This is a genomic window from uncultured Brachyspira sp. (genome assembly GCF_944390845.1).
Classification (GTDB): domain Bacteria; phylum Spirochaetota; class Brachyspiria; order Brachyspirales; family Brachyspiraceae; genus Brachyspira; species Brachyspira pulli.
Genome location: NZ_CALXRM010000007.1, coordinates 1 through 57,671, shown reverse-complemented (window position 1 = coordinate 57,671; position 57,671 = coordinate 1). Strand labels below are relative to the sequence as shown.

Below are 57,671 nucleotides of genomic sequence, written 5' to 3'. Positions count from 1 at the left end.
TATTTTTATAACAGTATTTATATTTGTTTTTATACTTTATAAAGGAAGAAATGCTTTAAGTTTAGATTTTTTATTGGGTAAGCCCGAAGGCATTATACTTGGAAAGGAAGGCGGAATATTTCCTGCAATAGTTGGAAGTTTATACACATCTATAATATCAGCTGTTATATCATCTTTGTTTGGAATATCAGCGGGAATCTATTTAGTATTTTATAATAAAAATAAATATATTAATTCTTGTTTTGATATAGTTTTTCAATGTATAGCAGGAATACCTTCTGTAGTGTTGGGATTATTTGGATATGCTATGCTTGTATTATATTTAGGACTTGGAAAATCAATATTATCAATGGCAATAACTCAGTCTATTATGATTCTTCCTTTTATATCAATAAGAATAAAGAAGGTATTAAAAGAATTGAATACAGATATTATAAATAGTTCTTATGCTTTGGGTATAAGCAAATCATATACAATAATTCATATAGTATTAAAAGAAATAGGAATAAAGGCTTTATCTATAGTGATGCTAGCTGGTGCTTTAGCTATAGGGGCTGCTGCTCCTTTGATGTTTACTGGTGCTGTCATAAATGCTCCTCTTACTACATCAATATTTAAACCTTCTATGGTTCTTCCTTATCATTTATATATACTTCTTACTCAGGGTATATCTGAGGCAAATGCTTATGCTACCGCTTTTGTACTTCTTTCTATAGTTTTAATATTAAACTTTTTTGCGGTATTTTTGAGATTTTTAAAAATTAGTAAATCGGGTATAAAACATGAATAATTCTATTTTACAATTAAAAGATGTATCAGTATATTATGGCAGTAAAAAAATACTTGATAATATAAATATAGACTTTGAAAAAAATAAAATAACTTCCATAATAGGGCCAAGCGGCTGCGGCAAAAGTACATTATTAAAAACTATAAATAAAATAATACTTGAAGAAAATGATGCCATTGTAAATGGAGATATTTATTTCAATGATATAAATACTAATAATATTCCAATAGAAACATTGAGAAAAAATATAGGAATAGTATTTCAAACTCCAACTCCTTTTCCGATGACAATTTATAAAAATATAAGTTATGCTTTAAAATATTATGGATTCAATAAAAAACAAATAGAAGAAAGAGTAAAAGATATACTAAAACTTACAAGTCTTTATGATGAAGTAAAAGATAAATTAAATACTTCAGCTTTGAAATTAAGCGGCGGACAAAAACAAAGACTTTGTATTGCAAGAAGTTTAAGCGTGGAACCTGATATACTTCTTCTTGATGAGCCTTGTTCTTCTTTAGATATTGTCAATTCAAATAAGATAGAAGATACATTATTGAGTTTAAAAGAAAAATATACAATTATAATAGTAACTCATAATATAGCACAGGCAAAAAGAATATCGGATAATGCGATATTTATGTATGACGGTAAAATTTTATCAAGCGGTAAGATCAATGAAATTTTTAATAATAATGAAAACCCAATAATAAAAAATTATATAAAACTTATGGATAGTTAAAATAAGTAATTGTTTAAAGAAGAATATTTAAAAGAGATTAAATTAAAAAGAGAATATTATAATAATATGCTTGATGATGAAAATTAAAAAACTTGATAAATATATTCTGTATTATATAATTGTAATTAAAATTATTGGAAATATTATGTCAGAAAATATTCGCTGGAAACAGAGATTTAACAATTTTGAAAAAGCTTTTAATTTATTAAAAAGTGTATTTGAAGAAAAGGATATAAACGAATTATCATTACTAGAGCAGGAAGGTGTTGTTCAAAGATTTGAATATACTTATGAATTAGCTTGGAAAACTTTGAAAGATTATTTAGAATATAATGGAAGTTTAAACAATATAGATATATCCCCAAGAAATATTTTTAAAGAAGCATATTCAGCAAAGATTATCAAAAGTCAAGATGATTTTATTGATATGATGCTTAGCCGTAATTTACTTTCACATACTTATGATTTTATTAAATTTAAAGAAATTATTAATAAGATAAAAAATAATTATTTGAAAATACTTAATGAATTATATAGTTTCTTTTTGGAAAAAATAAATGATTAAAGGATAAATATTGATGCTTGATGAAAAGATAAAAGAAGGTATAAAAAATATATGCAGTTCTTATGATAATATAGAACATGTTATACTGTTTGGTTCTAGGGCAATGGATAAAGAAAAATATAATTCGGATATAGATTTGGCTGTAATAGGAAAGTTTGATTTACTATTTTGCGAAAGATTAAAAGAAGAATTATCAGAGCTTCCTACTCTTTTAAAATTCGATGTTATTTCTTATAATGATATAGAAAATCAAGAATTAATAAATGATATAAAAAATCATGGAAAAATTATTTATAAAAAATAGTATTAATTATATTTGATGAATAATGTATCATTATAGCAGGAAAATATTTACTCATTAATATATTCCATAATCAAGTTTTTTTATATATACTAAGAATTTTTAAGTTTGTCATTTTTTATTCAACTTTTTCCCGCCGCACACGCTCTGCGGACTTCGTCAAAGTTGCTGCCGCAAGCACGCTTCGCGAAAGTGCAAGGTATAAAATTAGTACTAAATCATACTGGAATCGTATTACATGTAAGATAGTAAGATAATTTATTAAATTAAAGCCCAAATATAGCCTTTCGCGAAGCGTATCCGAGCCTGTCGAGGATATAGCTTCTTTGTGGCAATACCATACCTAAAGGTACTCCTTTCAGTCGCAGTACTTCCTTCGGTCGCAAAAGAAGTGGGGTATTGCACGCTGTGTACTTCGTAAGGGCAAAGCCCCAGATATAAAAACAAAAATATAAATTTATTTTGACAAATATAGCTGTTTAGGTGTATATTAAAAGTATTAATTATATTTTTCAAGAAGCTCAACTATATCCTTATAATCTTCTGATTTTGCTAAATCAAGTGCAGTCCTGCCATATTCATCAGTTATTGAAGTATCAGCATTATTTTCTAAAAGTACTTTTGCAGCTTCAAATTGATTAAAACTTGCTGCATACATTAAAGCAGTCATTCCATAATCAGTGGTATAATTAATATCAGCACCATTTTCTAATAACATATTTATTATATTAGTATTCCCTCTATAAGCAGCATTCATTAAAGGAGTAGGCGATATATCAATATGTTCATTTTCTATTTCGCATACTGTATTGGCATCGGCACCTTTCTCAAGTAAAAATTTTACCATCTCTTCATTATTATAAGTTGAGGCATAAACTAAAGCATTAATGTCGTCATCATCTTTAGCTTCAATATCAGCACCTTTTTCAATTAAAAGTTCTGTTATAGCAATATTATGAAGGCTAGCCATAAGAGGAGTAAAGCCTGTAAGTTCTGCAGGTAAATTGACATCTGCTCCTAAATCTATAAGTTTACGAACAAGTTCTTCATCATACATAGCTTCTGTTAATGGAGTAGAATATCCTAAAGTTAAATTAACATCTGCATTATTTTCTAATAAATAATTTATGATATTAGTTTGTTTATATTTTATAGCTTGTATTAAAGGTGTTGACTTAGAATATTCATCTATCTCTAAATTATAATTAACATCTAAACTTTTTGATTCAATTAATTTTTTGATTGTTTGAAAATCTCCTGATTCTATAAAAGATATAATTTCTTTATCTGTGTATGAATAATATGTTGTTTCTTCTGTTTGATTTGTATTTATTGATGAATTATTTTCTTTATTATTATCTGTACTGTCATCTAAATTTATAGTTACTTTATCTGCATTATTATTTAGTTCTTTATTATTGTTAGTATCGTTATTATTATCGTTAGAGCAAGAAAATATTATGGTGGATAGAAAAAGAATTAACAAATATTTCATAAACAATATATCCTATAGTCAAGTTTTTATTATTATATTATGAAAATTATTTTTTTCAAGTTTTTATATTAAAGCCCTGTAGGGTATGGCTTTTGTTCAAATTCGATCATAAAAATTTATTTTAAAACCCGCCCTTTATCTTTATTATTTTATACTGGAATATCAAACTTTATTTGTTTTTAAGTTTAAAACAGAAATTAAAGCACCCGCCCAAGTGATTATTAGATTTTTTGCTTATTCAACGCACGGTTAATACATTTTATAATATTGTATAATTTGAATTTCAAATAAATCTATATTTTTAGACTCATTTACCGTGCGGTTATGGGGCTATAAGTTTAAATAACACTTTGGGTGGGCAGCTAAAATAACTGTTAAGATTTTAAAGAAAATAATACAAAAGTGACAGAAGATGTAAAAAGGATAGAGGGCGGGATTTAAATTTGTAATTATTGCATTATACTGTTTTTATAGTAAAATACTTTTCATTGTTAAGGATTATTAATGATGAAAAAAACAACTAAAACAAATAAAGATAGTATGAAAGATAATAACAACTTTGACGAGTGTTTTAAAGAAAGTATAAAAGATAATGTAATATTCTTTCCTATAAGACACCATTCTCCAGCATGCTCATACCATTTAAAAAATATTTTTGAGAGCTTCAAACCAGATGCAGTGCTTATAGAAGGACCAAACGACTGTAATGATTTGATGAAGTATATGATTGAAGAAGATACCAAAGCCCCATTTTGTATTTATTCAAGTTATATAGATGAAGATGATGAAAGATACAGATGTTATTATCCTTTTTTGGATTATTCTCCGGAATTTACAGCTATAAAGGAAGCATTAAAAAATAATATTCATTGCAGCTTTATAGATATGAATTATGCTTCTATGATAGAAAATGGGGCAGAGAATTCTACAGGAAATGATATAGAGAAATCGGATCCTGAAAAAGAAAATAATAATGAAGAAGAAAATTCAGAAGAAACAAAAAATGATAATGCAGATAAAAAAAGAAAATTAGTATCAGTTTATGATAATGATGATAATAGATTTAATGTCAATGCCTATACAATAGAACTTACAAGAAAAGCGGGACTTAGAACATTTGCTGAGCTTTGGGAGAGAGATTTCGAGATAAACGGAATACTTAAAGAAAGCAAGGAGTTTATAAGAAGTGTTTATGCTTTGGGCTATTATATGCGTTTGATAGAAGATGAAGACTTTGAAACTAGAAACAGAGAATATGTAATGGCTTTAAATGTTAAAAAGGCATTAGAAGAATATAAAAGAGTTTTAGTAGTTACTGGAAGTTTTCACACAAAAGGTATAATAGATAAATTAAAAGAAGATGAAAAAGACAGTAAGAAATTAGATAAAGAATATAAAAAATTAAAAAAGTATATAGTATCAAATTCATCAAATTATTTAATACCATATTCGTTCAGAGATGCTGATGCTAGGAGAGGTTATAGAGCTGGGATCGAATTTCCTGCTTTTTATGATTCGGTTTATAAAGAACTTGAAAAATGTGAAAAAGATAAGAAGAATGATTTACATGATACTTTTTTGAAAGTTGTAATGTCATTTATAATAAAGGCATCTAATATAGACAGAGTTAATCATAATGTAACTATACCAGACTGTATAAATGCTTATTATATGGCTGTTAATCTTGCAAAGTTAAGAGGTAAGGAATCGGCAGGAGTATATGAACTTATAGATGCCACTAAAAGTGCTTTTGTAAAAGGGGCAATATCTTTAGAAAATACAAGCAATCTTGATTTGATGCTTAAACTTCTTTCAGGAATGGAGAATGGACAGGTATCTTCAAAAAGTATAGTTCCTCCGGTTGTAATAGATTTTAGAAATAAATGCAAAGAGTTTAAAATAAAAATAGATAAAACAGAAGAAATAGAATCAACTCTTGATATTGTAAAGGATAAGAATCATTTTGAAAAAAGTAAATTCTTCCATAAAATGAAATTTTTAGATGTCGGCTTTTGTTCATTAGTTAGAGGGCCGGACTATGTAAATAAAGTTAATAAAAATTTAGCAAGAGAAATTTGGAAATATGAATATAAAACTTTAGTAGAAGCATCATTGATAGATAAATCAGTTTACGGTGTTACTATAGAAGAATTGGCATCAAATTTAATAGTTGAAAAACTTAATAATAATATAAATGCTATGGAAGTTTCAAAACTTTTAGTAGAAGCTAATGTTATGGGGCTTTATGGATTTTTTATTGATAATTACAGAAAAATAGAAGCTGTAATATTAAATGATAATAATTTTGTCAATCTTTGCGTATGCTTAAATAATTTATCTTATTTGGCTAATATGGAAACTATCAATGATAATTTTTCAAAGGATAGAGAGTCATTATTTGATAATTATGATATTATGCAGGTGATAGAATCTATAGCTAAACAAGTATTTGTACTTGCTGTTGTTAATATGGAATCTATGAAAAATTTAGATGAAGAAGAAGCTTTAAAACATTCTAAATATATGAAAAATTTATATTCATTTAGTTTAGAAAATCCTGATTGGTGTGATATAGATATATTCAATGATAAGATAGATTTAATGCTTGATAATACTTTTGGAAGCAGTCATATATATGCAGTTTGTCTTGCTATAAAATACAAGTCTGGAAGATTAACAGCAGATGAGTTTTCTAATATAGTAGCATCTTTCTTGGAGTCATCGGATAGTGAAGTTGTAGCTTATTTCTTGAATGGAATACTTCTTGTGGCAAGGGATATTTTATTTATTAATGAGAGTATTATAAATAGTATAGACAGCACTATAAAAAGATTAGATGAAGATAAATTTTTGGAGGTGCTTCCTAATTTTAGATATGCATTTACAAATTTAAGTCCTACAGAAACGGAGCGTTTATCAGGTATTGTGGCGAATATATATGGTACAAGTAAAGAAAAAATATTGAAGGAAGTTGATGCTTCTATTGAAGAAGTGCAAATGGCTATTAGTATAGATAATAAGGTTTTCGATTTAATAAAAGAGACTTTATAGTGTATATATAATTATGAAGAAAATATATAAAAATGAACAAGGCTATAAATATATTCGTATGAAATGTATGATAATCAATATATAGTATGCTTGTTTTTTTAAATTTATTCTAAAATTCTTATTTGTAGTATTGTAAATATTTTTTACAATTATATAATAAATATATTGTTAAAATAATATAAAAATAATCGGGAACTATTTAAATATTTATTCGTCTAATATATAAAGTTTTATATATGTAAACTTTACATAATATAACTTGATATTTTTTACTCTAAGTTTATAATATAAAAATTTATATAATTATGAAGATGAAAAGATAATATAAACTTATGCAGGGAGCGGATAGTGAAGATTTATGCTACTTTAATTTTAAGTTTTATATTGAGTTTAGCCTTATATTCTCAAGATACAAATTTAGCAGAAACAATGCAGGAAGAAGCAACAGTAACTAATAATAAAATTGCTATAACATTAGAAGATGCTTTAACTATGGCCTTTGATAATGATAAAACTTTAAAACAGGCAGAGTATGATGTAAGAATAGCACAAGTTCAGAAAGATGCTTCATTTTCAGATTTATTTATGCCGTCTTTAAGTGTAAGCGGCGGATTAAATTTAGCTGAGTCTAAAGAAATTACATATAATAATGCAGCTACAGGGATTAAAACAAGTCCGGATACTTGGTCAGCAAGTGCTACATTATCAAAAACACTTTTTACAGGTTTTAGAAACTGGAATACTGATAAAGCAAGGGCAGTTAATTTGCAAATGCAAAAAGATATATACTATGATAAAAAGAAAGATGTTGATCTTAATACAAAATTGAATTTTTATAATACATTTGTAGCACAAGAGAATTACAGAGTATATTTACAGCAGCAGCTTAATTACAGCAATAGAATGAGAGAATCATATATAAAGTATAGAAATGGTCAGGTTTCAGAATATGAATATTTGAATGCCAAAGTACAATATGAAACTACAAAACCTCAGGTTGTAACTTTAAGCAACCAATATCAAAGTTTGAAATTATCATTTATAAGACAGATCGGACTTACGAATGTTGCTGATGAGGTTGATTTGGTAGGAAGCATATTAGATGCTACAAATATAACATTACCAGATATGCCTTATGATGATTTGCTTACTATTATAATGAATAATAATATAGAATTAAAAAGTATGAGCAGTAATTTAGAGATGTTGGAATATAATAGAAAGGTAGCAAGAAGTTATTTATGGCCTACATTATCAGCTAGTGCGAATGTAGGAGTTACTACAGTTGATAAGATTAAGATGCAAAATAATACATTCTCTAAAAACAGATCAGGAGAATTTAACTGGGGAGTAGGTGTTTCTTTGAATTATGCTCTTGATTCTTTGCTTCCATTCTCATCTACAGCTAAAGGGGCTGAAGAAATTGAGTTAAGTATAAGGCAGATGGAAGTAAGTTATGAAGAATTGAGAGATACTATAGAAGTAAACAGCAGAGATTTAATATCTACAGCTAAATCACAGGCACTTAATTTACAGTCACAAGCAGAAAATGCTAGGACAGCTGCCTATGCCTTACAAATGGCTCAAAGACAATACAGAGGCGGTACAATATCTACATTAGAAGTTAGTGATGCTGAAGTAACTTATTTGAATGCTCAGCTTGCATATTTACAGGCTATATATGAATATTTTTCAAGCACATTACAAGTATTAAAACTTTTAGGTGCATAAGGAGATTATGATGATAAAAAAGAGAGAAATTAAACTATTAATAATAATTTTATGTTTTTCTATTATTGCTATTTCTTGTAAAAAACAGCAGGTAGATTTGAAAAAGAAAGAAAATCCTATAAGTGTATTGGTTGCAGCTCCTATAAGACAATCATTAGATGAATATTTAGAGCTTTCAGCTGAAATAAAAGCAATAAAAGAAGTAGAAATATCTTCTGATGTTCCTGGAAAAATAGCCAGCATATTAAAATATGAAGGAAGCTTTGTTAATAAAGGAGATACAATAGCATTGATAGACAGATTCGTTATAGGTGCTAATTATGCTTATGCTCCTGCAAGAACTCCTATTGCCGGATATGTTACAACTACATATATGGCAGTTGGGGCATCAATAGCAGCTTCTACTCCTATAGCAAATGTTGCTGATATAAGCCAATTAGAAGTAGAAATACAAGTTCCAGAGCGTTCTATTGCTGGTATAGAATTAGGTCAAAAGGTTTTAATAAGAATTCCTTCAGCACCTAATAAAGAAATAGAAGCTACTATCACTAAAAGAGATTATGCAGTTAATCCATCTACACGTACATTGATGGTTAAGGCTTTAATAGATAATAAAGACAGACTTTTACTTCCTGGTATGTTCTCAGATGTATCAATACTTTTGAACTCTGCTGATAATGTATTTGTTATACCTAACAGTTCAATATTTTCCGATGATTTAGGTAAAAGCTATATTTATGTAGTAAAAGAGGATAATTCAGATAATCCTCCAGCAGAAGTGGCAGCAGGTACAAGTAATAATACTAAATACAGAGCATATACTAGAGAAGTTAATATATTATTCACTTCAAAAGACAAAGTAGCTTTAAGCGGCGGTCTTGAAGATGGTGAAGAAGTTGTAATGTTTGGTAGAGAGTTTTTGAAAAATGGTTCATTGGTTAATAGAATAGAAAATGATCCTACTATTTTGGAATATATTACTCCTCCTGCTACAGCAGTTGCTTCAGCACAAACTAATGCACAAAATAGTGATACAGTAAAAGCAAATAATACTGCAAAACCTTCTACTACAGCTAAACAAACTACTACTGTGAAGAATAATACAGCAACAGCTAAACAGCCAGCTGCTGCTGTAAAAAATAATAGTGCAACAGCTTCTAAGCCGGCAGCTACTGCTAAGCCAAATACAACAGCTCAGCAGACAAAAAAGCCGGAAGCTGAAAAACCAAATACTACAACAGATAATGCTGCTAAAACAACAGAAGATAGCGGTATTTATTCAATTGGAGGATAATTTATAAAAAGGAGCGATTATGAGAAGTTTTATTGAGTTAATAGTAAAAAGACCCGTATCCGTTTTTATGGGTGTAGTTGCCGTAGTTATTCTCGGTGTTGTAAGTTTGTCAAGGCTTCCTGTCGATTTCTTACCCGACATGGAATTGCCTTTTATTAGTATTAGGACTACTTATGATAATGCCGGTCCAGAGGAAGTAGAAAAATCTGTTTCCAGAATTATTGAGGGTGCGGTTTCTTCTGTAAATAACATTAAAGAGGTAAGCTCATCTTCTGAAGAAGAAGATTCAAGAGTTTTTATAGAATTTAACTGGGGAAGTGATTTAGCATCTGCTACTGCTGATATAAGAGAGGCAATAGACAGAATAAGAAAGTCTTTGCCAGATGATGCTGAAAGCCCTGCAGTTTATAAATTTTCTACTGATAATATTCCAGTTATGGAAATATCTTTCTATGGTACAGAAAACTTATCTGCATTATATAATTTAGTTGATAATCAAATATTAACAAGTATAGAGCAGGTAGGCGGTGTTGCTATGGCCGAAATAAGAGGAGGTCTTAAAACTCAAATTAAAGTTGATGTTGATATGAACAGACTTCAGGCTTACGGACTTGATATTAACACTATTGTAAATACATTAGCCTTAGAAAATCAAAATATTTCAGGCGGTGAAACTTATGAAGGTGTTTATAAATATACTTTAAGAACTACAGGCGAATTCAAAACAGTAGGTGATATAGGTAATGTTGTTGTGGCATTAAAAGATAATAATACTCCTATAAGACTTAGAGAATTAGCTACTATATATGAAGGCTATGATGAAGACGGAGATGTTATTAAAGTTAATGGTACTCCTGCAGTTACAATTTCAATAAACAAAGAATCTGGTGCTAATACAGTAGCAGTTTCTGATGCAATAAAGAAAAGACTTGATACTCTTAATTTACCAGAAGGTATAAAATATGAAGTATTATTCAACAGTGCTGATAATGTTAATAATGCTATAAAAGGTGTACTTGATACTGCTTGGCAGGGCGGTTTATTCGCTGTTATCATTCTTATGATATATTTATGGAATGTAAGAACTGTATCAATAATAGCAATATCAATACCTATGTCAATAATAGTAACATTTACTTTGATGTATTTCTTCGGTACTACATTAAATATTATTTCACTTTCAGGACTTGTACTTGGTATTGGTATGATGGTTGATAACTCCATTGTAGTACTTGAAAATATATTCTTCTATAGGAATAATGGATATGGTAAATATTCTTCTGCTATAGATGGTACTTCTACTGTAGCACTTGCTATTTCTGCTTCTACTCTTACAACAATAGCAGTATTCTTGCCTTTCTTATTTGTTGAAGGACAAACTGGTCAGATGTTCAGAGACTTATGTATTACAGTTACAGTTTCTATGATAGCTTCTTTGGCTGTTGCTTTAACTATTGTTCCTATGCTTGGGGCAAGACTTGTAACTACTAAGAAATCCAAATTCTTATCTAAGTTTGAGAATTTCTTTGATAAATATTTCCACTCAAAAGTAAATTTTGTATATGAAAAAGTATTAACTTATTCAGTTCATCATAAAAATAGAGTATTAATACCTGTTATTATAATAGTATTTACAGTAATAGGTGTAGGTGTAGCACTTATAGGTAAAGAAGGTTTTCCTAAATCAGATGAAGGCCAGTTAATGGCAAGCATTACTATGCCTATAGGTACAAGAAAAGAACAAACTGGTGCTTTTATTGACAGAATGACTAAAGATATAGTAGAATTAGTTGGAGATGATTTAAGCAGAGTACAGTCAAGATCAAGATCTGGTTCTGATGCCAACAAAGGTCAAATAAGAGTTAAATTAAGAGATAAAACAGATGGAAGAACTAGAGAAACTGAAGAATATGTAGAAATGGTTAGAAAGAAATTAGCTAGTTATCCTGCTACTATTAACGTTGACTCTGTAAGCAGTATGAAAGGTGGTGGCGGAGGAGATTCCAGCGGTATAGATATAGATATAGTTGGAGAGGATTTAGTTAGAGCTAGAGAATTGGCTAATAATATAATAGCTGCTTTACAAGATGTTCCAGGTCTTCGTGACGTAAGGCTTAAAAAAAGTGATGCTAGTCCTGAACTTAATGTTACTATTAACAGAGATTTAGCTTCAAAAATGGGACTTAATATTAATACTGTAGCAAACTCTATTAAAACAAGTTTCGGCGGTACTACAGCTACAAGAATGACTCCGGAAAATTCTGAAGTTACAGATATTGATGTTATAGTACAGTTAAATGAAAGAGATAGAATCAATATAGATGATGTTAAGAGAATGCTTATTCCTACAACATCAGGAATGGTTCCAGTATCAGCTATTGCAAATGTTGATAAGAATTTTGCTCCTACAGAAATAGAAAGAAAAAATGACAGCAGAATAACTTCAATAACTGCAGCTGGTTACGGCAGACCTATGAACCAAATAATGAATGATGTACAGAAAGCTATCAATGAAAAAGTATTTATGCCTTCTGGTTTCAGTGTTATTTATTCTGGTGATTATGAGGACATGCAAGAGGCATTCGGTCAGCTTTTACAGGCATTGTTCTTAGCTTTGGTATTGGTATATGCTATTATGGCAAGTCAGTTTGAATCATACATAGCACCTTTCGTTATTGCTCTTGCTATACCATTTGGTTTTGCCGGATCACTTACTTTATTATTGATTACAGGACAGACTTTGAGTGTATACAGCGGTATAGGAGTTATAGTACTTATTGGTATTGTAGTAAATAATGGTATTGTACTGATAGACTATATGAATCAGCTTATGCATGAGAAGAAAATCAATGGTGATAAAGCAGCATTGCTTGCAGGCCCTAGACGTTTAAGACCAGTACTCATGACTTCGCTTACTACAATATTAGGTCTTCTTCCTATGGCATTATCAAGCGGAGAAGGTAATGAGATGTATCAGCCTTTATCATTGGCATTACTTGGAGGATTAACAGTTTCTACTATGTTTACACTTGTTATAGTACCTACTGTTTATGCTGCTATTAGAAACAGAATACCTCTTAAAGACTATGATGCTAAAGACTTGGCTAGTGTTGAAACAGGCATTAATGATGCTTTAAGTACTCCAGGAAAATAAGTAACAAATAAATAGAAAATAATTAAGAGATAAAAATACATAATAAAAGGCTTGAGTTTTACAACTTAAGCCTTTTTTATTATAAAATTATATGATGTAAAAATTGAAAGTTGTTTTAGAGTTTGTCAACTGATGTACTTTATATAAATGTTATCAACTTTTTTGCCGCACAAAAAAGTTGCAAAAAACGCAACTGCTAGAACTTTATATAAAAAACATTCCTATTAAATTATAGGATATACCCTAAAAATGCAGTCTTTTTGGTTCTTTGGGTCACCAAAAGAACTGGGGTGCGGGGCAAAGCCCTGCAGATATTTAAATTTAAAAAATTATTTTTGACAAAGTATAGTTGTTTAGGTATATGCTGATTAATTGATTTTTATAAATCATCAAATTGAAATACCAAAAAATTTTATTAAATAAGTATTTATAAATAAAAGGCCTAAGTTTTCAACTTAAGCCTTTTGGTTATTAATGTATTAATTTAATAATTTCTTATAATCAAACGTTTATAAGTTTTATTCCATAATTTTTTGATAATTCTTCATATTTGGCATCACATATTTTATTGTCGCCTATAGCACTGCTGCAATTCATCATTATATTTATAGTTTCTGTTACTTTTCTGTCGTTATCATAAATTTCACAGAATTGTTTTACACTTTCATAAACACAATAATCTTTTGCCTCTCCGCATATATATATTTTATCAGCATTAGTTATATCAGAAGTCCAAGAAATATCATATTTTTGAGTGTATTCTGTAGGAACTTCAGGTCTTATAACTCCATACATTTCACTAAAAGAATCCTGTCCTTTTAATATTTTATTTATATGCAGATTCCTTGCTGCTTCAAAAAATAATAACATATTAGCAAGCTGTTTATCTATAAGCCAGCCGTCAGTGCCGTATATACAGTGATAAGGCCATATCATTAAATTAGCTGAACCTCTTTCCTTCAATGCCTGAACATAGTTAATTTGTATTTCATCATCATAAGTAGGTACTACTTCATCATTTTCTATTTTTTCTAATGTTATTTCTGTGAATGGAGCTACTGGTTTTCCATTATAATCTTCCCACATAATAGGGTGGAATATAGAATCGTATCTATGTGTGTCTAATGTTACATAAATACTTGATAGTTTTTCCATATTATCATATATAAATCTTATTATTTTTTTGATGTCTTCTGCAGCATTTTTTACAGGCAAGGCACCTTTTTCCATATCTATAAAATCCCTTTGAGGGTCTACTATGAGCAGATTAATACTTTCATCATGCAATTCTTTTATAACATCTTTTCTGTATTTGTCTGCTAGCTTATAGATATCCTGCTGATTTATTGGGTTTGTTTCTTTACCAACATAATCTTCATTTACTATTTGTTCATAAGGTATTTGTACTGACATAATTAAATCCCCTTATTATTTAATTTGTTATTGATAGTATAATTAAATGATTTTATTTTGTCAATTTATTACTTTCTTATGTTTTAATTTTTTGATTTAATATGTATTGTTTGTAAAATATTGCAAAATAAAAAGGGCTCTAATAATATATTAAAGCCCCTTTGTATTTACTTATAAATTATAATTAATATTGAAATTGCTGATTTAATAATTGTCCGTTTCTGTCTATATAAAGTTTCATCATATTGTTTAATTTTACTTCATATATTCCTATATTTTCCATTTCTATATCTATTATTTTTGCATCCGGATATAGTTGATTTGCTGTATTAAAAACTGCTTTAGGAACTTTGAAAGGAGTATAAAAATCATAATTTTGATTATTATTATAGCTTTGATTAGTTTGAGTATTATAATTATTGTAATTATTATCTGTAGTATCAGCTTTTTGGCTTAATTCTTCAGCTGCTTTAATTAAAGCTTCAGCTGCGGCCTGATAAGGATTTTCTGATGCATTTGTTTGAGCATAATCATTATTATTTTGATACTCTTGATAATAGCTGTCTTGATATGCGTTATTATTATCATATCCTTGATAGTAGCTGTTATCTTGGTATGTATTATTATCATATCCTTGATAATAGTTATTATCTTGGTATGTATTATTATTATCATATCCTTGATAGTAGCTGTTATCTTGGTATGCATTATTATTTTCGTATCCCTGATAATAGTCATTTTGATATGAATTGTTATTTTGGTAATTAGGGCTATAGTAAGGACTATTTGGGTTTTTAGATTCTATTTCTAGCATTTTCATCAATTCTTCATAAGGGTTTGATGTACCATAATAATTTTTTGATGCATTATTATAAGTTTCTGAAGCAGTATTCATAGCATTCATAGTTTGCTGATATGGATTATAATAATTCATTTGATTATAATTATTATATTGTTTAGAGAATACTGGGCTGTAATATATGCTGTTTGGATTACTAGCTTCCCTTGCAAGAACTTTCATAAACTCATCATAATAATTATAATAAGTGCCGTAACTATTTTCTGAGGCATAATTATTTTGAGTATTATAACTATTTTGATCATAATACTGTGCAAATAACATAGTGCCGGATATAGCTAAAATAGGTATTGCTTTTAAAATTGATTTTTTCATAAACATATCCTTTTAGTGTAAATATAGTGTAAATTAATTAATAATTATATTTACATTATAGTATATTTATTTCTCAAAGTCAATTTTTTTTACATAAATTTTTAAATAAATTTACATTTTATTTTTATTACAATACTATTCTTTTATAAAAGTTCCTTCTGTAGTGCTTCCTTCATTTATATCTTCTATATTTACAGACATATTGTTTCCATCGAATGTGAAAATATAATTAATTATATAACAGCCAAGATTTTGTTTTGCTGTATATTTATTATCAGATTGTTTTTCTAAATTGCTTTTTGATACAGTATAGGATTTTTTATAGTTTTCATTAAAAAGATTGCCTTTTACTGAACCGTCAGAATTAACATTAAATGTTCCTGTACACATAGTTACACCTGATAAAGTTTTTATTGTAGCATCTCCTTTATAAGTGCCTGCATATTTAGAATCTATTCCTCCATGCTCATTTTTTGAACATGAAAGTATAAACATTGAAATAAATATAATAATAGATATTGTTTTTAAGATTGTTTTCATTTTTATTTTCCTAATTAAAATTTAATTGTTAATAATATAATAAAAATTAATTAGGATAGTATAAAAAAATTTAATTTATTATTTATTAAAAAAATAAAGGCCTCATAAACTATATGAAGCCTTTAATTTCTTTTATAACTAATTATTAATTATTCTTCTTCGCCTTCTTCAAATTCATCTTGCAAATCTATGAATACAGTATAAAGAGCACATATTTCATTATTTTCATCATAAGCGAAATAACAAGGGTAATATCCGTCTCCATAACCGCTTGTAAATAATACTATATTTAAATCGCTTTCTGGTATATTCCAATTAAGCCAATCACCATATTCAGATTGATATTTAGGATATTTTTCAGCATTTTCTTCAAGCAAATCAGAGAATAAATCATCATATCTATTATCAAAATCTTCATTATCTTTTTCTAATTCTTTCTCATAAGCTAAATATTTTTTGGCAGTTTCTTCATCACATACGCAGCCCATACCTGCATCTACTGGATAACCGAAAAACTCTCCTTCTTCCACTTCAGATAAATCTTCTTCTCCTGTTACAGCAAGCTCATATCTTTTTGGTTCTTTATCAGAGAAAGAAACTTTTGTTATAGCTATTCTTTCTTCTTCCTCTATAACAAGAAGTGAAACTTTATATTTATTAGGCTTTACAGTTTGAATAAAAGGCTTAACATCATCATAAAGATAAGCCAAAGGATCGCAAGCTATTATTTTTCCGCTAGGGAGATTAACTTCACCAACTTCAAGTATATCTAGTTTTGTACCGTTAAATTCTTTATTTTTGAAAGCACTTTCCAAATCAAAACTAGGTGTTAATAAATCTTTTACTTTATCAAATTGTTCTTTAAAATCTTTAGGCATATATGTAACCTCCGTTTATTTTTGGAAATGGTATTATATATAATAATATTGTCAAGATATAATGATTAATTTTTTAATGTTTATGAATTTAGCATTTTCAAATTGTTTGTAATCATGAATTTCAAAATTCTTTATCATAAAATACAACCTAATTATAATATAACGATATTCTATAATATATTTTTATTATTTCAGATATTTAATTTTTATTGATTATAATTATTTCTTAAACATTAAATGGTATATAGTAAAAATTGCAACTTTAGTGAAGTCTTTATAACGTATGCTAAAAAAGTTAATGGTACATCTAAATATATGAATTTATAAAATGTCATTGTTTCATTATATAATTAATTTTTATAAACTTTATATTTATGAATTAAAATATAAAACATTTACTTTTATAGTCTTTTTGTTATAATCTTTATATGAGAAATATTAATAGAATGAACGATTATTTTGTACGTTACCTTTTAGGTTCTCTTGGTAATGAAGATATATTAGAGAATATAGTAAACTGTGTACTTAGAGATTCAAAATTTGATGAAGTTCATAATTTAGAAATCATAAATCCTCATAATCTGCCTGAAAATATTAATCTTAAAGAATCTGTTCTTGATGTGAAAGCAAGAACAAAAGATAATAAAAAGATTATTATAGAGATACAATTATCTGGAAATATTGATTTTGTAAAAAGAATATTTTATTATATATCAAAAAATGTGGTAAGCGAAATTAATGAAAATGAACCTTATGAAATTATTAGTCAGGTTATAAGTATTAATTTTGTTAACTTTAATATGGACTTTTATGATGAAGGTAAGCCGCATAGATGTTTTAAATTGATAGATACTGAAAACCATAATGTATCGTTGGATATGATGCAGATGCATATAGTTGAAGTTCCAAGATTTATAGAAATTCTTAATAATTCAAATATAGATAATATTAAGAAAAATAAAATATTATCTTGGATAGAGTTTTTTACAGTTAAAGATTTAGATAAAGTCAAAGAAAAATTGAAGGAGGTTAATGATATTATGCCTAAAGTAATAGATAAATATGAGCGATTCATATCAAGTAAAGAAGAAATGGAAGTTTATAATGCAAGAGATGCTTTTTTATATGGTCAAAATTTGATGTTAAAAAAAGAGAGAGAAGAAGGTATAAAAGAAGGCATGAAAGAAGGTATAAAAGAAACAAAAATATCTATGGCTAGAAATATGAAGAATGACAAAGTAGATTTTAATACCATTTCTAAATATACAGGATTGAGTATAGAAGAAATAGAAAAACTATAATAAAAAACTTATGAGCATCTGCTAAATTCATTTGACAGATATTGTTAGTGAATAATTTTGTTATAAATATGAATAAAAATAGCTTTCATTATTTTTTGAGATATAAAGTTTTGTTAATGCATCTTGAATAAAATCAAAAATATAATATATTCTTTAAAACAAATTTTTTAATGTTAGAGGAATGATAAATGAAAGTTTTTATTAGTGCTGATATCGAAGGAATTACTACAACTACACAATGGCCTGATACTGATGCAGGAAGTTTAACTTATAAAGAACATACTTTGCAAATGACTAAAGAAGTTAATGCAGCATGTGAGGGAGCTATTGATGCAGGAGCAAAAGAAATATTTGTAAAAGACGCCCATGATTCTGCTATGAATATAGATCAAACTGCTTTGCCTGAATGCGTGAAAATACATAGAAGATGGAGCGGCGATCCTTATTCTATGGTAGAAGGTATTGATGAAAGTTTTGATGCTATAATGTTTATCGGATACCATAATGCTGCTTCTATTGGAAACAATCCGCTTTCACATACCATGAATACTAGAAATGTTTATGTAAAGCTTAATGATGTTTTGGCAAGCGAGTTTATGTTTTTTAGTTATGCTGCAGCTTATAGAAAAGTTCCTACAGTATTTTTATCCGGCGATAAGGGATTATGCGAAGTTGCACAAAATATGCAGCCTAATCACCCTAATTTGGTAACGCTTCCAGTTAAAGAGGGTATAGGTTATTCTACTATAAATTATTCACCTAATTTAATGGTTAAGATGATTAAAGAAAAAACTAAAGAGGCTTTGAGTCAGGATTTTAAGGGTAAATTATTAAAATTGCCTAATACTTTCAAATTAGAAGTATGTTATAAGGAACATGGATACGCTCATAAAGTATCGTTTTACCCCGGAGCGAAAAAAATTAATGATACTACAGTAATTTTTGAAAATAATGACTATTATGAAATACTAAGAGCCTTGAAATTTATATTATAAAATAATATAATATAGGAATCCGATAACTTATGAAAGCCCCCTTAAAAAGCAGCATTCTTTTAAGGAGGCTTTTTTTATTGTTAAATATATTTAATGTTTGGTAAAGTTTATGAAAGAGATTTGGGATATATATGATATTAATAAAAATAAAACAGGAAGATTTCATAAGAGGGGAATACCTTTAAAGAAAAATGATTATCATATAGTTATACATGCTTGGGTAGTTAATAGTAATGATGAAGTTATAATTACTAAAAGACATAAGAGTAAAAAAATTTGTCCTAATAAATGGGAATGTACTGAAGGTTCTATACTTGCAGGCGAGGAAAGTATTGATGGAGCTATCAGAGAACTTAAAGAGGAAATCGGTTTATCTTTTGAAAAAGAGGAAGCTGTGTTTTTAACTTCTTTTATCTTGAAAAGAGTAAAAACTATAATAGATTCTTATATGTTTAGAAGAGATGTTAATATTGAGGATTTAGTTTTGCAGGAGAATGAAGTTAGTGATGCTATGATAGTAAACAGAGAAAAGTATTTAGAGATGTGCAAAAGCGGAGAGATAATTTCTTCTATAAGATATTTTTATGATATTTATGATAAATTAAATAATGGAGAATAAAAATGAAAGTATTAATTATCACAGTCGGAGCACCTGGAAGCGGAAAAAGCTATACTATAAAGAAAGCTAATCTTGATAAATATAGTGTAAGTTCAGATAGTTTAAGAATATTATATTCTGGTGTATTTCCAGATGGCTATAATGGACTTTCTATTTATGAAAAAGATAATGCATATATTTGGAATAATTTAATACCAAGCATATTAGAAAATAGATTCAGATTGGGACTATTTACTATATTAGACAGTACTGGACTTTTTAATTTAAATAATATAATAGAACTTGCAAAAAGTTACGGATATAGAATTGTAGCAGTTTTATTTGATAATTTATCATTAAAAGAATGCATTGACAATGTAAGAAAAAGAGAGATAGGAAGCAATATACCAGAAGAAGTTATACAAGACTTTTTTATGCGTATGAAAAATTTTAAATTAACTGGTGCTAATATTTTTAAAGCTTCAGATTATGACAGTGCCAAAACTGCTTTGCTTGAAGCTAGTAAATGGGATAGTTTTTATCTTAATGAAACAGAATTTGAAAAGTATGATAATATAAAAGTGATACCAGATTTGCATGGCGAATATGATGTATTTAAAAAGTTTTTAGAGAAAGAAAATTATTTTAATGATAAAAAAACAGCTTATATATTTGTAGGAGATTTAATAGACAGAGGATCAAAATCAAAAGAATTACTAGATTATTTTTTATATAATGATATAGGAAGCAATGTTTATTTTACCGAAGGCAACCATGATGTAAGTTTAAATTTCTTTGCCAATGATATGAAAGTTACAAGTCAGGAATTTTATAAAACAACATACAAAGAAATTAAGAAAGCATTTACTGTAACTAATGTAACTAAACAATTAGAGGATAATAACACAGCAGAAGAAAAGATATTAAATGAAAGCGAATTAAATAATTATAAAAAGAAAATAAGAAATTTTTATAAGAAGTTCAGACTTTATTATTTTTTCACTTTTAAAGGAAAGAAGTTTTTTATTAACCATTCAGGTATAGATAAAATGTATGAGCATATTCCAGCATCTATTTTAAATGGAATAGTAACTTATGGATATACTGAAGATGATGACAGTTATAAATCTTATATAGAAGTAGGAAATAGATTTAAAGAAAATCATTCGGATATTATTCAAATATTCGGACATAGGAATGTTCTTCAGGAAGAATTGGAAGATAATTTATGCAAAATAAATGATAATGTTTATTGTATAGAAAATTCTGTTGAATATGGAGAAGATTTAATTATTCTTAATTTAAAAGATTTGTCTGTTGAAGGCTATAAGAATGATAAGGAAATCGAGAATCTATTTGATAAAGAAAAAAACGACAGCGAACTTGTACGACATAAATATTATGATACAGTTTATTCTACTAATTTTTCAGACAGAGTATTTTATAAAAGATTATGGAATGAACAAACTATCAAAGCTAGAGGATTATATAGATACAATGAAACAAATGAAATTGCAGGAAGAAGTTATGATAAATTCTTCAATTATGATGAAGTAAAAGAAACAAAATTAAAAGCCTTACAAAATAATATAAAGTTTCCTGTAAGTGTTTATAAAAAATATAATGGGTATTTATTTTTAGTATTTTTAGATAAAACAAGAGACGAGTTAATATTTGCTACTAAAAGTTCAATAGGCACATCAATGGCTTCTTGGGCAGAAAGTTTATTAACTGAAGAAAATAAAAACTTTATAAAAAATTATTGTAAGAAAAATAATACTACATTTGTTTTTGAATGCATACATTTAAAAGATTCAGCACATCCGATAGTTTATGATAAATCTTTTTTAGTTTTGCTTGATGTAATTTACAATGAAGAAAATTTCAGAAAACTTTCCTATGAAGAATTATCAAGTAAAGATATAACAGAACAATTTCAAGTAAAGGAAAGAATAGAGATATTTGAAGCTCCTAAAGATGATATTTCAAAAGATGAATATAATAAATATGTAGAACAAATGATTCATAAATATGTTGATGATTTTAGTATAGATTATGAGGGAGTGGTATTTGAAGATGCTAATAAATTTATGGTAAAAGTGAAATGTCCTTTTTATATAATAAAGAAGGCATTAAGAACTGAATCAATGCGTTTGAACCGACTTAGTTATTCATTAAATATATATTATCCAAATCCTTATGCTAAGTTTGTGGGCAATAAAATATTTTTGAGATATAAAAGAGAGAATAAATTAAAAGAGTGGAGAAAATTATCAATAGAAGAAGTTGTAAATGCTTATAATGAAGTGTTGTCGGAATTGAGATGATAATATATTAAAAGGAGAAAATAAAATTATGAATAAACCAAAAATAGTTGTGCTTGACGGATTTATATTGAATCCTGGTGATATATCTTGGGCTGAAGTAGAGAGTGTAGCAGATTTAAAAGTTTATGATAGAACAGATTATAATAAAGTAGCCGAAGTTGCAAAAGATGCTTGGGGAATATTAAACAGTAAAGTTGTTATAGATAGAAAATTAATGGAGTCGCTTCCTAATTTAAAATATATTGGAATGCTTGCTACAGGATACAATGTTGTAGATATTGAAGCTGCAAAAGAATTAGGTATTACTGTTACAAATGTAAGAAAATACGGCCCTCAATCCGTTGCTCAGCTTGTAATGGCTTTTGTTTTATCTTTTTCTTTCAGAGTTGTAGAACATAATAATCAAGTTCATAATGGTGAATGGGTAAAATGTAAGGATTATTCATTTAGTTCATATCCTTTAATGGAGCTTCAGGACAAAACAATGGGGATATTTGGTTTCGGTGATATTGGAAATGAAGTTGCTAAAATGGCTTTAGGTATGGGAATGAAAGTGTTGATTTATTCAAGAAGCAAAAAAGAAGGTTTTGAAAATGCTTCAAGTATAGATGAACTTTTTGAAAGATCCGATTTCTTATCTCTTAATGCTCCTTTAAATAAAGAAACAGAAAATATAGTAAATATTAATTTGCTTTCAAAGATGAAGAAAACTGCATTCTTAATTAATACTTCAAGAGGCGGAGTGATAGTAGAAAAAGATTTAGCTTATGCTCTTAATAATGATATTATAGCAGGTGCCGGTTTAGATGTGCTTTCAAAAGAACCTCCTTCAGCAGATAATCCGCTATTAACTGCAAAGAACTGCTATATTACGCCTCATTTTGCAGGCAATACTTTAGAAGCAAGAACCAGACTTATGCATAAAGTTTATGAGAATATAAAAGCATTTTTGGAAGGAAATCCTATAAATGTTTTAACAAATTGAGATTATATTTTTATTAATAATTAGCTGTTTTGGGTTAAAATTATATATAAATCTGCTTTTTAGGTATAATTTTTCATATTTTTTTATGAATAATATACAAAATGTATAATAAAATACTAGACTAAATAAAGAAATTGAATATAATTCTTTCTGTATTTTTTCAAATGTAAATTTATTATTTAAAGTTATAATTTAAATTGGGTATCAACAATGAAAAAATTATTTTTATGTTTAGTATTATTTGTATTATTATTATCTTGTAAAAAACAAGAAAGCAAAAATATTACAGTATTTGCTTCAAGCAGTTTGAGAAGAGCTTTAAAAGAAATATGCCATAATTATGAGTCTGATACTGGTGTTTCAATAGAATGCATATTTAATTCATCTGGAAAATTAAGAGAGCAAATTGAATCAGGTAGCTATCCGGATATATATTTTTCATCTTCTAGGAGAGAAATAAATACTTTAAAGAATGAAGAATTATTGTACAACGACACTATTACAAATATATTAGGCAATAAAATAGTTTTAATAGCTCCAAAAAATTCTGATATAAAAATAAAATCATTTGCAGATTTAACTAATAAAAGTATAAAGAAAATAGCTATAGGAGAATCAATGACTTCGCCTATAGGAAGATATGCAGAAGAATTATTAAAACATTTAGGAATGTATAAATATATTGCAGATAAAATTATATTGGGTAATGATGCTAAACATATTATAGAGCTTGTAAAAATGGATAAAATAGACTGCGGTTTAGTTTATGAAACAGAAGCAAAGCTTAATGATGATTCTGTTACAATAGTAGCTAAAGATTTGGATTATTCAAAAATAATTTATAGTTTGGCCATTATAGAAAAAAGTCAAAAAGAAGAAGAATCTAAAAAGTTTATAGATTATTTATTTTTTGATGAAAGTATGAATATATTTAAAGAATATGGATTTGATATTAATATATAAAACTACAGTATTAAATAATATATTTACCAATATTTATTAATACTGTAGTAAATTATAAAAATATTATTTTCTATTAGCTTTTTCTAATTCTCTTTGAATTTTTCTCTCTGCTTTCTCTAATTCCTTTTCATTTTTTCTTTCAGCTTTTTCTATATTTCTTTCAGTTTTCCTTTCTGCTTTATCTATTGTTTTTTCAATTTTGTCATAAGATTTTCTATCATTTGATGTAGTTATTGAAAAAGATGTACAGGAAACAGTAAATATTATAGATAATAAAGTAATAAATATAATTTTCTTCATAATCTTCATAAAACAAAACCTCATATTAAAATGCATATTTATATATTATCACAAATACATATAAAAGCAAAATAAAAAATAATTTTACAAATAGTGATTTTATGCTTTTATTTTATTGAAATTTTAGATATAGTGCAATTTACTATTTTAAAAATAGTTGTATAATTAATACAAATTTTTATTTAAGGACTTTATTATGATAGATGTAAAATTAATAAGAGAAAATATTGAATTAGTAGAAGAGAACTTGAGAAAGAGAAGAAGCAAAGTATCTTTAGACAAGTTAAAAGCTTTAGAGCATGAAAGATTAAACCTTTTAAAAGAAGTAGAACAGGACAGAGCAAAGAAAAATGAATCTTCAAAAAAAATCGGCGAATGTATGAAAGCTGGTAATAAGGAAGAAGCCGAAAAGATAAAAGAAGAAATGAAAAACTTCACAGAATCCTTAAATAAAAAAGAAGAAAAATTAGCAGAATTAGAAGAAGCTGTTAATAATGAAATACTTTATTTGCCTAATATGCTTTCTGAAGATGTTCCAGATGGCGATGATGAAAAAGCAAACAAAGAAATTATCAGATGGGGAGAACCTCGTAAATTTGATTTTGAAGTAAAAGACCATGTTGATATAGCTATGGGTTTAGATATTCTTGATATAGAAAGAGCTGTTAGAATGTCAAGAACTCGTTTTTCACTTATGAAAGGAAAAGGTGCAGCATTAGAAAGAGCTTTAATTAACTTCATGTTAAAGAAACACACTTCAGAGCATGGTTATACAGAATATGTACCTCCTATACTTGTTAATGGCAGAACTATGACAGGTACTGGTCAGCTTCCAAAATTTGAAGAGGATTTATTTAAAACTACAGATGATCCTGCTTTATATCTTATACCTACTGCAGAAGTTCCTCTTACAAATATATACAGAGAAGAAATCATACCAGAAAACATTCTTCCTTTATATTGTACTGCATATACACCTTGTTTCCGTTCTGAAGCTGGTTCTTACGGACGTGATATGAGGGGCTTAATAAGACAGCATCAATTTGACAAAGTAGAGTTAGTAAAAATTTGTGCTGCTGATAAATCTAAAGAAGAGCATGAAAAAATGCTTAAAGATGCAGAAAGTATTTTACAGGCATTAGAACTTCCATACAGAGTAGTAGTTCTTTCTTCCGGAGATATAGGAAATGCTGCTTATAAAACTTTTGATATAGAAGTTTGGCTTCCATCACAAAACATGTACAGAGAGATATCAAGTGTAAGTAACTGTTGGGATTATCAATCAAGAAGAATGCAGATGAGAACTAGAAGAAACGGCAAAACAGAATTAGTACATACATTAAACGGTTCAGGTATTGCTGTTGGAAGAACTTGGATAGCTATACTTGAAAATTATCAGCAGGCAGACGGAAGCGTTATTATACCAGATGCTTTAAGACCATTTACTGGTTTTGATAAAATAGAAAAGGTTAATTAATGCCGTCATCTAAAGACTTTCTTAATATAGTATTAAACAAACTAGAATCTTTAGATGATATTGATTATAAACAGATGATGGGGGAATACATAATCTATTGTAACAAAAAAATAACAGCTTATGTATGCGATAATCATCTTTTTATAAAGCCTACTGATAAGGCAAAAATTTTAATAAAAGATTATATATTAAAGCCGCCTTATGAAAATGCTAAAGATATGATATTTATAGAAGATATCAATAAATATGACAATGATTTCTTTGAGTATTTATTCAAAGAGATTTATGATGAGCTTCCTTCTATAAAGAAAAAAGCTAAAAAGTAAAAAATAAATAAAAACATTAAAGTGCAAATCCTAAACAAGGTTTGCACTTTTTTATTGTAATAAATTTTCTAATAGACTAAACGCACAGTTAATGAAATTTTTTCAATAATTTAAACTGAAATTCAATATTAAAAAATTTATTCTACGTGCGATTGTAGTAAAGCCACAACAAATAAAAACTTAAAATATATTTTTACAAGCTTTAAAATTTTCAGTGTATATTGAAACAATAATTTTTTATCAACTTTTTCCCGACGCACACCAAAGGTGGACTTCGTCAAAGTTGCAAAAAGTGCAAGTACTTTAGCTTTATATGTTTGGAATATGAATAAAATATAAAATAATACTTGTAGTTTAGGCTAAAAAATGCAGTCTTTCGCGAAGCGTATCCGAGCTTGTCGAGGATATAAGCTTCTTTGTGGCAATACCACAGGGACTTCCTTCGGTCGCAAAAGAACTGGTGGTGTTACGAAGTACGCAGAGCGGTGGGCTAGTCCCCACAAATAATTTATTAGTTATAATTATTTTTCTGCTGTATACTTTAGACTTTATCGAATTTTAATAATATACTAACAACAAAAGATTTAATTTTTATATAATAAAATATTTGAAAACTGTTTTATGAACTATATGATAATGAGCTTTTTAAGATTAATATTAAGCCTTATAAGCATGAAAATAAAAATGATTAAATTTGTCAGCAAATTTTTATTATAAAACTTGCTGACAAAAATTATTTTTAGGAATTGATATTATAAAGTAATATCATCAATCTTTCTTAATTCCTCATCAGAGAAATTATTCTTGTTAATGATTTTCAAATTCTCTATAATCTGGCTAGGTCTTGAAGCTCCTATTAATACGCTTGTAACTTCTTCATCTTTCAAAACCCATCTTAATGCCATTTGAGCTAAACTTTCGCCTCTTTGATTGGCTAATTTGTTTAGTTCGCCTATTTTTTCTAATTTCTTTCTGCTTAGAGCATCTTGCTTTAAATATCTTCCGTCTGCTGCCATTCTGCTGTCGCTTGGTATGCCATTCAAATATTTATCAGTCAATAATCCTTGTGCTAATGGGCTGTAAGCTATTATTCCTTTTCCTAATTTTTTAGCTTTTAATTTTAATCCGTTATTTTCTATAGTTCTGTCAAATATAGAATATCTGTTCTGATTGATAATGAATGATACATTTGCCATATATAGTAATTTAGAAGCTCTTTCCATTGTAGGGCCGTCATAATTTGAAAGCCCAACATATAAAGCTTTTCCGCTCTTTACTATTCTAGTCAATGCTTCAAGAGTTTCCTCAAGTGGTGTTTCAGGATCCATTCTATGATGATAGAATATATCAACATATTCAAGATTTAATCTTTTTAAGCTTTGATTTATACTAGCTATTAAATATTTTTTGCTTCCGAAATCTCCGTAAGGTCCTGGCCACATATCGTAACCAGCTTTAGTGCTTATTATAAGTTCATCTCTGTATTTATTAAGCCCGTCATTTAATATTTTACCCATACTAATTTCAGCAGAACCATAAGGAGGGCCGTAATTATTAGCTAGGTCAAAATGTGTGATTCCATTATCAAAAGCAGTTTTTATCATATCTTTCATATTATCATAATCGCAGTTAGCACCGAAATTATGCCAAAGTCCTAAAGATACAATAGGTAATTTCAAACCGCTTTTTCCGCATCTATTGTATATCATACTGTCGTATCTGTTTTGAGAAATTTCCATTTTTTTTATCCTCAATCAAAAATATTTTTTATGAATTTTACTATTATTTGTTTATACATATAAGTATAGATTTATTATAGTATTATTCAAGTAGAAAATGTAAAAATTGTTTTAATTTACTAAAATAATACCGATATTAATAAACACTTTATTATTAATTTAATAAACAATTTGTGGAGGATTCATGTTTAAGAGAGTTTTAGCTGCTGTTGGTTTGATGATAGTGATGGTTGGTTGTGTGACTATGCAGCCTAAAGATGATACAAAAGGAAATACAGAAGTTAAGAAAAAAGAGGAAGTAAAAAAGGAAGAAACTGTAACTAGAGACGATCCTTCTAAAATGAAAGTAACCGTTTATGGAGCAGATAAGGAAGTTCAGGCAGTAGAAATTAATGGCAAAACTTACTATGTATTAGGCGGAAAAGACGTTGAATCTATGACAGAACAAGAAATAAAAAGTGCATCTGTGGTTGCACCTATAAAAGTAACAGAAGAAAATATTAAAGGTGTTAATGGTATAGTTGTAACTTATTATGATGTTAAAATTTTCTTAGGAAAAAGATCTGGTTTAGGTACTACTGTTGGTTTATTTGAGCCTCAGAAAAATGATTGGACTGTTGGTGATGATATAGACAGAAGTCAGGCTATTCAAATAAAATTATCAAGAGGAACTGCTGGTCCTATAGATATCAAAAGAGGAAGTATATCATTATCTTTTAATTAATAATTAATATAAAGAGTTAATTATTTATTTGTGTATAGAGCATATAATTTGCTTACTACTAGATCTACAGAATAGGGTTCGCTGTTTATTTCAAAAGCGTATAAATCCCATCTGTAGGGATCTATGATTTGAAATTGTATAATATATACATTAGTATCATATTTTCCTATTATATCTATATAACGCATATAATCATCTTCAGCTATAAAATCCTGCCATTCTACAGTATTAAATGATGATATAAGATTTTCTATTGTGATGGTAGGGTAGCTTGTGAATGAACTTTTTTTGATTAAGTCTATAGCGTCAAAATCTCTGCTTTTTATATCTATATTTTTATTTGCATCTTCTTTAATATCTAATCTATATTGCTTACTTTCTTCTTTTTTGTCATTACAAGATATAATCAATATTATTGTCATTATAGATATGAGATAAAGTTTATTCATAGTATAAGCCTAATTTTTATAATTTAGTATATTATCGGAGATAGCATTATATTTTTGAATTATGTTATTATACATTATAAAAATCATCTAAATTATAAGCATCATTCCAAAATCTGTATTCCCACACAAAAGCTTTATCAAATGCAATTATCATTTTCTCTTTTGTATTTTCTGAAGCATTATCATATAAATTATCTACAAGTTTTATCATATTTTCTGTAGATTCAGAAAACTCTTCATCAGCATAAGTTTCAATCCATTTTGCATAAGGATTATTTTTTATTTCAGCATGCTCTTTTATATACTTTCCAATTTCATTATATATCCAAAAACAAGGAAGTATTGCAGCAGCCGCAGCTTCAACTGCTTCTGTATGAGAAGTATTGATTAAAAAGCTTGTATATCCAATATTTGCAGTAGTTATTTTATTTGTATTTTCAAAATTAAATATTTCTCTAAAATACTTATGAACTACTTCTTCTTCAACTATATATGAGTTTATAGAAGATCTTAAAAATGTAATAGCATTATTTGTATTATCAATTTTTGAAGATATTATAGCCAGTACTTTAGAGTAATATTTTAAATATAAAGCATCTTGTTCTATATAGTATGCAAATTTTTGTTTATCCAATTTACCTTCCATAAGTTCTTTATTGAAAGGCATATTCTGTATTTTTAGATATAGTTCTTTGTTTTTATTCCAAACATTTTCAGAGAATCTCATTTTTATTCCTTAAACAATTATGGATTTGATATATGTATTAATCTCTTCCTTTTTTAGTAATATTGCCTTCAAAGTCCACGCTTATTTTTCTTCTGCTTTTGAATTGAATATTATAATTTTTGCTCTTTTTTTGAATTTGTATAACTTTTTCTTCAGGGAATTCTTTTTTTATTGCATTTTTTACTTTGTCTTCAACATAGTCTATTGATATTTCTTCACCGCCGCCGCTTATTGTTTTCCATTCACCTTTAGAATTAACATATATTTTTAATCCGCCTTTAAATATTAAAGTATAAGAACCTGTACTTTCAGTTGCTCTAAATAAATAATAATCTGCAAAATATTTATCAGCAAATTTTATAGCGGCATCAGGAATTTCACTCATAGCAACTGAACCAGCAAAAGCATACATTGACATTAAAGATAATGTTAGTATTGTGTATATAATTTTTTTCATAGTCTTATTCCTCCAATAATAAATTAGGTTTTATTATATATTATAAAGAAAATACTACAAGTTTTTATAGTTTTACATTTCCAGCTATATAGTATCTTCCATCTGTAGAACCTTGGAAACCAACATTAAATTCGGCAGGACCAGCTTTGAATTTTCCAAATATAGCATATTCTAAATAAGCTTTAGCTTGTTTGTCTTTTATATGAACCATTTCTCTTAAAGCTATATTTAACATATACCATTCAAATCCCTGTTCCAAACGTATATAATGAGCATCATTTTCTCTCCAAGTATATTCAGCAATAGCATTAAGCCAAATAGTTTCATTCATAAGAGGGAATCTGAATGTAGCAGATGCTTGAACCAATGATTCAAATAAAGTGATATGATAATCTTCCGGCTTCATTCTGTTTTCATGTTCATAAAGGAATCTGAATTCTATATTAGGTATATTGAATCTAAATAAAAATGCTTTAGGTATGCTATGTCTGAAATCACCTTGAGAATATGCTATCTCATAATGGTTTCCGATAAAACCTACTCTTATTCCAGGTCCGTTTAATACTTGAGGTATATAATAATCTGGAGTATCAATATTGGCAGGATTTGATGTAGTATCATAATAGTGAGGCATAAGCATGAAAGTAGTTGTATTAATATCAAAAGTAGCTCTGCCTCTTGCTGATACTAATATTCTGTCAATAAATATTGCTTGTACTCCTCCATCATAAAGTCCTGCATTTCCTTTTATATATCCATATTCTGTTGTTGGATTATGTGTATCAAAATATCCGTAAGCAGTGATGAATCCTGTAAATTGTATATAGTTATTATGGAAAGTTTGACCAATAGTTGCAAAAGTTTCTCTCAAATTAAAAGTATTTGTATGAGCTGCATAAGAAAAAGTGGTAGTTAAATGGAACTCTATTGGATATTTTTGAAAGAAACTTAAATTTTCATCATTTGGGTTAGGTAAAGTTCTTTTATAGTCATCTCTAAAAAGATCAGGTTTTATATATTGAGGAAGTTCATTGTTTCCCTCTCTGCCTATAAACATATCGAATGCATTTGGAAGCGGAGGCATTATAGCATTAGTATATTTAGATTGGGCATTTAATAGATAAGCTGATGATATAAATATAATTACAGTTAATATAATTATATTATATTTTTGTGTAAGATGTGATTTCATAAATAATCCTATTAATTGTTTTTTTAGAAATTTAATAAATAAAAAAGGACATTAATTTATAGAAATTAATACCCTTAAATTTATATTCAGCAGAATGTGAATGCTGACATTATTAAAAATTTCATAGCGTGTATTATATTATAAATATATTTAATGTCAATTTTATATTATTAGCTTATCTTAAAGAAAGTCATTGTTTCTTTAAGTTTTTGTGCCTGCTCCAATAATTCTTTAGCTGATGTTGTAGTTTCATCAACTAATATAGCATTTTGCTGAGTTATACCATCTATTTTGGATACAGCAATATTTACTTGATCTACACCAGTTTGCTGTTCTACTGCAGTAGTGCTTATTTCCTGCATTATTTTTGCAGTACCTTCTATTTTTGATTGTATATCATTAAATATGCTTTGAGATTCTCTTGCAGTTTCAGCAGATTTATTAATTTTTTCATATATATTTTCTATTAATAAAGTTATATCTTTAGCAGAAGCTTGAGAGTTTTGAGCTAGATTTCTTACCTCAGAAGCTACTACAGCAAAACCTCTTCCCTGATCTCCGGCACGAGCTGCCTCTACAGAAGCATTTAAAGCAAGTATATTAGTTTGAAAAGCAATATCTTCTATAGTTTTAGTAATACTTTTTATTTTTTCGCTAGCTTCATAAACTTCTTCTATATTCTTTGTTGTTTCAGCTATTACATTAGCACCATTTTCTACGGCCTTTTTTGAAGCCAACATCATGTCATTTCCTTCAACAGAATGATCTGCTGATGATTTAATTGTAGAAGCCATTTCTTCTATAGCAGAAGCAGTTTCTTCAAGGCTTGAAGCTTGAGCATCTGTTCTTGCTGATAAGTCATCACTTCCATTAGTGAGAGATAAAGCAGCATTATTTATTTTTTCAGAAGTTTCATTAACAGCATTTATAATTTCTACCATAGCATCTCTCATATACTTAAATGAATATGCTATATTTCCTATTTCATTTTTCTTGAATTTAAATTTTCTTAATATGAATTGTCCATTAGACATTTCCTCAGCTTCTTCAACAAGTATTTTTAAAGGAGCTATTAAATTCTTTATGTATAAGAAACCTATAATAAAACTTAATATTATTCCAACAATACCTATTACAATTCCCGCAATTAGTATTTTAGTGCTTTGCAATTCGATGAAACTTAAAGGCATAGAAAAAGCAACTTTCCAAGGCTGATTTTTAAGGCTTGTATATAAACATACCTTTGTCATACCATCATTTTGGAATTCCAATTTTCCTTCAGTATCATTAACTATTGTTTTTATTTCAACAGGAGCATTCTTACCAACTTCGCTAGGTACATTATGCATTACAAGTAAAGTATCTTTATTAAATACCCATAATCTTATCCAATGAGTAAGTACTTCTCCGGCAGTTGATGATACTTCATCTATGACTTTCTGCCAATCAAGTATCATAATTAAAGCACCCATATATGAATTATCTGTTTTTGAATGTATAGGAGAAACTATAGCAGTAATCCATTTTCCATTAGATGATTTATATATAGAATCAGAAAGAGTAGGTTTTTTTACAGCATCATATTTTTGCCATAAATCAGGATATAATTGAGATATTTTCTTACCTACATCAGTATTATTTCCATGTGAATTATTTATTATAGTTCCGTCTATTTCTACAAGTGAAATACTTGTAATATATGGGTTTTTGTCAGAAACAAATCTCATTGAACTTATAAGGTTTGGTTCATCTTCAGGGTTTCTATTTTGCATATACGAGATAATAGTAGAAAATGATGAATATGTGTCAGATAGTATTAATTGATTTTCTACTAAAGAATCAAAAAAAGTGGAATATCCTTTAATTGTAGTTGCGAAACCATCATAAGATGCTTTGTCTATTGCTTTTTTTGACATTCTTACAAGTGTAAATATAGAAATAATTAAAAGAAAAGTTATAAATATATTAACTACTATTGGAATTTGTATGGCTAGGCTTGAAAATTTCTTTTTCATAAAAAAATCCCTTAAATATTAAGAATTGAAATATTTTCATAACATTCATACTACGGTATAGTATAATCATTTATATATTTATTGTCAAATAATAATCAATTATTTTTGGTAGTATTATTATCGTTAGTTTTTATGTAAAAATATGTAAAAAAAACGTAAATTGTTATTATTAATTGTATTATAATAATAGTATAAATTACTAATAAATAAATTTTAATTTATATATTGATAAAATAATTATAATTAATTTGACTTTTATCTTTTTTGTAGTACAATATATAAACATTGACAGTATATTATTTTTTTACTATAATAGTATGCTTTTAATGTTTATTCCCAAAATCTCATTTTAATTATATAAAGGAGAAAAAATCGTGAAACTCCCAAAAGTCAATGATTTAGGATTCTTCGAGATTCGTCTCGAAAGTATCGGTGGAATGGGTGCTAATAGTGCTGGTAAAATGCTTGCAGAAGTAGGTGTATTATCACAAGGTTATTATGGTGCTGCATTCTCTAGTTATGGTTCAGAAAAAAAAGGTTCACCTGTAAAATCTTTCGTAAGATTCTCTGAAGAAGAAGTAAGAGTGAATTCTACAGTAGAAGAACCACATGTTGTGGCAGTGTTCCACATGAATCTTCTTAAAAACCCTATGACATTAGCTGGTGTTAAAGAAGATGCTATTGTTATTTTTAACACTAATAAAACTCCAGATGAAGCAAGAGACTTTGCTAAATTACATGGTGGTAGAGTAGTTTGTGTTGATGCTATCAAAATCGCTAATGATTTAAAACTTCCTTCACAAGCAGCTAACACTATCATTATGGGTGCTATGGTTAATCAGCTTGATTTCATAGACTCTGCTAAATTTGAAGAGCAAATAAGAAAACAATTCGGCGGAAGAAAAGCTGAATTAGTTGAGCCAAATATTGAAGCTTTCAGAAAAGGCGGAAGTGAATCTGTTGTAAAAGATTTCCCTGCTGATGGTAAATATCCTTACATACCTTATAAAAAACCAGAACCAGTATATGGTAAAAACAACCAATTAACAGGCGGTTATATCAATGCTGCTGGTAACTCTACTTTAAAAGATTTACAAGTTACTCGTACAGGTAAAATACCAGTATTCAATCCTAAAAACTGTATAGACTGTGCTAACTGTGAAGTTGTTTGTCCAGACCTTTGTATTGTTTGGGAAAAAGGACCAGACAGAAAAGACAATAGCAAAACAGCTATGAATATGATGGGTATTGATTATCAATATTGTAAAGGCTGCTTAAAATGCGTTAGAGCTTGTCCAAAAGGACCTTATTCAGGTAAATTTGAAAAAGATCAGCAAGCTTTAAGAGTAGAAGTAGAAGCTGATTGTAATGTTGATGAACTTACATATCATCGTTATAAAAAATAATAAGGAGCGAATAAATGGCTAACAAATATAATCTTGCAGAACAAGAAAACATACTTGAAAGTGGTAATGAATTAGCAGCCATTGCAGCCGCTCAAATCAATTATCACGTAATGGGTTATTACCCAATTACTCCATCTACTCAAATTGCTGAGTACTTAGATGAAATGAAAGCTAACGGAAGACACACTGTTTGCATGATCCCTGGTGACGGTGAACATGGTGCTGCTGGTATCTGTTATGGTGCTACTACTGCTGGCGGTAGAGTATTCAATGCTACTTCTGCTAACGGTCTTCTTTTTGCTATGGAACAATTACCTGTTCAAGCTGGTACTAGATTCCCTATGGTATTAAACGTTGTAAACAGAACTGTTTCTGGTCCATTAGATATTAAATGTGACCAATCTGATATAATGATGGCTCTTAACACTGGTTGGATCATCATTATGGCTCATACTACTCAGATGGTTTACGACTTCAATATTCTTGCATTAAAAATTGCTGAGAGAGCTAAACTTCCTATCATAGTTTCTTCTGACGGATTCTTTACTTCTCACCAAAAGAAAAAAATATATCTTTTCAAAAAAGATGAAGATGTTCAAAACTTCTTAGGTAAATATACTCCAGAAGTTACTTCAGTTGAACCAGGAAAAAATCCTGTTACAATTGGACCTTACATGAACGAAGACGAATTAACTGGTAGTAAATTACAACTTTCTCAAGCTTTAGAAGATGCTCGTGCTATCGTTACTGATGTATTTGAAGAATTTGCTTCTCTTTCTGGAAGACAGTATCATCCAATAGAAACTTACAAAATGGAAGATGCTGAAGTTGCTTTAATGCTTTGCGGTTCTTCTTATGAAACTGGTACTTTAGCTGTTGATGAAATGAGAAAAGCTAATCCTAGCCTTAAAATAGGTGCATTTGCTATTACTCAAATTCGTCCTTTCCCTGAAAAAGAATTACAAAAATTATTAGCTAATGTTAAAGTAGTTGTAGTAGGCGACAGACAAGATTCATACTCTGGTATGGGCGGTAACATGTCTACTGAAATCAGAGCTGCTCTTAAAAATGATCCTAACAACAAATCTGCTGTTGTAAGCAGAGTTTATGGTCTTGGCGGTACTGAATTTACTCTTGACAAAGCTAAAGAATTATTTGATTTAGGTTTAAAAGAATTAGCTAACCCTGGTTCTGTTGTTAAACATGCTTACTTAGAACAATATATGGGTGATCCTAATGTTCAAATGAAACCTATACATGAACCTTTGACTTTAGAAAGCCAAAAATCTGGCATCACAGTTACTATGAATGAACAAACTCATAAACTTGATGTTAAAGTTCCACCTCTTAGAGAATTAACTGGTAAAGCTTATCGTTATGCTCAAGGACATGGTGCTTGTAACGGTTGTGGTATCTTCTCTGGTATCAATACTTTCATGAAAGGTATTGAAGGTGAAGTTGTTCTTTTAGTACATACTGGTTGTTCTATGGTTGTTACTACTGGTTATCCTTACAGCTCTTACAGAACTACTTATGTTCACAACTTGTTCCAAAATGGTGCTGCTACTCTTTCTGGTATCGTAGAAATGTATCATGAAAGAAAACGCAGAGGTGAAATCGAAGGACCAGAAGATCCTACTTTCATAATGGTTACTGGTGACGGTGGTCATGATATAGGTATGGGACCTTCTATTGGTGCTGCTATCAGAAATCACAAAATGATTATATTAGAATATGATAATGAAGGATACATGAACACTGGTAACCAATTATCATTCTCTACTCCATTAGGACACAGAACTTCTACTTCTAACGTTGGTAAAGCTGAAGTTGGTAAACAATTCAACCACAAAGATGTTGCTCAAATCTTCAACGGTTGTCATGTTCCTTACATCGCTACTGGTTGTGAAGCTTATCCTTTAGATTTAGTTAAAAAAGCTGCTAAAGCTCAATGGTATGCTAAAAATGTTGGTACTGCTTTTGTTAAACTTCTTATCACTTGTCCATTAAACTGGAAAACTCCAGATGACATGGGTAAAGATATTATCAAAGCTGCTGTTGATTGTTGTTTCTTCCCATTATATGAGGTTGAACAAGGTATCACTACTATCACTAATATGGTAGCTGATGACAAAAAACAGCCTGTTACTGAATGGTTAAAATTAATGGGTAAAACTAAACACCTTCTTAAACATGAAGACATTCTTAACAGATTCCAAGCTGAAGTTGACAGAAGATGGGCTCGCTTAAAAGCTATGCATGAAAGTCCAGTTCTATAATAAGTTAATAGCTTAGAATTATAGAATATAAATAAAAAACGGCTGCTTGCTCTTTAATAGGGTAGGCGGCCGTTATTTTTTTATTTATTTTTTTATTGAATTAAATGCAAATATAATATAAAATTTGATCATATAAATTTATAGGTGTAATATTATGTCTAATGAGAGGATTACTGAAGATATTGTTAGAGAGCATTTTAAAAAAGATAAATTGTTCAATTCTATTATATTTGAAGAACAAAAAACAAATAATCCAAAAATTCAAAAGCTATTAAAAAATGCATCAAAATCTGGTTTTGGTATTGGTAAACCTGAATTTATAATACATGGGTTTAAATTTCCATTTAATAATTTAGTAATAGTGATAGAATGCAAAGCAGATATTAAGAAACATAAAAGTGTTTATGGAGATAAATATTCTGAATATGCGGTAGATGGTGTGAAATTATATGCTTCATATTTAAATAAAGAATTTGATGTTTTAGCAATAGCAGTGAGTGGTCAAGCTAAAGATAATATTAAAGTATCCTATTTTTATTATAAACAAGGAAATGAAGAACTTAATTTAGATTTAGAGAATGATAAATTATATATATTAGAAGATTGTCTTGAAGTCATAAAATTAAAAAATAAAAAAGAGTTTGATTTGGAACAATTAAGAGATTTTGCTAAAAAACTTAATGATGATTTACATAATCATAGTATACCTGAAGATAAAAGAGCGTTTTTACTTAGTGGTATATTATTAGCTTTGAATAGAGATACTGCATTTAGAAATTCTTATAAATTTTATGATAAACCTGATAGTCTTGCAAATGCATTAGTTAATTCTATAACTGATATTTTAAATAATGAAAATATAGCTTCAATAAAAAAAGAAACTTTAACATTAGAATATAGCTTTATAAAAACACATCATAGCTTAATAGAACAAAATGATAAAGATTATAATGATATGTATATTAAAAGAATTATAGAACAGATAGAAGAAAATGTAGCTAAACCATTGGAAGATTCAAAAAATCAAAAATACATAGATGCTATAGGAGAAATGTATACAGAATTTTTAAGATATGCTAATAATGAAGCTAAATTGGGTATTGTATTAACTCCTCCTCATATAACAGAATTTATGTGTGATTTGATTGATATTAATAAAAATGATGTAGTAATAGATATTTGTTGTGGTACTGCTGGATTTCTAATAGCAGCAATGACTAAAATGATAAAAGACTGTAAAAATGATTCTGAAAAAATAGACTATATAAAAAAAAATCAAATAATAGGTATTGAAGAAAAATCTAATATTCATGCTTTAGGATGTGCAAACATGATTCTACATGGAGATGGTAAAAGTCATATTATACAGTTAGATTGTTTTAAAGCTAGTAAAGATAAATATTTGCATGGCAAAAAAATAACAAAAGCTTTATTAAATCCACCATATAAAGCAAAAGAATCTCCAGCTAAACAATTAGAATTTGTGGAAAAATCATTAGAATTATTAGAACCTAATGGAAAATGTGCTGCTATTGTTCAAATGAGTTGTGCGATAAAAAATGATAATAAAGTAAGACAAATGAAGAGTAAAATATTATCAAAACATACTCTTGAGGCTGTAATATCTATGCCTGATGATTTATTTTATCCTGTTGGTGTAGTTACTTGTATAATGATATTTACTGCTCATATAAAACATTCTAAAAATCACAATACTTGGTTTGGCTATTTGAAAGATGATGGTTTTGAAAAAAGAAAACATAAAGGTAGAGTTGATTTAAAAAATAAATGGAAGAATATAAAAGATTATTTTATTCATTTATTAAAAAATAAACAGGAAAAAGTAGGTATATCAATACAACATCATGTTGAAGATAGTGATGAATGGTGTGCTGAGGCTTATATGGAAACAGATTATAGTACATTAACAGAAAAAGATTTTGAAAATACAATAAAAAAATATTTGAGTTTTTCTATTATGAATGGAAGTATAGATGAAAAGAATTGAAGAATTATTTTATATTAAATATGGTAATAGTCTATCTTTACAAGATTGTGAACTCTCAACTAATGGGATTCCTTTTATATCTAGAGGAGCTAAGAATAATGGAGTAACTGCTAGAGTAAAATTATTAAATAATATAAAATTGAATAAGCCTAATACAATAAGTGTAGCAGTATCTGGTTCTGTGTTAGAAGCATTTTTACAAAAAGAGCCTTATTATACTGGTTATCACATTTTTATTTTAGAACCAAAATTAAGATTGAGTGATATAGAAATGTTATTTTATTGTATGTGTATAAGAGCTAATAAGTATAAATATAATTATGGAAGACAAGCAAATAGGACTTTAAAAAATTTAATTGTTCCAGATACAAAAGATATACCAAGTTATATATATAATTATAAATTAGAATTTCCAAATAATAATCCAATATTAAAAGATAATAATTTTATTATAAATACTAATTTTTGGAATAATTTTATTTATAGTGATATATTTAGAAAGCCTACAAGGGGTAAGTTAGTTTCTATAAAAGATTTTAATATTGGAAAAATGCCTGTTGTAACTTCTACTGAAGATAATAATGGTATTAATGATTATTTAGATATTCCAGATTTTTTATTAGAAGAAGAAAATACTATAACTATAGCAAATAATGGTTCAGTTGGCGCTACTTTTTATCAAGAAAAAAAATATGCTGCAACTTCTGATGTTACTATTATGAAATTAAAAGATAAAAATGTGAAACTAAATAAATATATAGCATTGTTTTTGGTAACAGTAATATCTAAAGAAAAATATAGATTTAATTATGGAAGGAAATGGGGAATTACTAGAATGGAAAAAACAACTATTAAACTACCAGCAAAATTTATCAATGATAAATATGAACCTGATTGGGAATATATGGAAAATTATATAAAATCTTTACCTTATAGTTCTTCTATTTAAGAAATATAATCAAAATCTTTTATAGGTGTTAACATTTCTAAGAAAGTAATAAATTTGATTAAGTTAAAATGTGTACATTAAGTATAAAATTTAAAGGGGTATGTAATAAAAATTGTATATAAGCGAAGCAGTTTTCACCGCTCCGCTTTATTATTAGGAAAAAATTACAATAAAAAAATTAATGATTATTTTTCAACGAAATCTCTTATTTTTTTAGCAGCTTCTTTTAATAAAGGTATATCTTGAGTTAAAGCAATTCTAAAATAATTTTCACTTCCAAAAGCAATACCAGGTACAACAGCAACTCCAGTTTCATCTAATAAACGCATAGAAAAATCAAGTGAAGGTTCATTTGAGAATTTAGAATACCCTACAAATAAATAGAATGCTCCTCTAGGTTCTATAACTTCAAAACCTAAATCATTTAATTCTTTAGCCATAAAGAAAGCTCTCTCTTTATAAATATCTCTGAAACTTTCTATTACAGGATAATTTTCTAAAGCATATTCAGCAATGGCACAAGAAAGAGAAACCATACTTCCTACATTGTTAAAGCTTGCATTAACCAAATATTTTCTAACTTCCTCTGGTGCTATACTATATCCTATTCTCCAGCCAGTCATAGAATGAGATTTTGAAAAACCATTAAGCACTATAACTTTATCTTTGATTGACGGATAAGAAGCAAATGAAGTAAATGGATAAAATGATATTGCTGAATATATTTCATCAGCTATAATGAATATATCTTTTTTCTCAAAATATTTTACAAGCTCGTCCATTTCTTCTTTTTTAAGCATATATCCAGATGGATTTCCCGGATTACTGAAAAGTATAGCTTTAGTTTTATTTGTAATTACTTTTTCTATTGCCTCAGGTTTAAGTACAAGATGATCAGGTCTAGTATCTAAAAATACTGGTTTTCCATAAGAAAGTTTTACAGCCTGTTCATAGGGTGAGAAAAATGGAGTTGGTATTATAACTTCATCGTCAATATTTAATATAGTTCTAAATACAGATGAAATACCTTCCATAGAACCTATATGCATAGTAACATTATTTGCATTAATATTTGAACCATAATATTTATTATAATGCTTTGCTACTAAATCTCTTAAATGATCGCTTCCGCCGGATTGTGTATATGGTAATGCATGAGTTTGAGCATATTGGCATGCATAGTCAATAAGTTCTTTTGGAGGCTGTAAATCAGGTTCTCCTATTGTAAGCATTATAGCATTTTCTTTTTTTTGAGCTTTTTCAGTTAATTCTCTTATAAGCGAGTATGGCACTTGAACTATGTTTTTATTGAGTTCCATAACGATTCTCCATAGATGTTTTTTTTAATTAATATATTCAGATTCAATATTATATACAATAATATTATATATAATAATGCATATATTTTACCAAAAATATTTAATTTGTCAATTTGTATTATGGAAAAGTAGAATATTTTTTATAAAAAATATTTAATGAAATTATAATGATTATAAAAAGCCTCTATATCAATTATAATACAGAGGCTTTAAATTAATGAAAATTATTTTCTCAAATCATCTACCAATTTAGTTTTATCAGCAGTTTTTTCATCTTTAGTTTTTACCACTTTAGCAGGATTTCCGGCAACCACCTGATTTTCTCAGGTAGCCTACCATCCCATAATAATTATAATGCAATAAAAAAGGTGCCAACTTTATTTAAGTAAGCACCTTAATTAGTTTATATTCTTTATTTAATTATCATTAACTTGTTTATTATCTATTCTCAAAGAAAAATCCGAAGCTAAACATCAAACCTACAGAATGATATTGTTTAACAGTATGAGAAGCAAATAGATTATTCATATCATTAGCATTAAAAATCATATTTTCATAAGATAAATGGACACCAGCAATGAAATCTGTTTTTTCTGTTTCAAAGAATTTCCTTTCAAATGATAATCTTACATAAGGAGATATTGGAACTGATTTATAATTCATATTTATTAAGGGATTAAACTGCACTCCTGAAGATATTCCTACAAGAAGATTTTGATTATTTTTAGTTAAATCAAATTTTAAAGCTACTCCTGTATATATTCCGAATGCTGATACTCTGTTAATCAAAGATGTATTTTTATCGATTACAGATACCATATGCTCATTAATACCAAAATCAAATAAAAGATCTATACCACTTAATAAATTAACATTATTTAATTTAAATCCATATCCTATTTGAAAATTTATATCTAATCTTGGATCTAATAATACACTATTATAATCTTTAGTTTCAGCTATATTGATATCCGCACCTAATCTAGGGCTTATTCCAAATTTAAAATTAGCAAAAAGATTAAAAGAAAATAATATTAACAATGCTGGTATATAAAATATTGTTTTTGATATAATCATTATGTAAAATCCTTAAATTAAATCATATATGTAATAAACATATATATAAATATATTTGTAAAATATATTTATATTATAATAACTTTAAGCAAAAATTTGACCTAATCCCCATATAATAAGACCACCAAAAGTTATAACAGCAAAAATCCACATAAATCTAGAATTATTAGAAGATATATATTCATTTATAGCATCTTATACAGTATATGATACTAACATTATATTAGCCTCATATTTTGTTTCTTCATCTAAATTAGAATATAATATTTCTGATATTGTTTCTTTTAATTTCAAATCCAAAAAATTATTAACAGTTAATCCATTATTATCCCAAATTATATCAAAAGTACCATTTACTTTATCATAATTTTTTATATATCCATCTAATATTTTTTCATCATCACTAATTGATACTTTATTTGGAAATAAATCATTATTATTATACGACAAATTAATTTTTACATTTTCTTTTTTAGCAAATACAGAAACAATATAATTATTATCTAGCTTACTTGATGTTATAGAAATATTTTCTTCCTTAGAATTATTCAAGGAAAGTCTATCATTTTCTTTTTGAAGAGTCACATTATCATTTAATCTGTAACTCTCAAAATTTTGTTTTGGATCTGTTGGTTTTGCATTACTGCATGATGGCAAACTAATTAATATTAATGTTACCATAAAAATAGATAAAAATTTTTTCATATTTTAACTCCTAGTATTTTTATATGATAAAATTATAAAAAAAAAAAATTAATAAACAAATTATAGTTCATAAATTATTAATAAAATAAACTTTTTACAAAAAATACAAATTATTTATATTAATATTTTAAAAAAATGAATATAAAAAAATTGCAGCTTATAAAAAATATTATAAACTGCAATTAATATTTTATCTAAATATTAAGTTTTTTAATTATTATTTTCTCAAATCATCTACTAATTTAGTTTTATCAGCAGTTTTTTCATCTTTAGTCTTTATAACTTTAGCAGGGTTACCAGCAACAACTTGATTTTCCTCAACATCTTCTAAAACAACAGCACCGGCACCTATAACAGCATTCTTGCCAACATGAACACCTTCAATGATAACAGCATTGGCACCTATAACAACATTATCTTCTATTATAACAGGTTTAGCAGAAGGAGGCTCAATAACTCCAGCAAGTACAGCACCAGCACCAACATGGCAATTCTTTCCTACAATAGCACGTCCGCCTAAAACGGCTCCCATATCTATCATAGTGCCTTCACCGATTTCAGCACCAATATTGATAATAGCTCCCATCATAATAACAGCATTGTCTCCAATTTTTACTTTATCTCTTATTATAGCACCTGGTTCTATTCTAGCATTAACAGCAGTATAATCTAAAGTAGGTACTCCAGAATTTCTTCTGTCATTTTCCAAATAGTAATCATCTATGAATTTTTTATATTCAGTTAATATAGTTTGTATATCTTCATAATCACCAACTACAAAATGAAAATTACCTGATGAAAAAACTTTAGCATTAGTACTTGCTTGAAGATTAGGTAAATTTCCTTTTATATATATTTTTATAGGTGTTTTCTTCTTAGAATTCTTAATATAAGCAATAATATCTTCTGACTTTTCTAACATGTCCATTTCCGTTTCTCCTCAATTATAGTTTTTATATAAATTATTTATGATAATACTTCTTTCATTCTGTAAAGACCAGGTTTTTTTCCTACAAGGAATTTAGCAGCTTTAATAGCACCTTTTGCAAAAATTCTCCTTGAAGTAGAAGTATGTTTAATTTCTATTATCTCATCATCTCCATAGAAAATAACACTATGTTCTCCAACTACAGAACCGCCTCTTATAGAGTGTATTCCTATTTCTTTTTTATCTCTTGCATGAAGACCGTTTCTTCCGTTTACAGCAGTCATTTCATTATTTAGAGCATCATTAATAACATTATAAAGAGTTTTAGCAGTACCGCTTGGAGAATCCACTTTTCTATTATGGTGAGTTTCTACAATCTCAATATCAAAATCATTTAATAAAGGTGCAATTTTAGAAACAACTTCATTCATTAAATTGATACCTATACAAGTATTTGAAGATAATACTATAGGTACTTTTATAGAAGCTTCAACAATTTTAGCAAGCATAGTTTCATCATAACCAGTAGTACAAATAACCATCGGTATATTATTTTTAATAGAATATTCAATCATAGCAGGAAGTCTTGAGAAATGAGAGAAGTCTATAATTACATCTCCTTTTTCATTAGTGAAGTCATCAGCAAAAGCAGTGATTTCTAATTCTTTTTCCTGCATTATAACCTCTTTTAATATAGAGCTCATAACTCCAGTTCCATGTATCATTACTTTCATTTTTTACTCCGATTTAAATATTTATTTTTTTAATCCGTATTTATTTAATATTTGTCTTACATATTCTCTATTTTTATCACTTAAAGGTCCCAATGGCGAACGGCATTCACCAACTTCAAAACCCATTATGTTCATAGCTTCTTTTATAGGTACAGGATTAGTTTCTATAAACATAGCTCTTACTAAATCTATATATTTAACTTGAGCTTTAATAGCTTCATTAACATTACCATTAAGGAAATTCATAACCATGTCATGATTTTCTTTAGGTATAATATTGCTTGTAACAGATATAACCCCTTTAGCACCTAAAGCAAGCATTGGAGTAACCATATCATCATTACCAGAATATATATCCAAGTTAGGTGCAATATTTGCTATATCAGCTACATAACTAATATCCCCGCTTGCTTCTTTAATACCATTAATATTTGAAACTTCAGATAAAGTTTTTATAACATTAAGTGATAATTTAACTCCGGTTCTTGAAGGCACATTATACATTATAACAGGACATTTAACACTTGCAGCTATTTGTTTGAAATAATCTATAAGTCCGCTTTCATTACCTTTATTATAGTATGGAGTTACTGCCATTACTATATCAGCACCATATTCATAAGATTTTTTACTGAACTCTACTGCGGTTGCTGTATTATTTGTTCCAGTTCCTGCAATTACCAAAGTTCTTTTTTTAGTACGCTCGATACAGAATTTTATAACTTCCATTCTTTCTTCAGCAGTAAGTGTTGCACTTTCAGCTGTTGTACCTGCGGCAATAATAGCATCTGTTTTATTTGCTATTTGAAATTCAATTAACTCCTCTAATTTTGTATAGTTAACCTGATTATCTTTTGTAAATGGTGTTATTAAAGCTACACCTGCTCCTTCAAATAATGACATATTCAATCTCCTTTAATTATATATTGCATTTTATTTTTTTACCATAGTAAATTATAAAAAATAATTATGTTAATTTATAAACTTATTTTTATTTTTATAAGTGTTATAAACATTTAATAATTGTGTTTTCACTCCTATATTAATAGCTTCTTCATCTATATCAAAAAGTCCATTGTGTATAGGTGCATTTATTTTATCATTTGAAACACCTAAACTGAAAAATGAGCCTTTTACTCTTTGAAGATAATAACTGAAGTCTTCAGTTGTCATATTGGCATTTTCTTCTAGGCAATTTTCTTTTCCTAAAATTTCTGATGCTGATTCTCTTATAATATTAACTGCCTCATCATGATTTATTAAAGCAGGATAAGAAGGTATATCTATAAACTCAGCTTCAGCACCAAAATTATTGCCAGTATTTATAACTATATTTTTTATTATATTTAATCTTTTGTTTCTAGTTTCATCATCGCATAACATTCTAATAATGCCTTCCATTTTTACATTATCAGCTACAATATTATTAGCAGTTCCTCCATTTATAGTGCCTATATGAAGTCTTGTAGTTCCGTCAGTAAAGGCAGATATATAACTATGAAGCTGTGTTATAATATGAGAAGCTACTATTATAGCATCAATTCCATTATATGATTTTGCTCCATGTGCTGATTTGCCTTTTATATGCACTTCAAACATATTAGAACTTGCATACATTGAACCGTATTTAGTACTTATTTGTCCAACTCTTATTTCCGGACGTACATGAAGCCCATAAATAACATTAACATTTTCTAAAGCTCCCTCATTAATCATAGGTAATGCACCGCCTGTAGTTTCTTCTGCAGGCTGATATATTAATCTTATATTACATGGAGGTGTAACTTCTGAAAAATATTTTGCTATTCCTGTAAGTATAGTAGTATGAACATCATGTCCGCAAGAATGACATTTACCCTTGTTTTTTGAAGAATATGAGCAATTTTTTTTATCTTCCATAGGTAAAGCATCTATATCAGCTCTGAATGCTACTGTAAAAGTTTTATCTTCTCCTTCAATATCTGCTATTATGCCTGTTTTTGCTACCTGTGTTTTATGATTTATATTAAGTGATTTAAGTATAGAAGATATTTTCTCCATAGTTCTGAATTCCTCAAAGCCTAGCTCTGGGTGAGAATGTAAATCTCTCCTTAAATCTATTAAAAACTCTCTCATAGATAAGAGTATATCATCTGATATTATAGAATTACTATTTTGCATTATTTTATACGCCTTGTTAGTTTTTTAAAACAGTTATACCATATTGTATATAAAATACTGTTATTAAAAAATTATTATATATGTTTTATTATTTAAATAAAGAATTATATTAGAGTATTACTTCTTAGATTTTGATAAGTTGCGTTTGAAAGATTTATAGAATTTAGAAAGTTGAAAATAAATATTTGAATAGCTAGAAGAATTAGTACTATTCTGGGTTGTATTACAGGTGAACAAAGAGTACATTCCAAACTCCTTAAAAATTATTGATAGTATTATTATATAAGATAATATCGTAAAAGTCAATAAAGAAGTTTATTATTTTTTATAAAAAGAAATATAAAATTATTTTATAGTGCTGAATTATAAAGGCATTTAAATTTTTTTTATTGTTTTATTCTGCCCGCCCGCCCACCCCTAATTTAGGAATGGGAAATCATATAAAAAAGGAACGCATATTATATGTATGCATTCCTTTTATATTAAATTCATTTTTTACAATTAGAATCTTATACCAAGCTGAGCACCTAAATCTACACTAGATAATTTGAAGTCATAAGTTTTACTTTCCATAAATGGTATATCATAAGCAATATAAATACCAGCTGTTAAATTAAGAGGCAAAATGAAATCAAGAGCTACTTTTACATAAGGTATAAAAGGTTTATTAAATTCTCTATATATAGTTTTTGTATCATACATACTAGCTTGAGCTATGCCGTTTGCTCCTCTTTTATCATACATAAGTCCAGCTATAGGGAATTTGAATCCTCCTCCCACACCTATAGAGATGAAAGCTAAATCTATTCTAGGAAGCAAACCAAGATGGAAGCTGTCAAAAGAAGCACCATATCTTCCTTTTTCTCCTTTTAATCCGAAAGCAAATACATCTTTCTGATAACCTATATCAAGACCTATCCCTAAAGATATATTGCTTATTCCAAAATAATATCCAGGTATAACATGAATACCAAATTCAAAACCAGCATCAGCTTTAGTGTATTTAGAAGCATCAGTTCCAGTGTATGTTCCTAAACTTACTCCGAAAGGAAATAATACATTTACCTCAAATCCAGTTTTAGCCATCAGATTTCCGCTTAATGCAATGATTAATAAACTTGCAATTGTTATTATTTTTTTCATTTTTTATAGTCCTTTATATATTTTTTATTGTCATATATATTCGACAATAGCTATAATATATTTATAATAAAAAAAATTATGATAAAAAAAGAGGAATACATATTATTAAATATGCATTCCTCAAGTATTATTTTTTATTAATTTAATTTTGATTAGAATCTTAATCCAATTTCAGCACCTAAATCAAAAGATGACATTTTGATATTATTGCCAGGATCTTTGTATTCAATTAAAGGTATATCATAAGCAGCATATACTCCCAAAACCAAATTTAAAGGAAGCATAAAGTCAACAACCCCTTTAATATAAGGTATATATGGATTTTTAAAGTTTCCTTTTATTTTATTTAAATTATATTTTTCAGAAGTTTCTGATCCATTTCCTTCATTAAAATAGCTGCTTCCACCTAAAGGTATTTTTACACCAGCACCTACACCTATAGAAACAAAAGCTATATCTACTCTAGGAAGTACACCTATCATTAAACTGTCAAAAGTTACTCCGCCTTTTAAAGTTTCGTCCATTGCAGCTTTGAATGCAAATACATCTCTGTTATATCCTAAATCTAAGCCTAAACCGAATGATAACATATCAAAACCAAAGTAATATGCAGGCTGAACATGTACTCCAAATTCAAATCCAACATCAGACTTTAAAGTTTTAGCATCATTACCGCTAAAATGACTGAAACTTGCTCCAAGAGGCACCATTATACCTAAACTAAATCCTGTTTTTGCCATAAGTCCGCTGCTTATGCTCATTACTAATATACTTGTTATTATAATAAATTTTTTCATTGTATTTTCTCTCCTAAAAAATTGTATATATCTATATAGTAAATTATAGTTGCGATAGAAATAAACTATATAAATAATTAGTTTTTGTTTATTTATTTCTATATGCTATAATGTTATTTGAATTATTAATTGTTTTCAGATTGTAAGAGTATTCTAACTTTTTTGCAAGTTATTTTTTATGTTTTTTAACTTTCGACTAAATTGTTAAAAAGTACAAAAATGATAAAATAGGATTGCAATAAATAGAAAATAATTATATGTTGTTTTAACGAGGTATTTAAATTTTGGTTTAAAATCTAATAGTTAGATAAAAAAATCTAATAAGGACTTAAATAAATATGCAAGAAAAAATTAACGAATTAAGAAAAAGAAAAGAAAAAATAGAAGAAGGCGGCGGAAAAGAAAAAATAGAAGAACGCCACAAAAAAGGTAAATTAACAGCTAGAGAACGTATTTTGCAGCTTTTAGATGAAGATACTTTCTGTGAGATCGATGCTTTTATAGAGCATAGATGCAGTGATTTTGGAATGGAAAAGAACAAAGTTGCTGGAGAAGGTGTAGTTACAGGATACGGTAAAATCAATGGCAGACAAGTATGTGTATATGCTCAAGACTTCACTGTAATAGGCGGTTCATTGGGACAAATGCATGCTGCTAAAATTTGTAAAGTACAGGATATGGCTATCAAATTGGGCTGTCCTTGTATTGGTATCAATGATTCAGGCGGAGCTAGAATACAAGAGGGTATTGATGCTTTAAGAGGTTATGGCGATATATTCTATAGAAACGTTCAGGCTTCTGGTGTAATTCCTCAAATATGTGTTATTATGGGACCTTGTGCCGGCGGTGCAGTTTATTCTCCTGCTTTGATGGACTTTATACTTATGACTGATAAAACTGCTAACATGTTTATTACTGGTCCTCAGGTAGTAAAAGCAGTAACAGGAGAACAGGTTTCAGCTGAAGAACTTGGAGGAGCATTCGTTCATAGTAAAACTTCTGGTGTTGCTTCTTTGATGTTCCCAGATGAAATTTCTACTTTAGAAGGTGTAAAAAAATTACTTTCTTATATACCTCAAAATAATTTGGAAGATGTACCTTTAGAAAATACTGAAGATGATCCTAATAGAACAGATGAAGAATTATCAGCTATACTTCCAGACAGCCCTAATAAACCTTATGATGTCAAAGAGATAATAAAAAGAGTAGTTGATAATGGTGAGTTTTTTGAGCTTCAGCCTTTATTTGCTACTAATATAGTTATATGTTTTGCACGTCTTGATGGTAAATCTGTTGGTATAATAGCAAATCAGCCTAATTCTATGGCTGGAGTATTAGATATTAATGCAGCAGATAAAGCAGCAAGATTTATACGTTTCTGCGACAGTTTCAATATTCCATTGGTTACATTAGTTGATACTGCAGGATATTTACCTGGTGTAGGTCAGGAGCATAATGGTGTTATTAGACATGGTGCTAAACTTTTATATGCTTATTCAGAAGCTACTGCTCCAAAAATTACTCTTATTATAAGAAAATCTTACGGCGGTGCTTATATAGCTATGTGTTCTAAACATTTAGGTGCTGATATGGTTTATGCTTGGCCTTCTGCTGAGATTGCTGTTATGGGACCAGATGGTGCTGCTAATATTATATTCAAAAAAGATATAGATAAAGCTGATGATCCTAAAAGGGTTAGAGCTGAAAAAATAGAAGAATACAAAAAAGAATTTGCTAATCCTTACAGAGCTGCAGTTAGAGGCTATGTTGATGATGTAATAGAACCAGAATATACTAGAAGCTATCTTATTAATGCTTTACATTTACTTGCAAGCAAAAGAGAAACTAGACTTCCTAGAAAACATGGTAATATACCTCTATAAGTTTGTTTGATTAATAATTATTAAGGAGTTATTAAAAATGGAACATAATGCGGCTATTGCCATATTTGGTATAATGTCTGTTTTGATTGTTGCTTTAGTTTTCTATATATTGTCTATAATTTTGGGTATGATTTTCAAAACTAGAAATATAAAGAAAGAAGAAGAAATCATTAAAGTAGTAGAAGAAAGCAAAACTAAAGAAGAAGATTTACTTGATGATACTGAACTTGTAGCAGTAATTACAGCTTCAATATCAGCTTATACAGGTATGTCTAATAATAAATTCATTATTACATCTATAAAAGAATCTAAAACTCCTATATGGGGAATGGTAGATAGAGTAAATAAAGTTAATTAAAAATAGGGAGAAATAATTATTATGATTAAACAATATAAAATAACTGTTAATGGAAAAGTATATGATGTATCAGTAGAGGAAATCAAATCTGAAAAAAGTAAGCCGGCAGCTACTGTAGTAAATACAGCAACTCCTGCTGCAGCTCCTAAACCAGCAGCTACAACTTCAGCAGCTCCTGCACCAAAAGCAGCTGTAGCTATAGATGAAAATGCTATATCAGTAAAAGCAACTATGCCTGGTACTATATTATCATTTAATGTGGCAGTTGGAGACAAAGTACAAGAAGGTCAGGTTGTAGCTATATTGGAAGCTATGAAAATGGAAAATGAAGTTACAGCTCCTGCTTCAGGTGAAGTAAAATCTATACATGTTGAAAAAGGTTCATCTGTAGTTGAAGGTCAAGTTATATTACAAATTAAGTAATATTAAGGGGTAAATATGAATAATGCTTTAGGTTTGGATTTTAACAATTTACTTACAGGTTTTTATCCGCCAACTATTGCCCAAATTATAATGATACTTTTAGGTGCATATCTTATATATATGTCCATCTATTATAAAAAGAAGCCTTTACTTCTTCTTCCTATGGGTGTTGCCATATTAGCAGCTAATATGCCGCTTCCTAAACTTACCGAAGATGTTGTAACAAGTTTTTTAGGTTTTTTGCATAGTGGGGCAGATAGCGGAGTTTATCCGGTATTGGTATTTTTTGCTGTAGGTACTATGATAGATTTAGGTCTTGTACTTGCTGACCCTAAGAACTTCTTCATAGGGGCAAGTTCACAAATAGGAATATTGATTGTATTCTATATTATGAGTTCATTAAATGTGGGTGAAGGTTTATCTGCTGCTACTTCAATTATAGGTGCTGCTGACGGTGCTTTAGCTATGTATATGAGTTCATTAATTACAGAGCCTAAATATTTTGCAGCTATTGTTATGGCAGCTTATTTATATATGGAGCTTCTTCCTATATTACAATCAACTCTTACAAAAGTTTTAACTACTTCTAAAGAAAGAAAAATTCCTATGAATTATTTAAGACAGGTATCAAGAGGCGAGAAAATTATATTTGCTGTTATTGCTATGGGGCTTTGCGGTATATTCTTAGCTAATTCATTCCCTCTTATAGCTGCACTTTTATTTGGAAGTATTTTAAGAGAATCTGATATTATAAAGAATTTCTCTATTACTTTACAAAAGTCATTAACTGGAATACTTACAATGCTTATTGGTATAGCTATAGGTTCTTCTGCTACTGCTGAATATTTCATGACATTCAATACTCTTATCATATTTGTATTTGGTTTATTGTCATTGATATTAAGCACTACTATAGGTATAGTTACTGCTAAGATTATAAATATATTATCCGGCGGTAAAGTTAATCCTATAATAGGTTCTGCAGGTTTAAGTGCTTTTCCAGTACCTGCTTGGGGAGCCCATGTTTATGGTCAGGAGAATAGTTCTTCTAACTGTTTGCTTCTTCATGCTATGGCAGTTAATATTTCTGGTATAATATCAGGTGCCGTTGTTATGGGAATACTTTTGACATTTTTTCATTAATTAAGATTATTAAATTATTTTTATAAATGAATTTTAAGCCTTGCTATTTTTTGTACAAATAGCAGGGCTTTTTTATTATATATCCCGCCCTTTATTCTTTATTATAAGTTTTTGAATTTTAATATCCATTTCTTAATTACTTAATTAGAAATTTCAGCACCCGCCCAAGTGGTGATTAACTTTAAAATTTCTTTCCCGCACGGTGAACAAAATTAACAATATAATAAAATTTTAATTACAAACAGATTTATATTTTTAGCTTCATTTTCCGTGCGGTATTTACGCTGTAAATTTAAAAAAATCTGGGTGGGCAGCTATAATAAGAGTTTAGATTTTAAAGAAGAATAATTTATAAATATCAGAAGTTATTGAAAGGGTAGAGGGTGGGCATGCAAAATAATTCTTCAATTATAAAATTAATTACATTCCCGCCCTTTATTCTTTATTAGTAACTTTATAATTTTAATATCCATTTTTTAATTTGCTTAATATAAAATTAATATTATTAACTATGTGTAAAGTTTAATTAAAACTATGTATCTCTTGAATATTTTTTATACAATTTTTAGCGTATCCATTACTAGGGTCTAATTCCAATGCTTTTTTATAATCTTTTAATGCATCTTTATATTGTGTTAAATTTTCTTTAGATACTCCTCTGTTGTAATAAATATAACTATTGTTAGGCTCTAACTCTATAGCTTTGTTATAGTCTTTAATAGCTTCAGCATACTGTTTTAAATAGTTTTCAGCATATCCTTTCATATAATAAGCATTACTATAATTAGGGTTTAATTCCAATGCCTTTTTAAAATCTTTTAATGCGTCTTTATATTGTGTTAAATTTTCTTTAGATATTCCTCTATTGTAATAAATATAGCTATTGTTAGGGTCTAACTCTATTGCTTTGTTATAGTCTTTAATAGCTTCAGTATACTGTTCTAAATAGTTTTCAGTATATCCTCTCATGTAATAAGCATCACTATAATTAGGGTCTAAGTATATAGCTTTATCATAGTCTTTAATAGCTTCAAAATGCTGTCTTAAACAATATTTAGCATTTCCCCTGTTATAATAAGCTATTGAAAAAATTGGGTCTAACTCTATTGCTTTGTCATAGTCTCTAATAGCTTCAGCATACTCATATAAATCTAAATTTATATTTCCAAATACTAAATAGATTTCAGCATTATTTCTATCTAACTCTAAAGCTGTTTCTGCATCTTTTTTTGCTTCTTCGTATTGTTTTAAGCACTCTTTTACTCTGCCTATTGCACTATAATATTTTGATTTACTATCATCTAATTCTATAGCTTTATTAAAAGACTGTACGGCTTCTTCATATTTTTCATATTTAAAATAATTTATACCCTCTGCATAATATTTTTCACTTTCACTATTGAAAATATTTTTGTTTTTTATATTTCTTATTTTTTTATTAATTTTTTCTAGTGCATTTTTAGCTTCATCATAATTAGGGTTTAATTCTAATGCCTTTTTATAATCGTATATTGCATCATTATATAGTCCAAGCTCTGCTTTTAAATCGCCTCTTTCTTTATAAATTTCAAAATCATAATTTATTTTTTGCAAATACTTATCTAGCAATTTTAAGTATTTTATATCTCTTTCACTAGCATTATTAAATTTATTTTCATCATAATAAAAACTATTAATAAAATCTGTATATGTATCAAAATTATCTTCACTTGCTTTCATTATTCTGTTTAGTTCTTCATTAAAAGCTTTTATTTTTTTATTGAAGCTGTCAAAATCAGTATAACTATCAGCATCAATACTGCTTAAAAAATTATTTATTTCTTCTATGCATTTTCTTGTTTCTACTTTTAAATCTTCTCTTACCTCTTTAAAATTATTATTTTAGCGAATTTAAAAAGAAAATGGAAAGCGGTACAAGTTTCAAAATTAATACTTACCTACAAATTAAAAAATCTAGTATGTGTTCTCACCATACTAGATTTAAAACAAAATCAACTTTTCAAAATATCGAAAATAATAACAGCAAATAAAAAGTTTTTTTACAGCTTTTTTAATATAAATCTGAGCATATCTTTTAACTATCCATCAGTTAAAAAAATAACAAATCAATACATCAGAAATTTATTTAAATCATTTGAAAACAAATCAAAAAAATATTTATGCGGAGCAGTGCTATGACTACAGAAACACCAGAAGTAAAAAGCGAATACTTAATAGCAACGTACGGCGATGCTATGCTTGACAGAGGCTTTACCTCGATACCGAACACATTAATTTATTACAGAAAAAGACTAGGACTTACTGCAAGCGAGTTTGAGTTTATAATTGCTGTAATGAGCCTTAGCTGGAGAAAAGAAAAAGAAATCAGAGACAAAGAAATCAATCCGATGACTCAGCATTATTACAGACAAAGACAGAGTCTATATGCAAAAGGGTATTTGACTTTTTCAAGTAGGAATATATATAAAAATAATATATTCAGGGGAAAAGGAACTGTATATAATTTCTCAGGATTAAAAAAAGCTATAGAGATGCTTGTTGAAGAAGACAGGGCAATACAAAATATGGATGCACCTGTAGACCAGAAATATGATGAGCCTAGCTTGTTTAATGAAGACATAAACACAGAACCTTTACAGCCTCCGAAATTAATCAAAGATGAAAAAGAAAAAAGCGAAGAAGAAAAAACTCCTGAGGAAAAAGAAGAGGATAAAAAACAGGAAGAGTTTTTAGAAAAATATAATGAGCTTCATAAAGAACTAATAGGCGTTAAAATCAATCATAAATATCATAAAATATATACTAGCTTTTTAATTGATATATTCAAAAAACGTGTGCATGATAATTTTGATGAAGCCTTGTCTATAGTAAAGTTTAATTTTTTAAAATTATCATTAAATAAAAGATACTCATTAAAACTTCAAGACTTATTAAGAATGGCTTTATGTCAAAAAAATGAAAATCCCAAAAATAGTGATAACAAAAAAAATAAAACACAGGAAGATAACAAAAAATACTCAATACCTCGAGGACTTGATAAATTAGATTTCTTATTAAATGAATTAGAAAAAGGAGGAAACATAGATGAAGCGTATGCTAAAATTGCAAATTGCGGATAGCAGTTATTGCCTGCTGAGCTATAAAAAACATTTAGAAGAATTAAAGAAAACTGCAAGAGATGGAAAAGATCCGCACTGCACAAGATGCGATGAGTTTGGATTTGTTATAGGCAGCAATCCTGATACATCTTCTAAAAAAAATCTACTTCCTATTATCTGTCATTGCGTGAGTGATGAAAAAAGTAAGCTGGAAAGGAAAATAGATGAGCTGGAAACAAAAATAAAAAAATATAATATGGTATTTAGTCAATTGGACAATGACATGACATTAAATATTTTTGCTGATAGGTTTAATAATCAAAATCTAGTAAGCAGTATAAAAAAATATTTAGACTTAGGAAGTATGAATTCTCTATATATTGAGGGAGAAAGCGGAACAGGAAAAACTACAATGCTGAAGATGTTATGGCAGATATATGCTATTAATGATATCAAAGCATTGTATATGAAAGCTTCTATTTTTGAAGATATGCATAAAAACTTATTCAATAAAAATTCTCAGGATAGAGATTTGAAATCAAGCATAGATGCAAAAATAGAGAATATAAAATTTGCTGATATTATTATGATTGATGATATTGACAGCGTGGGATTTCATTATGCTGCTGAAGGGTATTATAAATTATTTGACAAAATAAGAGAATTGGAAAAAACAGTTATTCTTACATCAAATAAAAGTTATAGCAGTTTAATGAACAGTTTAAATATAAAAACAAGGAAAGATAATATTGAGGAAATCAAAGGCAGATTAACAAGCAGATTATTAAACCTAAATATTATTGAATTAGAAATGTATAAATCTGAAATCAAATCTAATAAATTAGCATCATAAAAATAAGGAGTTCATTATGCAGTTATGCAGAAAAATTAGAAATACTGAAATTGCTATATTTTGGGATGGAAATATAACAAAAGATATAGAGTTATTTGAAAGTCTAGGATTAATAAAAATCATAGATAACTACTCAAACGGTATATATGAAAGAGAGCTATTTGTAAAAGTAGGAGAATATAAAGCTAAAGATGTTTACATAGAGGAAGAATTAAAAGAAAAATTAGAGATAAAAGATTGCGGTTATGCAAGAAGCTGTTATAAATGGCAGAATGTACAATTATTCAATTGGATTATATTCAGCGATATATATATTTTTAACGGAGCTATAGAAGATACAGAAAAAGCTAAAGCTAAAGTTGTAAGTCATCAATCTTATATAGAAAATTACAGAATGAAAAAAGTTGATTTGACTAAGCCTTTAGATTTATTTCATAAGCTAGAAGAATCAGAATTAAATTAGTTTTTATAATTAAAGTATTTTGAGCAACAATAAATAAAGGATAAGAACAATGAGAGAAGTAAACTTTATAGAAGATAAAGGCCGTTTTGGCATAACTTTTATGTCTGATGATATAGCAGAAGCCAATACTGTCATGAATGCTATACAAAGATTTATTTCAAAAATTAGTAATAAAGAAACTAAAGAAAATATTGATTTTTCTGTATGCCCTACTGGGGAATACGAAGGTACTATATGGATTT

At 28.0% G+C, this 57,671-nt stretch carries 50 protein-coding genes and 1 pseudogene (1 of these 51 running past the window's edge); 29 read left to right on the top strand and 22 right to left on the bottom strand.

Annotated features, from left to right (window positions below; genetic code table 11):
* From Q0K52_RS02620 to Q0K52_RS02605, 4 genes are all read left to right on the top strand, one after another.
* Positions 1-790, top strand: the 3' portion of a protein-coding gene (locus tag Q0K52_RS02620; RefSeq protein WP_297296168.1) for a PstA family ABC transporter permease. The gene continues 47 nt to the left of window position 1, outside the view; only the last 790 of its 837 coding nucleotides appear in the window; the start codon falls outside the window, past its left edge; it ends in the stop codon at positions 788-790.
* Entirely contained in the window at positions 783-1,532 is a 750-nt protein-coding gene (locus Q0K52_RS02615; RefSeq protein WP_297296166.1) for a phosphate ABC transporter ATP-binding protein, read from the top strand. The genes Q0K52_RS02620 and Q0K52_RS02615 overlap by 8 nt, the downstream gene beginning before the upstream one ends.
* Positions 1,533-1,677: 145 nt before the next feature.
* Complete coding sequence (locus Q0K52_RS02610; RefSeq protein WP_297296164.1) at positions 1,678-2,097, top strand: nucleotidyltransferase substrate binding protein; 420 nt, start codon at positions 1,678-1,680, stop codon at positions 2,095-2,097.
* Positions 2,098-2,110: 13 nt separating this feature from the next.
* Positions 2,111-2,401, top strand: a complete 291-nt coding sequence (locus Q0K52_RS02605; protein ID WP_297296162.1) for a nucleotidyltransferase domain-containing protein — start codon at positions 2,111-2,113, stop codon at positions 2,399-2,401.
* A gap of 496 nt (positions 2,402-2,897) precedes the next feature.
* Here the strand turns inward: Q0K52_RS02605 and Q0K52_RS02600 are convergent, their stop codons facing one another.
* Positions 2,898-3,893, bottom strand: a complete 996-nt coding sequence (locus Q0K52_RS02600; protein WP_297296160.1) for an ankyrin repeat domain-containing protein — start codon at positions 3,891-3,893, stop codon at positions 2,898-2,900.
* 507 nt (positions 3,894-4,400) lie between these two features.
* Here Q0K52_RS02600 and Q0K52_RS02595 point away from each other — a divergent pair.
* The 4 genes from Q0K52_RS02595 to Q0K52_RS02580 all read left to right on the top strand — a co-directional run bounded on the left by Q0K52_RS02595 (position 4,401) and on the right by Q0K52_RS02580 (position 13,123).
* Positions 4,401-6,944 (top strand): DUF5682 family protein, encoded by a 2,544-nt coding sequence (locus tag Q0K52_RS02595; RefSeq protein WP_297296199.1) that lies wholly within the window; start codon positions 4,401-4,403, stop codon positions 6,942-6,944.
* A gap of 348 nt (positions 6,945-7,292) precedes the next feature.
* On the top strand, positions 7,293-8,675 hold the full coding sequence (locus Q0K52_RS02590) for a TolC family protein (RefSeq protein ID WP_297296158.1): 1,383 nt from the start codon (positions 7,293-7,295) through the stop codon (positions 8,673-8,675).
* Positions 8,676-8,685: 10 nt separating this feature from the next.
* Complete coding sequence (locus Q0K52_RS02585) at positions 8,686-9,969, top strand: efflux RND transporter periplasmic adaptor subunit (protein WP_297296156.1); 1,284 nt, start codon at positions 8,686-8,688, stop codon at positions 9,967-9,969.
* Between the two features lie 19 nt (positions 9,970-9,988).
* Positions 9,989-13,123 carry an efflux RND transporter permease subunit gene (locus Q0K52_RS02580; RefSeq protein WP_297296154.1) on the top strand — a complete coding sequence of 1,045 codons (3,135 nt, stop codon included), beginning with the start codon at positions 9,989-9,991 and terminating at the stop codon, positions 13,121-13,123.
* A gap of 501 nt (positions 13,124-13,624) precedes the next feature.
* Here the strand turns inward: Q0K52_RS02580 and Q0K52_RS02575 are convergent.
* From Q0K52_RS02575 to Q0K52_RS02560, 4 genes are all read right to left on the bottom strand, one after another.
* Positions 13,625-14,536 (bottom strand): nicotinamidase, encoded by a 912-nt coding sequence (locus Q0K52_RS02575; RefSeq protein WP_297296152.1) that lies wholly within the window; start codon positions 14,534-14,536, stop codon positions 13,625-13,627.
* A 184-nt stretch (positions 14,537-14,720) separates the two neighbouring features.
* Positions 14,721-15,710 carry a PepSY-like domain-containing protein gene (locus Q0K52_RS02570; RefSeq protein ID WP_297296149.1) on the bottom strand — a complete coding sequence of 330 codons (990 nt, stop codon included), beginning with the start codon at positions 15,708-15,710 and terminating at the stop codon, positions 14,721-14,723.
* A gap of 135 nt (positions 15,711-15,845) precedes the next feature.
* Positions 15,846-16,250 carry a hypothetical protein gene (locus tag Q0K52_RS02565; RefSeq protein ID WP_297296147.1) on the bottom strand — a complete coding sequence of 135 codons (405 nt, stop codon included), beginning with the start codon at positions 16,248-16,250 and terminating at the stop codon, positions 15,846-15,848.
* A 149-nt stretch (positions 16,251-16,399) separates the two neighbouring features.
* Positions 16,400-17,128 (bottom strand): DUF4241 domain-containing protein, encoded by a 729-nt coding sequence (locus Q0K52_RS02560; RefSeq protein WP_297296145.1) that lies wholly within the window; start codon positions 17,126-17,128, stop codon positions 16,400-16,402.
* Positions 17,129-17,556: 428 nt separating this feature from the next.
* On the opposite strand from Q0K52_RS02560, the gene Q0K52_RS02555 reads away from it, so the two are divergent.
* From Q0K52_RS02555 to modA, 6 genes are all read left to right on the top strand, one after another.
* A complete protein-coding gene (locus Q0K52_RS02555; RefSeq protein ID WP_297296143.1) occupies positions 17,557-18,429 on the top strand; it encodes an Rpn family recombination-promoting nuclease/putative transposase in 873 nt (290 codons plus the stop codon).
* A 188-nt stretch (positions 18,430-18,617) separates the two neighbouring features.
* Positions 18,618-19,424 (top strand): M55 family metallopeptidase, encoded by an 807-nt coding sequence (locus tag Q0K52_RS02550; protein WP_297296141.1) that lies wholly within the window; start codon positions 18,618-18,620, stop codon positions 19,422-19,424.
* Between the two features lie 109 nt (positions 19,425-19,533).
* On the top strand, positions 19,534-20,043 hold the full coding sequence (locus Q0K52_RS02545; RefSeq protein ID WP_297296139.1) for an NUDIX domain-containing protein: 510 nt from the start codon (positions 19,534-19,536) through the stop codon (positions 20,041-20,043).
* Between the two features lie 2 nt (positions 20,044-20,045).
* The gene (locus tag Q0K52_RS02540) at positions 20,046-22,349 is read left to right on the top strand and encodes an RNA ligase (protein WP_297296137.1); all 2,304 of its coding nucleotides are present in this window, start codon (positions 20,046-20,048) and stop codon (positions 22,347-22,349) included.
* 28 nt (positions 22,350-22,377) lie between these two features.
* Positions 22,378-23,334 carry a D-2-hydroxyacid dehydrogenase gene (locus tag Q0K52_RS02535; protein WP_297296135.1) on the top strand — a complete coding sequence of 319 codons (957 nt, stop codon included), beginning with the start codon at positions 22,378-22,380 and terminating at the stop codon, positions 23,332-23,334.
* Positions 23,335-23,544: 210 nt separating this feature from the next.
* Positions 23,545-24,297, top strand: coding sequence for a molybdate ABC transporter substrate-binding protein (modA, locus tag Q0K52_RS02530; protein ID WP_297296133.1), 753 nt, complete (start codon positions 23,545-23,547; stop codon positions 24,295-24,297).
* A 63-nt stretch (positions 24,298-24,360) separates the two neighbouring features.
* Here modA and Q0K52_RS02525 read toward each other — a convergent pair whose 3' ends face one another.
* On the bottom strand, positions 24,361-24,606 hold the full coding sequence (locus Q0K52_RS02525) for a hypothetical protein (protein WP_297296131.1): 246 nt from the start codon (positions 24,604-24,606) through the stop codon (positions 24,361-24,363).
* 187 nt (positions 24,607-24,793) lie between these two features.
* Between Q0K52_RS02525 and serS the strand changes: the two genes are divergently transcribed.
* The gene (serS, locus tag Q0K52_RS02520; RefSeq protein ID WP_297296129.1) at positions 24,794-26,074 is read left to right on the top strand and encodes a serine--tRNA ligase; all 1,281 of its coding nucleotides are present in this window, start codon (positions 24,794-24,796) and stop codon (positions 26,072-26,074) included.
* Positions 26,074-26,400: a TfoX/Sxy family protein gene (locus Q0K52_RS02515; protein ID WP_297296127.1), complete on the top strand. Its 327-nt coding sequence runs from the start codon at positions 26,074-26,076 to the stop codon at positions 26,398-26,400. Before serS ends, Q0K52_RS02515 begins: the two co-directional genes overlap by 1 nt.
* A gap of 752 nt (positions 26,401-27,152) precedes the next feature.
* On the opposite strand, the gene Q0K52_RS02510 is transcribed toward Q0K52_RS02515, so the two are convergent.
* On the bottom strand, positions 27,153-28,139 hold the full coding sequence (locus Q0K52_RS02510) for an aldo/keto reductase (RefSeq protein WP_297296125.1): 987 nt from the start codon (positions 28,137-28,139) through the stop codon (positions 27,153-27,155).
* 184 nt (positions 28,140-28,323) lie between these two features.
* Here Q0K52_RS02510 and Q0K52_RS02505 point away from each other — a divergent pair, with 184 nt between their 5' ends.
* Positions 28,324-28,863 carry a hypothetical protein gene (locus tag Q0K52_RS02505; protein ID WP_297296123.1) on the top strand — a complete coding sequence of 180 codons (540 nt, stop codon included), beginning with the start codon at positions 28,324-28,326 and terminating at the stop codon, positions 28,861-28,863.
* 20 nt (positions 28,864-28,883) lie between these two features.
* Here Q0K52_RS02505 and Q0K52_RS02500 read toward each other — a convergent pair whose 3' ends face one another.
* The 5 genes from Q0K52_RS02500 to Q0K52_RS02480 all read right to left on the bottom strand — a co-directional run bounded on the left by Q0K52_RS02500 (position 28,884) and on the right by Q0K52_RS02480 (position 33,703).
* Positions 28,884-29,312, bottom strand: a complete 429-nt coding sequence (locus Q0K52_RS02500; RefSeq protein WP_297296121.1) for a hypothetical protein — start codon at positions 29,310-29,312, stop codon at positions 28,884-28,886.
* Positions 29,313-29,379: 67 nt separating this feature from the next.
* A complete protein-coding gene (gene tenA, locus Q0K52_RS02495; RefSeq protein ID WP_297296119.1) occupies positions 29,380-30,039 on the bottom strand; it encodes a thiaminase II in 660 nt (219 codons plus the stop codon).
* A 37-nt stretch (positions 30,040-30,076) separates the two neighbouring features.
* On the bottom strand, positions 30,077-30,496 hold the full coding sequence (locus tag Q0K52_RS02490; protein WP_297296117.1) for a PepSY-like domain-containing protein: 420 nt from the start codon (positions 30,494-30,496) through the stop codon (positions 30,077-30,079).
* 64 nt (positions 30,497-30,560) lie between these two features.
* Positions 30,561-31,688, bottom strand: coding sequence for a hypothetical protein (locus Q0K52_RS02485; protein WP_297296115.1), 1,128 nt, complete (start codon positions 31,686-31,688; stop codon positions 30,561-30,563).
* A 170-nt stretch (positions 31,689-31,858) separates the two neighbouring features.
* The gene (locus Q0K52_RS02480) at positions 31,859-33,703 is read right to left on the bottom strand and encodes a methyl-accepting chemotaxis protein (RefSeq protein ID WP_297296113.1); all 1,845 of its coding nucleotides are present in this window, start codon (positions 33,701-33,703) and stop codon (positions 31,859-31,861) included.
* Positions 33,704-34,077: 374 nt separating this feature from the next.
* Here Q0K52_RS02480 and Q0K52_RS02475 point away from each other — a divergent pair, with 374 nt between their 5' ends.
* The 4 genes from Q0K52_RS02475 (at position 34,078) to Q0K52_RS02460 (ending at position 40,345) form a co-directional block, all read left to right on the top strand.
* Entirely contained in the window at positions 34,078-35,109 is a 1,032-nt protein-coding gene (locus Q0K52_RS02475; RefSeq protein ID WP_297296111.1) for a 2-oxoacid:acceptor oxidoreductase family protein, read from the top strand.
* A 14-nt stretch (positions 35,110-35,123) separates the two neighbouring features.
* Positions 35,124-37,388, top strand: coding sequence for a thiamine pyrophosphate-dependent enzyme (locus tag Q0K52_RS02470; protein WP_297296109.1), 2,265 nt, complete (start codon positions 35,124-35,126; stop codon positions 37,386-37,388).
* A gap of 154 nt (positions 37,389-37,542) precedes the next feature.
* On the top strand, positions 37,543-39,396 hold the full coding sequence (locus Q0K52_RS02465; RefSeq protein WP_297296107.1) for an N-6 DNA methylase: 1,854 nt from the start codon (positions 37,543-37,545) through the stop codon (positions 39,394-39,396).
* Positions 39,383-40,345, top strand: a complete 963-nt coding sequence (locus tag Q0K52_RS02460; RefSeq protein ID WP_297296105.1) for a restriction endonuclease subunit S — start codon at positions 39,383-39,385, stop codon at positions 40,343-40,345. Before Q0K52_RS02465 ends, Q0K52_RS02460 begins: the two co-directional genes overlap by 14 nt.
* A gap of 185 nt (positions 40,346-40,530) precedes the next feature.
* On the opposite strand, the gene Q0K52_RS02455 is transcribed toward Q0K52_RS02460, so the two are convergent.
* The 9 genes from Q0K52_RS02455 to Q0K52_RS02415 all read right to left on the bottom strand — a co-directional run bounded on the left by Q0K52_RS02455 (position 40,531) and on the right by Q0K52_RS02415 (position 49,208).
* Positions 40,531-41,664, bottom strand: coding sequence for an aminotransferase class I/II-fold pyridoxal phosphate-dependent enzyme (locus Q0K52_RS02455; RefSeq protein WP_297296103.1), 1,134 nt, complete (start codon positions 41,662-41,664; stop codon positions 40,531-40,533).
* Positions 41,665-42,102: 438 nt separating this feature from the next.
* Complete coding sequence (locus tag Q0K52_RS02450; RefSeq protein ID WP_297296101.1) at positions 42,103-42,741, bottom strand: hypothetical protein; 639 nt, start codon at positions 42,739-42,741, stop codon at positions 42,103-42,105.
* A gap of 195 nt (positions 42,742-42,936) precedes the next feature.
* On the bottom strand, positions 42,937-43,446 hold the full coding sequence (locus Q0K52_RS02445) for a hypothetical protein (protein ID WP_297296099.1): 510 nt from the start codon (positions 43,444-43,446) through the stop codon (positions 42,937-42,939).
* A 217-nt stretch (positions 43,447-43,663) separates the two neighbouring features.
* Positions 43,664-44,374: a 2,3,4,5-tetrahydropyridine-2,6-dicarboxylate N-acetyltransferase gene (gene dapD / locus Q0K52_RS02440; protein WP_297296098.1), complete on the bottom strand. Its 711-nt coding sequence runs from the start codon at positions 44,372-44,374 to the stop codon at positions 43,664-43,666.
* 38 nt (positions 44,375-44,412) lie between these two features.
* Positions 44,413-45,108 carry a 4-hydroxy-tetrahydrodipicolinate reductase gene (gene dapB / locus Q0K52_RS02435; protein ID WP_297296095.1) on the bottom strand — a complete coding sequence of 232 codons (696 nt, stop codon included), beginning with the start codon at positions 45,106-45,108 and terminating at the stop codon, positions 44,413-44,415.
* Between the two features lie 21 nt (positions 45,109-45,129).
* The gene (gene dapA / locus Q0K52_RS02430) at positions 45,130-46,011 is read right to left on the bottom strand and encodes a 4-hydroxy-tetrahydrodipicolinate synthase (protein WP_297296093.1); all 882 of its coding nucleotides are present in this window, start codon (positions 46,009-46,011) and stop codon (positions 45,130-45,132) included.
* A 69-nt stretch (positions 46,012-46,080) separates the two neighbouring features.
* Positions 46,081-47,268, bottom strand: coding sequence for a M20 family metallopeptidase (locus tag Q0K52_RS02425; protein WP_297296091.1), 1,188 nt, complete (start codon positions 47,266-47,268; stop codon positions 46,081-46,083).
* Positions 47,269-47,769: 501 nt separating this feature from the next.
* Complete coding sequence (locus tag Q0K52_RS02420; protein WP_297296089.1) at positions 47,770-48,411, bottom strand: hypothetical protein; 642 nt, start codon at positions 48,409-48,411, stop codon at positions 47,770-47,772.
* Positions 48,412-48,563: 152 nt separating this feature from the next.
* The gene (locus tag Q0K52_RS02415) at positions 48,564-49,208 is read right to left on the bottom strand and encodes a hypothetical protein (RefSeq protein ID WP_297296087.1); all 645 of its coding nucleotides are present in this window, start codon (positions 49,206-49,208) and stop codon (positions 48,564-48,566) included.
* Between the two features lie 338 nt (positions 49,209-49,546).
* On the opposite strand from Q0K52_RS02415, the gene Q0K52_RS02410 reads away from it, so the two are divergent.
* Genes Q0K52_RS02410 through Q0K52_RS02395 form a run of 4 tightly spaced genes read left to right on the top strand, consistent with a single transcriptional unit; the run spans position 49,547 to position 53,015 of the window.
* The gene (locus tag Q0K52_RS02410) at positions 49,547-51,091 is read left to right on the top strand and encodes an acyl-CoA carboxylase subunit beta (RefSeq protein ID WP_297296085.1); all 1,545 of its coding nucleotides are present in this window, start codon (positions 49,547-49,549) and stop codon (positions 51,089-51,091) included.
* 37 nt (positions 51,092-51,128) lie between these two features.
* Positions 51,129-51,449, top strand: coding sequence for an OadG family protein (locus tag Q0K52_RS02405; RefSeq protein WP_297296083.1), 321 nt, complete (start codon positions 51,129-51,131; stop codon positions 51,447-51,449).
* Between the two features lie 21 nt (positions 51,450-51,470).
* Positions 51,471-51,872 carry a biotin/lipoyl-containing protein gene (locus tag Q0K52_RS02400; protein WP_297296081.1) on the top strand — a complete coding sequence of 134 codons (402 nt, stop codon included), beginning with the start codon at positions 51,471-51,473 and terminating at the stop codon, positions 51,870-51,872.
* A gap of 15 nt (positions 51,873-51,887) precedes the next feature.
* The gene (locus Q0K52_RS02395; protein ID WP_297296079.1) at positions 51,888-53,015 is read left to right on the top strand and encodes a sodium ion-translocating decarboxylase subunit beta; all 1,128 of its coding nucleotides are present in this window, start codon (positions 51,888-51,890) and stop codon (positions 53,013-53,015) included.
* Between the two features lie 522 nt (positions 53,016-53,537).
* Here Q0K52_RS02395 and Q0K52_RS02390 read toward each other — a convergent pair.
* Positions 53,538-54,734, bottom strand: coding sequence for a tetratricopeptide repeat protein (locus Q0K52_RS02390; RefSeq protein WP_297296077.1), 1,197 nt, complete (start codon positions 54,732-54,734; stop codon positions 53,538-53,540).
* Positions 54,735-55,189: 455 nt separating this feature from the next.
* Between Q0K52_RS02390 and Q0K52_RS02385 the strand changes: the two genes are divergently transcribed.
* From Q0K52_RS02385 to Q0K52_RS02370, 4 genes and pseudogenes are all read left to right on the top strand, one after another.
* Entirely contained in the window at positions 55,190-56,134 is a 945-nt protein-coding gene (locus Q0K52_RS02385; RefSeq protein WP_297296075.1) for a hypothetical protein, read from the top strand.
* On the top strand, positions 56,100-56,966 hold the full coding sequence (locus tag Q0K52_RS02380) for a DnaA/Hda family protein (protein WP_297296073.1): 867 nt from the start codon (positions 56,100-56,102) through the stop codon (positions 56,964-56,966). Before Q0K52_RS02385 ends, Q0K52_RS02380 begins: the two co-directional genes overlap by 35 nt.
* A 16-nt stretch (positions 56,967-56,982) precedes the next feature.
* Positions 56,983-57,429, top strand: a complete 447-nt coding sequence (locus Q0K52_RS02375; protein WP_297296071.1) for a hypothetical protein — start codon at positions 56,983-56,985, stop codon at positions 57,427-57,429.
* Positions 57,430-57,478: 49 nt separating this feature from the next.
* Positions 57,479-57,671 (top strand): annotated as a pseudogene (locus Q0K52_RS02370) (hypothetical protein); the annotation flags it as partial.

Excerpts from the sequence above, each read along its gene's own strand:
- dapD (WP_297296098.1), bottom strand. The coding sequence starts at position 44,374 with ATGGACATGTTAGAAAAGTCAGAAGATATTATTGCTTATATTAAGAAT.
- Q0K52_RS02425 (WP_297296091.1), bottom strand. The coding sequence starts at position 47,268 with ATGCAAAATAGTAATTCTATAATATCAGATGATATACTCTTATCTATG.
- Q0K52_RS02455 (WP_297296103.1), bottom strand. The coding sequence starts at position 41,664 with ATGGAACTCAATAAAAACATAGTTCAAGTGCCATACTCGCTTATAAGA.
- Q0K52_RS02420 (WP_297296089.1), bottom strand. The coding sequence starts at position 48,411 with ATGAAAAAAATAATAACAATTGCAAGTTTATTAATCATTGCATTAAGC.
- Q0K52_RS02605 (WP_297296162.1), top strand. The coding sequence starts at position 2,111 with ATGCTTGATGAAAAGATAAAAGAAGGTATAAAAAATATATGCAGTTCT.
- Q0K52_RS02400 (WP_297296081.1), top strand. The coding sequence starts at position 51,471 with ATGATTAAACAATATAAAATAACTGTTAATGGAAAAGTATATGATGTA.
- Q0K52_RS02595 (WP_297296199.1), top strand. The coding sequence starts at position 4,401 with ATGAAAAAAACAACTAAAACAAATAAAGATAGTATGAAAGATAATAAC.
- Q0K52_RS02555 (WP_297296143.1), top strand. The coding sequence starts at position 17,557 with ATGAGAAATATTAATAGAATGAACGATTATTTTGTACGTTACCTTTTA.
- Q0K52_RS02490 (WP_297296117.1), bottom strand. The coding sequence starts at position 30,496 with ATGAAAAAAATTATATACACAATACTAACATTATCTTTAATGTCAATG.
- Q0K52_RS02580 (WP_297296154.1), top strand. The coding sequence starts at position 9,989 with ATGAGAAGTTTTATTGAGTTAATAGTAAAAAGACCCGTATCCGTTTTT.
- Q0K52_RS02460 (WP_297296105.1), top strand. The coding sequence starts at position 39,383 with ATGAAAAGAATTGAAGAATTATTTTATATTAAATATGGTAATAGTCTA.
- tenA (WP_297296119.1), bottom strand. The coding sequence starts at position 30,039 with ATGAGATTCTCTGAAAATGTTTGGAATAAAAACAAAGAACTATATCTA.
- Q0K52_RS02600 (WP_297296160.1), bottom strand. The coding sequence starts at position 3,893 with ATGAAATATTTGTTAATTCTTTTTCTATCCACCATAATATTTTCTTGC.
- Q0K52_RS02500 (WP_297296121.1), bottom strand. The coding sequence starts at position 29,312 with ATGAATAAACTTTATCTCATATCTATAATGACAATAATATTGATTATA.
- modA (WP_297296133.1), top strand. The coding sequence starts at position 23,545 with ATGAAAAAATTATTTTTATGTTTAGTATTATTTGTATTATTATTATCT.
- Q0K52_RS02550 (WP_297296141.1), top strand. The coding sequence starts at position 18,618 with ATGAAAGTTTTTATTAGTGCTGATATCGAAGGAATTACTACAACTACA.
- Q0K52_RS02485 (WP_297296115.1), bottom strand. The coding sequence starts at position 31,688 with ATGAAATCACATCTTACACAAAAATATAATATAATTATATTAACTGTA.
- Q0K52_RS02470 (WP_297296109.1), top strand. The coding sequence starts at position 35,124 with ATGGCTAACAAATATAATCTTGCAGAACAAGAAAACATACTTGAAAGT.
- Q0K52_RS02545 (WP_297296139.1), top strand. The coding sequence starts at position 19,534 with ATGAAAGAGATTTGGGATATATATGATATTAATAAAAATAAAACAGGA.
- dapB (WP_297296095.1), bottom strand. The coding sequence starts at position 45,108 with ATGAAAGTAATGATACATGGAACTGGAGTTATGAGCTCTATATTAAAA.
- Q0K52_RS02445 (WP_297296099.1), bottom strand. The coding sequence starts at position 43,446 with ATGAAAAAATTTTTATCTATTTTTATGGTAACATTAATATTAATTAGT.
- Q0K52_RS02560 (WP_297296145.1), bottom strand. The coding sequence starts at position 17,128 with ATGCCTAAAGATTTTAAAGAACAATTTGATAAAGTAAAAGATTTATTA.
- Q0K52_RS02515 (WP_297296127.1), top strand. The coding sequence starts at position 26,074 with ATGCCGTCATCTAAAGACTTTCTTAATATAGTATTAAACAAACTAGAA.
- Q0K52_RS02410 (WP_297296085.1), top strand. The coding sequence starts at position 49,547 with ATGCAAGAAAAAATTAACGAATTAAGAAAAAGAAAAGAAAAAATAGAA.
- Q0K52_RS02405 (WP_297296083.1), top strand. The coding sequence starts at position 51,129 with ATGGAACATAATGCGGCTATTGCCATATTTGGTATAATGTCTGTTTTG.
- serS (WP_297296129.1), top strand. The coding sequence starts at position 24,794 with ATGATAGATGTAAAATTAATAAGAGAAAATATTGAATTAGTAGAAGAG.
- Q0K52_RS02505 (WP_297296123.1), top strand. The coding sequence starts at position 28,324 with ATGTTTAAGAGAGTTTTAGCTGCTGTTGGTTTGATGATAGTGATGGTT.
- Q0K52_RS02535 (WP_297296135.1), top strand. The coding sequence starts at position 22,378 with ATGAATAAACCAAAAATAGTTGTGCTTGACGGATTTATATTGAATCCT.
- Q0K52_RS02525 (WP_297296131.1), bottom strand. The coding sequence starts at position 24,606 with ATGAAGATTATGAAGAAAATTATATTTATTACTTTATTATCTATAATA.
- Q0K52_RS02380 (WP_297296073.1), top strand. The coding sequence starts at position 56,100 with ATGAAGCGTATGCTAAAATTGCAAATTGCGGATAGCAGTTATTGCCTG.
- Q0K52_RS02540 (WP_297296137.1), top strand. The coding sequence starts at position 20,046 with ATGAAAGTATTAATTATCACAGTCGGAGCACCTGGAAGCGGAAAAAGC.
- Q0K52_RS02570 (WP_297296149.1), bottom strand. The coding sequence starts at position 15,710 with ATGAAAAAATCAATTTTAAAAGCAATACCTATTTTAGCTATATCCGGC.
- Q0K52_RS02390 (WP_297296077.1), bottom strand. The coding sequence starts at position 54,734 with ATGAAAGCAAGTGAAGATAATTTTGATACATATACAGATTTTATTAAT.
- Q0K52_RS02415 (WP_297296087.1), bottom strand. The coding sequence starts at position 49,208 with ATGAAAAAATTTATTATAATAACAAGTATATTAGTAATGAGCATAAGC.
- Q0K52_RS02450 (WP_297296101.1), bottom strand. The coding sequence starts at position 42,741 with ATGATTATATCAAAAACAATATTTTATATACCAGCATTGTTAATATTA.
- Q0K52_RS02375 (WP_297296071.1), top strand. The coding sequence starts at position 56,983 with ATGCAGTTATGCAGAAAAATTAGAAATACTGAAATTGCTATATTTTGG.
- Q0K52_RS02565 (WP_297296147.1), bottom strand. The coding sequence starts at position 16,250 with ATGAAAACAATCTTAAAAACAATATCTATTATTATATTTATTTCAATG.
- Q0K52_RS02615 (WP_297296166.1), top strand. The coding sequence starts at position 783 with ATGAATAATTCTATTTTACAATTAAAAGATGTATCAGTATATTATGGC.
- Q0K52_RS02585 (WP_297296156.1), top strand. The coding sequence starts at position 8,686 with ATGATAAAAAAGAGAGAAATTAAACTATTAATAATAATTTTATGTTTT.
- Q0K52_RS02510 (WP_297296125.1), bottom strand. The coding sequence starts at position 28,139 with ATGGAAATTTCTCAAAACAGATACGACAGTATGATATACAATAGATGC.
- dapA (WP_297296093.1), bottom strand. The coding sequence starts at position 46,011 with ATGTCATTATTTGAAGGAGCAGGTGTAGCTTTAATAACACCATTTACA.
- Q0K52_RS02610 (WP_297296164.1), top strand. The coding sequence starts at position 1,678 with ATGTCAGAAAATATTCGCTGGAAACAGAGATTTAACAATTTTGAAAAA.
- Q0K52_RS02465 (WP_297296107.1), top strand. The coding sequence starts at position 37,543 with ATGTCTAATGAGAGGATTACTGAAGATATTGTTAGAGAGCATTTTAAA.
- Q0K52_RS02395 (WP_297296079.1), top strand. The coding sequence starts at position 51,888 with ATGAATAATGCTTTAGGTTTGGATTTTAACAATTTACTTACAGGTTTT.
- Q0K52_RS02480 (WP_297296113.1), bottom strand. The coding sequence starts at position 33,703 with ATGAAAAAGAAATTTTCAAGCCTAGCCATACAAATTCCAATAGTAGTT.
- Q0K52_RS02385 (WP_297296075.1), top strand. The coding sequence starts at position 55,190 with ATGACTACAGAAACACCAGAAGTAAAAAGCGAATACTTAATAGCAACG.
- Q0K52_RS02575 (WP_297296152.1), bottom strand. The coding sequence starts at position 14,536 with ATGTCAGTACAAATACCTTATGAACAAATAGTAAATGAAGATTATGTT.